The following is a 57,671-nucleotide window of genomic DNA, read 5'->3' as shown; positions in this document are numbered from 1 at the left end:
TTTGCTTTCACCGCGTTTGCCCGCGCGATTAAAGCATGTTTGCGGTCCTTTACATCGCGGAGCTTGACCTCAAGCGTCTGCAGCTGTTCTTTCAATTCAGCGAGCTGCTTGTGCGCATGCTCGTATGCTTCTTTGTATTCCTTCGCTTTTTGTTCGAAATACTTCATTTCTGAAAGAGCTTTTTTGCTAAGTTCTTCTTCCCCTGCATCAAATGCAAGCTGCGCCTGATTTTTCCGCTTGGCTGCCAGTTTGTCGGCTTCTTCATATTTTCCTTTAAAGCTTTGTGCGATCGTTTGCTGTTTGACAATCGTATGTTTTGCCTTTGAAATGTCGTTTTCCATGTCGCGAACGTATTGATTGAGCATCACCCGCGGGTTTTCGATTTTATCCAATCCTTCATTGATCGATGCGACAAACATGTCTCTGATTCTTTTAAATGCCATTACATGATTCCTCCTTATCGTTATTGTTTCTTTTTTAAAAAGTCTTCCCATTCCGCATCAAAGCCGGTGTCGTATGAAGCTGCGGAAGGCTTGCTGTTTTCTGAATAAAATCCGCTCTCTTCTTTTTTGCCTCCCTGCTTCATCATGCTCCAGCCAAAATAAATCAGCGCAGCAGAGACTGCGACGCCTATCAAAAACGGCAGCGCCCCTCCTAGAAACATGAAGCCGATGATAAGCAAAATGATGCTGGCAAACCGGCTGTCGTCATTCCATTTTTTGATTCCGTAGAATAAAAGCACAGCTCCGATTGCCCCTGCAATTAATCCTCCGATTTGGCCGCCTCCGAAAAACAGCGAGATGCCAAACAGGATCAATAAAAAGCCGATGACTGATTTCCCTGTTACATTCATGTCTGCTCCTCCTTTCCGAGATCATATATTCACTATAGTCAAATTCCGGCTTCGACAAAACGAGTCACAGATTGATTTTATCGTCAGACCAGAGTCGTATTTCCTGTAAGACCGAACAAAGAGGAGCGAAAACTCCGCTCCTCTTTGGCAGGCTATGATTCTATTTTCGGATTCCAGCCATCTAATACGTTTTCAATCGTCCAGCTTTCCGCCTCCTCATCGGACAGCTGCTTCTCTCCTGATGAGGCACGGCTCCGGGACCTGTGTTCCGATATTCATAAAGCCTTGCATCAGCAGCCGAAAATCCGGACATATCTGTCCAGCCCTCCGGCTTAATATGAGCACCTAAAGAGCAGTTTTGATATAAAACGCTCGCAATGGCGTCAGGGTCTCCTCCGGGGTGCCACGGGCGGCCGAGATAAACCGTTCCGTCCGCCGCATCGCTTGTGAGCGTGCAGCCAGCGAACAAAAAGCCGAACGGTTTTGTGATGTGTGTGCTTGCAGCGGTGATATAGCCGTTATTGGAGGAAGATCCGCGGTCGGCGCTATGAATATGACAATGCTCGAAGACCGCTCTTGCTCCGCCGAAAATAAAATCGACATCGCCTTCAATATAGCATCGGTCAAAATACTGTGTCCCGTCATTTGCGAATAACGTATCCTGCCTCCCTAAAAATCTCGCATCCTTGAAAACGATTCGGTTGCCTTTGGCATAAACGGCCACCGCCTGCGTACCGTCCGTGTCGACTTTCGTTCGATCGAACGAGTTTTCAAATGTGATATTTTCGGCTTGGACGCAATCAGCATAGATAAAGACTGTGGCGCTTCCGCTCGTTCCGTACCTTCCGCCTCCCTCCTTCTCCTTTCCGGCGTAATTGTCATATGTGATTACGGTTTCGGTTTTGCTTTCGCCTATCAGAGTGACAAACGCTTGTCGCCGGAATGTGGACCACCTCTTTATAAATGCCTTTTTTAATAAAGATTTCTTTTCGGTCACGGCTGTACTCCGGTAAAGCATCAACCGCTTCCTGCACGGTTTTGAACGCCCCGTCGCCATCTTTGGAAACCGTCAGACGGACGGCGGCTGTTTCCCCGTTGTCCATTTTTTGCATTCCCCCTTTAATGTAAACGCTTACTTAAAGGTTTACGACAAAAAGCCGTTTTCCCCTGCCGAAAACGGCTGATCATCCTTGTTTCATACCATTCAGCAGTATTTTCCCAATCTATCTTCTGACGAAGAAATGGGCAGATTCCAATGCCGAATCAATTGAGGCGGGTCATTGAAGGTGATACACCGATTTCAATCAGCTGATTTTTCAGCCATTGACATGGAAAATTATGAGGAGCCCGTCATTTTAAAGGGTTCCCTGTATCACTTTCATTAGTTGAACTTTACAATTTAATACCTTGTTCTTTTGACTGGATAAAATAGACTTCTTCATACTTTGACTTATAATAAGCAACATCAAATTGATCAAGGTCAATTAAATCCTTAAAAGCATTTGGCAGTTTACAATTCCACTCTAATTCTTCAATCTGATGAGGAAAGTAGTCATCGTTTGGATTTGGTGTGTGGACATATACGGCGTCTGAAAAAGAGTCTTTTTCGTGAATACAAATCCATGTTTGATAAGGCATATCAAATGCTTCAAGTTGCTGTAGTAACCTATTGTATAAAGCTACATGAGCTTTAATATGCTCTCTTCTTATTTTCTTACTATTATTTCCAAATCCGAAAAAATCAAGGTGGATATGCCAAAAATCGAACCACGATTCATGATCGAGTTTTAAGTCATAACTATTAACTTCTTCCCACAGATTGCGGAAGTATCTTTTCTTTCCACGAAGTTTTTTCAATATATACCTCCTGACAAAGCTACCTAAAGAACCATTAAATACTGAATCTTGATAAAACGCAAACTATTAAAACTCTCAAATACATATAGTGACATGCTGAATGTTTACTCCCACCCTATTATAAATATTAACATTTACCTTTGGCAGAGCCATGAAAAAAAGAGAAAGCCGGTGATTCCGCTAAAAAGCTGGAACACCGGCTCTTTATTGCTTTCGTTTCCCGGACCCTTTGAAAACGGTCGCGCTTCTTTCATATTCGACATCTTTGATGTCCAGCCTGAAATTGACGACTCTTGCTGCGGCAAACAAATAATCCGATAATCTGTTTAAATAGCGGAGCGGCGTTTCGCGCATGTCAGCCGTTTTCATCAGCGTGACAGCCAGCCGCTCGGCCCGTCGTGCAACGGTTCTCGCGACATGCAAATATGCCGCCGCTTTTGAGCCGCCGGGAAGGATGAACTTTTCCAGCTCAGGCGCTTCATCGCAGTAGGCATCAATCCGTTCCTCTAAAAACGCAATCGCTTCTTCCTTTAGCTTCTTTTCCCCATTCGGCGAAACGTAAGCCAAATCGCCGCCGCAGTCAAACAGTTCATGCTGAATCTTTAAAAGCTCGCTTTTGATATCGCTGAAGCGTTCATCGCCTAGCTCAGCAAGCGCGAGGCCGATAAAGCTGTTCAGTTCATCAACAGTCCCGTAGCATTGCACACGGACATCGTCTTTATCAACGCGCCCGCCGATCACATGTGTTTTCCCTTTATCGCCCGTTTTCGTGTACAGCTTCATCGTTCATTCCCCTTTCTGATCGCTTCCCCCGTGCACTCATAGACGCTCCGGCTGATCAAAGCGCCGAGCGGAGACGCTTTTAATGCGCTGTCAAACTCAAGCCCGCTCCCGTCTGCCGCAATCAGGACAGCCTCTTCCTGCAAATCGTTTCCGAATGTTTCAGCGCCGTCTGCCCGTTCAGCCGAACACGCCTCAGCCTTTGCTTCAGACGCTGTCAACAAGGCCTGGATGAAGGCTTTCTCCGTCAGCCTGCCATTGACCATCACCCATACGCTGACGTCTTCCGGCCGGTTCGAAGACGCTTGAACAATCGCAAAAAGAGAGACGCCTCCTTCCGAAAACGTCCGGAATACCGTGTTTTCGGGCTTTGCCGAAGTCACTGCGGCACAGCAGGCATGAAGGCTGATCCCTTTTCCCGCGAGAAGCCGCTCCAATTCAGCATGCGATTGATCATGCTGCTCCTCTTTCGGCACATGGCGGCTGATAAACGTCCGTTTCCAGCCGATGCCGGCTCCGACAAGCGATGATGACACGGTGCGAAGCGGCTGATCCGTCTCCATAAAAAAGCCGTCAGAACTTAGTTCAAAAAGCTCGGCAAACGGAACCGCCCGCTTCGTTTTTCCGGCTCGCTCCGGCTCAATTGTAATTTGCGGATTCGGCCTGTGCGGGTGAACCAAATGGCTGACGGCTGTTTCATATACATCATTGACCGTTTGTTCCCGAATCACCCGTCCCGGAACATCCAACGCTTTTATTTCACCGTTTTTCATCATCAGCAGCCGATCACAGTAAAGGCCGGCCAAATTCAAATCGTGAAATATGCCGATGACTGTAAGCCCCTTCTCAACAGTCAGGGACTTGATCAGATCGAGAAGCTGTTTTTGATAGGAAAGATCAAGAAAATTAGTCGGTTCATCAAGCAGAAGAAGATCAGGCTCCTGGGCTAAAGCCTGGGCCAGGTAGACGCGCTGCTGCTCCCCCCCGCTCAGTTCATGAATCGATTGGCCGGCAAAGCGAAGCACGCCGGTCTCCTTCATCATTTGGTCCGCGATCTGTTCATCGCGTTCGTCAGATTGCCTGAATAAGCCTTTTTGATAAGGATATCGTCCGAATAAAACGGTTTCTTTGACTGTGAAAGAAAAAGCCTGATCCGTTTTTTGAGGGAGCGAAGCCATCATCCTTGCCAGCGCCTTCGGCGGGTAAGACTCGACCGGTTTCCCAGCCAAATGGACAGAACCCGCCGACGGCTTCAGCGTTCCGTTGATCAAATGCAAAAGCGTCGTTTTTCCGCTGCCATTCGGGCCGAGTATCCCGAAAAATTCTCCTTTCGCTACCGAGAAATCGACACGTTTTACGACGGCTTTGCGGCCATATCCTCCTGAAAGATTACGAACATCCAGCATGTTACATACCTCCGCGCTGCCGGCGAATCAAAATGACTCCGAACACCGGCGCTCCTATTAAGGCTGTGATAATTCCGATCGGCAGTTCAGACGGCTCGATAATCGTGCGCGCGGTCAAATCGGCAAGCACCAGAAAGCCGGCGCCGTTTAAAATGGAGAGCGGCAGCAAATGCCTGTGATCAGTTCCCCACAGCTGCCGGATCATGTGCGGGACAACGAGTCCGACAAAACCGATCGTGCCTGAGACGGCAACAGCCGCTCCCGTCAAAATTGAACCTGACACGAGGACCGCGATTTTTCGTTTCTCAACATTGACGCCGAGCAGCCTTGCTTTTTCCTCCCCGTATGTCATCACGTTTAATTCCCTTGCATTCAGCAACAGCCCTGCTGTTCCGCATATCATAAAGGGAAGAAACAGCCCAATATAGCTCCAGCCCCTCATCGACACGCTCCCGAGCAGCCACCCAACAATCGGCTTTAGATCATCCCCCGTCAGCGCGATCATTAAAGAAATAAGCGCACCCAAAAACGAGCTGAAAATAACCCCCGTCAAAATGAGCGCAGACAGCGGCAGTGAGGGATGGACAAGCCTGGCAAAAAACAGGACCATAAACATCACGGCGACGGCTGCCGCTATGCTGAGGAGCGGCAGCGTAAAGCCGCCGATTGCGGGGAGCTGGATGCCGAAAAACAGGGTGACAACGGCTCCGACCGCCGCTCCTGAAGAGACGCCGAGCGTGTAAGGATCGGCAAGCGGATTTTTCAACAGCCCCTGAAACGCCGCTCCAGCCGCAGCCAGCGCCGCGCCGACGAGCGCGGCCAAAATCACTCTCGGCAGCCTGATATTCATGATAATGTTCGCCTGCATCGGGTCGGTCTTGATTCCGGGAAAGCCGAATTGCAAAAAAACCTTGATAATAGAAGGAATGGGAATCTCCAAAGATCCGACAGAGATTCCCATAAGAATAGAGACCGTTAAAAATGCCAGGCTTATGATATATGCAGCCGGACGGCTATTTCTTAAATACGTCAGGGTAAATCTTTTCCGCAAGCTCCTCGACCCCTTTGATCAACCGAGGCCCCGGACGGGTCACAAGATCGGGGTCCACGTCGTATACTTTATGATTTTTGACGGCTTTTATGCCGCTCCAGCCGCTCCGTTTTTTGATATCTTTGACAGACGATGCGCCGTTTGTCGTCACGATCGCATCGGGATTCAGCTTGATGACCGACTCCTCTGTCATCTTGATCCATCCTTCCTGCGCGGAAGCAGCGTTTTTCGCACGGATGGCTTCAAGCATTTCATTCATGAAGGTGCCCTTTCCGGCCGTATAGAGGTCGGGAGCGGGAGACACCTCAACAAACACCGTTTTCTCTTCTTTTTCAGGTATGCTTTCAGCTTTTTCTTTTATTGCCGCAAGATCAGATTTCATGCTCTTCACAAGCTCTTCAGCCTTCCGGTTCGCACCCGTTGCCTTTCCGATCATTTCGATCGATTGATAAGTTTCTTTAAAAGATGCCGCATCATTGACCGTAACGACCGTAATCCCGGCATCCCGCAGCTGCTTTAATCCTTCCTCAGCGCTCTGCATGGCTGAAGCGTGGGCCAGCACCAAATCAGGTTTTAAAGCGATGACTTTTTCAACACTAAAATTCATATCTCCGACTTGCTTAACCTTTTTTACTTCTTCCGGATATGTATCATTTTTCGTCACGCCGACCACTTTTTTGCCCTGGCCGAGAGCGTATGTAATTTCAGTATTGCTCGGCATCAGGGAGACGATCCTCTTCGGCTCCTTTTCGATTTTGATTTCCTGTCCTGAAGCATCCTTCATTGTGACCGGAAATGCTTCAGCCGTTTTTTCCTGTTTATTCTGCGATTCTTCCGGGGCTTTCGCTGATCCGCAGCCGGCGAGGACGCCGACGGCCAAAAGCAGCGAAAGCAGCAAACCCGCTAGTTTCTTCATGCTGTTTCCTCCTCGGGATAAAATAAAAATACCTCTGCTCGTATAAAGTGTGCCCCACAAAATACGCGTGTCGTCGTCAGGGCCGGCGCCCCCGCAATTCCCGCAAATTCAGCGGCTGAGCCTGGGCCGTCACCTTTCTGACTCATTCGTATCCTATTTTCGGAATTATTATACTATAGTCGGTTCAGGCTTGTATATGAGATTCTCAGAAACGGGATTTTCAAGGGAAAAACGCTGTTTTCATCAAAGCATTAAAAACAATATTGCAGGCGCAGCCTGGACCGTCGCCGGGACGCTTGGGCATGACGGACCCCGACCCGGCCTAAGCGTTAAGGGTTGCTCCGCCCCTGTCAGTGAGCTTCTCCATCTTCCGCAGGTCCGGGGCTTTGTGGAAATGAAGCCGGGAACCTGATGATGCTCTGCCGTTTATCCCCCGCTCGTCCACCCCCAGGCCTGAAATGTCCGCTCCGCTTTTGATCGCTGATATGGAAAATTATAGACTTATTTATGCAGGCAAACATGGGAAAAATCATGAAACAGCTGAGCTTGACGACCATTTCACAGCCTGATTGCAGACGCGTTACAGCAGCAAGAAATACGTGTTTCTCAACCGACATTCATAAATGGCTGAAAGAAAGAGAAAAATAGGCATGTCAAGCAGGGTTTTCGACCGATCACGCATGACTGCGCTATACTTGAACATGGATGTTTTTTCATCTTAGATTTTTAAAACAAGGATTGATTTTATATGGATTTAAAGCTGCAAAACAAACTCGTTCTCGTAACAGGATCCACTGCAGGCATCGGAAAAGCTGCAGCTGAAGCCTTTTTGGCGGAGGGCGCCCGGGTGATCGTAAACGGACGCACGGAGGAAAAGGTTCAGGCAGTCGCTGACGAGCTGTCCAAACGAGGAACGGTCTACGGAATCGCCGCGGATTTGTCAAATCCTGAACAAAGCAGGGCACTGATTGAAAAAACAGAGCAGATCGGTGAGCTTGATATCCTCGTCAACAATATGGGATTCTTTGAAGTGAAAGATTTTGCGGACGTCACGGATGAGGAATGGCTCGAGTACTTTGAGGTGAACGTGTTAAGCGCCATCCGCCTCTGCCGCGCCTTCCTGCCGAAAATGCTGAAGAAAAACGCCGGAAGGATTTTGAATCTGGCGAGCGAAGCCGGCATCAAACCTCTTCCGCAAATGATTCCTTATTCCATGACAAAAACGTCGTTGATCAGTTTATCAAGAGGACTGGCGGAAATGACGAAAGGAACGAATGTAACCGTAAATTCGGTTCTTCCGGGACCAACATGGACCGAAGGCGTCGCCAATTATATGAAGGGGGCTGCCGCAGCGGAAAATACCGATTTAGACACATTTGTCAAAGACTACTTTAAAGTGAATGAGCCGACTTCTTTAATTCAGCGTTACGCAAAGCCGGAGGAAGTCGCCAGCACGATCGTTTATCTCGCTTCAGAAAAAGCGGCGGCGATCAACGGCTCGGCACAACGGGTGGAAGGCGGCATTATCCGCTCCATTTAACAGAAATCCTCTGCCGATAAGCAGAGGATTTTTTGCTGAATTGCCAACGCCGGAGCGGTTTGCTCACAGGTTGCCTGTCAGCCTTTCCTGATGATCCGGCTCAATGCCGTCAAGGCGTTTCAGAAATGATGCGCGCCAATTTTCCGACAGCTCTTCGACCTCAAGAAGCTTTTTGATGCCGTCGATATTATCCTTCTCATGATGCTTCATGCGATTTGCGTAAGAAATCGTCACGGCTTTCGGGTGGCGCGATATTCGTTTCAAACCGTCCGTCTTGCATACATGCCCTTCTTTCAGTACGCGAAAATAAAAGCCCGTAAAGCCTGTATCTTGAACCTTCAGCAACATGTCGGGCACGCCGTACCTTACGGTTAATTTATAGCAGGGCTGCCGCGGCTGGCTGACCTGGACGATCGCTTCGCCGAGCTGAAAAACATCGCCGATATGAACATCGGTCTCCACCAGCCCCCTGATTGTTATATTTTCTCCAAGCGCACCAAATTCCAATTTTCTTTGCAGTTCGTTTTCCCAAAACGGATAATGTTCATACGGATAGACGCATACCGCTTTTTCCCTGCCTCCATGATGAACAAGGTCGGCCTGCCCGTCTCCGTCGAAATTCGTCCATGACAGAAAGACAGATTCTTCTACAGGGGTCTTAAATATTCCGGTAGATACCTCCCTGTGTTTAAACCGAACCTGCTTTGGCTTCCCAACATTGATCGAAAGGATGTCGGCACGTTCCATTAGAAATCACCTCTTGTATTCAACGTTTTCCTCTTGATATGTAAGTATAATCGCAGCCTTCTCATTAAACAATTCAATCATTATTATAAAAATGATAGGATTATCCTATGATCAATACCGAAAAGACGATTTTTTTAGGGAGGAAAGATGATTGGAGCTAAAACAACTGGAATATTTCATGACCTTATGTCAGGAGCTTCATTTTACCCGCGCGGCCGAAAAGCTGGGCATCGCCCAGCCCTCGCTGAGCCAGCAAATCCGTTTGCTTGAGCACGAAATCGGAACGCCTTTGTTTGACCGCGTCGGCAAACGGACCGCCATGACAGAAGCGGGAAACATACTGCTGGAGCATTGCTATCATATCTTTCATGAGCTGTCACAGGCGCGCGCAGCTATCAGCGAGCTGCAAGGTTTAAAAAGGGGGTCGTTAAAGATCGGTGCGCTTTTGACAGTTGTAAATTACTTGCTTCCTGACACTGTCATCGAATTTCACCGCAGCTATCCCAATATCGAACTATCGGTATTGGGCCTCAGAACCGGAGACATTTACGACCGGCTGCTGGAAAATAAGCTCGATTTGGGCATTGTCGCCCAGCCGCTGGAACACGATGATCTGGAAACGGTTCCTTTCTTAACGCAGCATCTCGCCCTCGCAGCGCCGATTGATCATCCCATTGCAGAACAGCCATTTGTGACACTTGACGTTTTAAAAGAAGTCCCGTCCATTTTATTGCCTGACACGTATGTTTTGCGGCAGCTGATCAACGACAAGTGCCGCACTCTGGGATTTGAGCCGCGGCCGGTCATGGAAATGACGACGATGGAATCGATCACAAACATGGTCGCTAAAGGGATCGGCGCCACCATTCTGCCAAAGGGCTACCTTGATTGCATCGGCGATCAGTCCATTCAGACGATCCCGATTCAAAGGCCTGATCTGACGACAGAGATTGCCGTCGTTTACCGTAAAAACAAGCATTTGTGCGCCGCAAGCCGGGTGTTTATGAAACGGTTAATCTCCTCGGTAAAAAGCGAAAACTAAAATCCTCTGCCGGCGGCAGAGGATTTAGTTTATTTTTCAGGTGAATCATAGCGCTTGCCGTTAATATACAGATTAGAAAAAACAGGATCCTTCACATTTTTGAGCTCCATCGGCACGGAAACGCCATTAATCTCCGAATCGGTTACCTTCAGTCCCGTTACAGGCGAGTGATCATATGCCAACACCCTGATCCCGTATTGCCCGCCCGTGCTTTTCAGACGATCGACTTCAATGTTGCGGACGACGGGTTTGAATTCTCCCGCACCCCCTTCTTCGTATTCCATATCAATGGCGATGACTTCCCGTTTCAGGCTTTTTACGACATTGTCGTAAAAATAAATATTCTCCAGCACACCGCCCCGGACGGAATTGGTTTTAATGCGGAGGGCTCTATCGAGGTTCGGGCTGTCCATCCGGTTGCCTTCTGCAAATACGTTGTTTACGCCTCCGGAAATTTCGCTGCCGATCGTGACGCCGCCGTGCCCGTCTTTCATGTCATTGTTTTCGATGACGATGTTTTCTGAAGGTACGTTGATCCTCCGTCCGTCGGCGTTTCTTCCCGATTTGACGGCAATGCAGTCATCGCCATTGTCAAACTGACAATTTTTAATGATCACGTTTTTGCACGATTCGGGATCGACTCCGTCCGTATTCGGGCCGTGTCCGATCACCTTGACTCCGTCTATCGTCACGGATTCGCACAGCACGGGATGAATTTGCCACATCGGCGAATTGAGCACGGTTACGCCTTGAATCAGGACGTTTTTGCAGCGGTACGGCTGGATGAAATTCGGGCGCAAATAATGGCCTTTTCCGAAGCGTCGCTCTTCAACCGGGACATTTCGCTCCGCCATCTCAAAGAGCGCGTCACGGTCGTTTTCCTGTGACGGCTGGCCGTTTGTCCCCCGCTTCCACGGCCACCAGTGCGCATCATCAGCCCGGCCGTCCAGCGTCCCGTCTCCGGTGATCGCAATATTCTCGGCTTCGTAAGCATAGATCAGCGGTGAATAATTGTAGAGCTCAACACCTTCAAATCTCGTCAAGACAGCCGGCAGATAATCGTCGGGATTCCTGCTGAATGCGATGACCGCACCCTTTTTTAGATGCAATTCCACATTGCTTTTGAGCTTAAGAGCTCCGGTCAGAAAGACGCCTTTCGGAACCGTCACCCTTCCGCCTCCGCTTCGGTGCGCTTCATCAATCGCCCGCTGAAAAGCGGACGTTGAATCCGCCTCTCCGTTTCCGTCGGCCCCGAATGCTGTGACGTCAAACGAGCGTTCCGGGAAAACGGGAAGTGTAATACGATTTACAATGTCCTTTTTCTTTTCCTTCAGAGTCAACATGAATATCCCCCTTACAGCGTGACGCCTGTTTTAAAGATCGCAAGTTCTCTGAAACCGTTCTTTTCATTGTTGAGCTGTTTTCCGCTTGCCGCTTCGAGCAAATAAGCGATCAGCTCCCTCAGCATCTCTTCTTCAGAAAGGTCTTCGAGCACCCGGCCCGCATTAAAATCGATCCAGTGAGGCTTTGTTTCATATATATTCGTGTTCGTCGAGATTTTCATCGTCGGTACGAAGGTGCCAAAAGGCGTGCCCCGGCCTGTCGTAAACAGGACGATTTGGCATCCTGAAGCGGCAAGCGCCGATGAAGCGACAAGGTCGTTGCCTGGCGCGCTCAGCAAATTCAGCCCTTTTTTCCTCAAGATTTCCCCATATTCAAGCACATCTGTTACCTTTGATGTTCCGGCTTTTTGCGTACAGCCGAGCGATTTATCCTCCAATGTGGTAATGCCGCCCGCTTTATTTCCGGGAGACGGGTTTTCATACACCGGCTGCCGGTGATCAATGAAATATTGCTTGAAGTCGTTGATCAAGCGGACGATCTTATGAAAGACCTCTTCGTTTTCGGCCCGTTCCATCAAAAGCGTTTCCGCCCCGAACATTTCCGGAACCTCGGTCAAGACCGCCGTCCCGCCTTGGGCGATCAGAAAATCGGACAGACGCCCGAGCAGCGGATTCGCGGTAATGCCCGAAAAACCATCAGAACCGCCGCATTTCAGCCCGATTTTTAGTTCTGAAAGCGGAACATCCTCGCGGCGGTCGGATTTAGCATGTTCATATATGTCTTTCAAAAGCTTCACACCTTCAGCGACTTCGTCTGCAACCTCCTGGGAAAGAAGAAATTTTACGCGGCCTTCATCATAGTCCCCGAGCGCTTCGCGAAATTCGTGAATGCCGTTGTTTTCACAGCCGAGGCCGAGCACAAGCACACCGCCCGCATTCGGATGCTTCACGGCATTGGAGAGGATCGTCCTCGTATTGATATGGTCATCGCCGAGCTGTGAACAGCCGTATTGATGCTTCAGCACGTGCACGCTTTCAAATGGCGCCATATCCCCGATATCAGCCGTAAACTCTTTGATGATCAGCTCAGCGACTCCGTTTACGCAGCCGACCGTCGGCACGATCCAAAGCTCGTTTCTGATGCCCGTGCTGCCGTCTTTTCGTTTAAAGCCTTTAAAGGTGAGCGGCTCTTTTCTGTACGGATTTTCCGTAAACCTCGGCTGATAGCTGTACTCTTCGACACCGCCCAGATTTGTTTTCGTATTGTTTGTATGCACCCATTCGCCTTTTTCGATCGGTTCTGCGGCGTGTCCGATCGGAAAACCGTATTTGATGACGTTTTCATTTTCGGCAATGTCTGTCAAAGCAAATTTGTGCCCTTTCATAATCGGGCTTTTAATTTGGATCGTCTGATCGCCCGCAGTGATCGTTTCACCTGCCTGTAAATCCCTTAATGCGATTCCGACGTTATCTGACGGATTGATGATCAGGAAGTCTTTCATGATAGATCCCCCAGTTTCAGCCTTTGGCTGTTCATCAGTTTTTTGAGCGATTCGGTCATGCCGGTCTGCTCGATGTCTTCTATATGCTGCGCCACCATTGCAGCTAAGTCCGGCCATTCGTTCAAGTTTTGCCCCCACAGCTTTTCAGATCCAAGGACGCGGCGCGCGATTTCTGCGGCGTCTGTTTCATCCGTCCAGATCATCTTCAGAAAAGACAGCGTCTCCGGATCATCTGCCAATGGGATATCCGAATGACCTCGTTTGCCTTTGTAAAAGCAAATCAGCGCGCCTAAAGCAAAGACGGTTCTTTGGGGAAGCTTGCCGTTTTTATTGAGATGTTCCATGATGACCGGCAAGTTTCTGACTTTGAATTTGGCGAACGAATTCAAGGAAATATCGAGCAATTGATGGCGGATAAACGGATTTCTGAACCTGTCAAGAATCTCATCCGCATAGGCCGTTAATTGCTGCTCCGGCAGATCAATCGTCGGGATAACCTCATATGTGAGCAGATCTTTGACAAATGAACCGACAAGATCATCCTCGGCCGCTTCGCGAACCGTATCAAGCCCGGCCAAATAAGCGACCGGCGTCATCGCGGTATGTGCGCCGTTTAAAATTCTCACTTTTCTCACCCTGTAAGGCGCCACATCATCGACAAACACCGCGTTCAGCCCGGCCTCATGGAGCGGAAGCTCTTTTTTTAGCCAATCGGGGCCGTCGATGACAAACAAGTGATACGGCTCTGCGGTGACAATCAGGGAATCGCGGTAGCCGGCGGCTTCCTCAAGCTCAGCGACTTTGTCTTTCGGAAAACCCGGAACAATCCTGTCTACAAGCGTATTGCAAAATGCATTCGCGCGTTCAATCCACTCGCTGAATCCTTTTTCAAGCCCCCACAAATCAGCATACCGCAGCACGATCTCCTTCAGCTTGTCGCCGTTGTCGTCAAGAAGTTCACACGGAATCATCACAAGGCCCTTCTGTTCGCTTCCGTTGAAGGTGAGATATCGTCTGTATAAAAAGGCAGTCAGCTTTCCGGGGAAACTTTTCTGCGGACGGTCTGACAGCCGGTCTTCCTCCATAAATGAGATGCCTGCTTCGGTCGTATTGGAAAAGACGAACCGCAAATCCGGCTGATCGGCGACCGCCATAAATTCATCGTAATGCTCATAGCTGCTGATGCCCCTGCTGAGCGCAGTAATGACAGTCGATTCACGGATTTCCCGCCCCTCTTGGAAGCCTTCAAGATAAAGCGTATAAAGCCCATCCTGTTCATTCAGGGTCTCAATCGAGCCTCGCCGCGGAGGAACGACGACAGCACTGCCTTTAAAATCAGTCTCTTCATTTAATTTATGAATCTGCCAGTCGATGAACCCTCTCATAAAATTTCCTTCCCCGATCTGTAAAATCCGTTCGGGGTATGCCGGCTTTGACCTTATGTATTTGGACAGCCGCTCCACTTTCATCCCCTCCTCTTCTATTTGCACACGTTCACATTTTGTCCGTGCATCAGGAATGATGCTACAATCTCCTGACGGAATTCCGGATGACCAGTTCGGTGCTGATCAGCGTCTGGCCGCCTTTTGTCTCCGGATTTTCGATGACGGACAGCAAACTTTCCGCCCCAAGCACACTGATTTTTTCAGTCGGTTTTTTAACAGTTGTTAAAGACGGCGTCGTATATGCGGAAAAGCCGATATCATCAAATCCGATGATCGATATGTCGTCAGGACAGCGTTTTCCGTTTGCATAAAGCGCATTCATCGCTCCGATCGCCATATCGTCATTCGCACAAAACAGGGCAGTCGGCGGATTCTTCAATTTCAGCAGCTTTTCCACCGCACTGTAGCCGCTTTTCATCGTATAATCTCCGCTTGCAAGGTATTCGCTTTGAACCGGGACGCCGTGCGCACGAAGCGCGTCCAGGAAGCCGTCAAGCCTTTCCTGGGACGATTTGAACCCCTGTTTTCCCTGCACCATCGCGATCCGCTTATGGCCGTTTTCGATAAAATGAGAAGCCGCCAAATATGCCCCCTCTTTCTCATTGGCCAAAATATTGATGACAGACGGCCTTTCAATCTTTCTGTTCAACACGACAATCGGGATATTCTGCCCTGTCACATGATCGATAAACGCCTGGTCGCGCTCGCTTTGGCTGATCAGGATGATGCCGTCATAGCGGTTGCGGTGGACGAATGACAAGTCATGGTAATCGTCGATCCCCCTGACGAACATGTTATAGCTTTCGTCAATCACATTGTTGACGCCGCGCAAAACGTCGGCAAAAAAGCTCGACGATGTACCGTCCGTCAGGCTTGTCAAAAACAGGCCGACCGTAAACGATTTTTGCGTCACAAGGCTTTTCGCGTTGAAATTCGGTTTATAATTCATTTCGGCTGCGATATCGAGTATTTTCTTTTTCGTTTTTTCTTTGATCAGCGGACTGCCGTTCAGCGCTCTGGATACTGTGGTGTGCGATACATTCGCCAGCCTGGCAATATCTTTAATCGTTACTGACATTCATTTTAACCTGCCTTTTACGTGCTGTTTCATACCATCAGTTTATCATAAGATGAGCGCTTGTCAGAGGATTTCCGCTATGTTCTCGATTTCAGGCCGGCAACCATTTCGGCATGCTTTTCATCCGTCAGCCGGTATAAATAGCCGATCACAAGCATCGCAATCGACAGGGCTACTGCCGGATATAAAAGCAGAATCGCTTTGATGCCGAGAAGGGTCCCCGCTTTTTGTGCAACGTTCGGAACGTAGCCGACGATGCTGAGCCCGATTCCTGATAAGAAGCCTGAAAGCGACTGGGCCAGCTTTCTTGAGAAATTGAATAACGAGTAGACGGTCCCTTCCTTACGCTCCCCTGTTCTCCATTCGCCGTAATCGATCGCATCTGATACAAAAGCCCAAGTGATCCCGTTCGGAATGCTGATGCCGATAAATGCGATGCTTGCGAGAATCGTAAATAAAAAGACGTTGCTCGGCATGGCGAAGTTGATGACGTCGGCTACGACGGAAAGCGCAAGGCCGAGAATCGCGGTTTTCTTTTTGCCGAACATTTTGACAAGCTTCGGCAGCATGATGACGCCGATAAAGGATGAACCGATGATGATGAAGTTCATCGATGCCATCAGCTCGGCATTTCCGAGATTGTATTCGGCGAAATAGACGAGCATCGCCGATTTGAGATTGTACGCGGAAATCGTGAAAACCGTCATAAGAATCAGCGTCAGCAGCGGTTTGTTTGTAAAAAACGTTTTTGAAATGGCCTTGAGCGTCACTTTCTCCTCTTTATACTTTTGGTCCTTGACGATGATCCGTTCCTGGCAGTTCCGGTAGCAGATGTAGAAAAACAGCACGCCGAGCATTGACATCAGCCCCATGACGACCGGGTACGCGACCACCGGATTGTCAAATCTGACGATCATCGGAATGACGACAATGCTTGTTACGAATAGCGCGCCGAGCGAACCGGCCTGCCGGAAGGATGCAAGCGATGTCCGGTCAACCGCATTTTGCGTCATGGCAGCGCCGAGCGAGCCGTACGGAATGTTGACGAATGAATAGCCGATTCCCCAGATCATATATGAGGCATACGCATAGATTAATTTGCCCGTCGGCGAAAGGTTCGGAGAGATGAACGTCAGGACGGTCAAAATCGCGAGCACGATGCTTCCGTATAATAAATAAGGCCTGAATTTGCCTTTCGGCCCGATGCGCTTCCGGTAATCGATGGATGTCCCCACGATCGGATCGACAACGGCGGCAAAAAGCTTGCTCACAAGAAAGATTCCTCCGGCCGCGGCCGCCGGAATCCCGGCAACATCGGTAAAAAATTTCAATAGATAAAGCTGTCCGAGGTCAAACATGAACCCATTCCCAAAATCTCCAAAACCATAAGAAATCTTTTCTTTTAAACTCAATTTCTCGTCAGTTGCGACGACCGTTTCAGTCTGTCTGTCCGTCGATATTTCCAAGGGAAAGCAGCTCCTCTGCAATCATTTTTTAAGCTTTCAAGCGGTCTTTCACCTCAAACTGAAAATATTGCTTTGCATTTTCATAGCTGATTCCTTTCACGATTCGCCCGAGCAGTTCGATGTCATCCGGCGCTTCGCCGTTTTCCGCCCATCCGCCGATCACATCGCAGACTAGACGCCTGAAATATTCGTGCCTCGTGTAAGAGAGAAAACTTCGCGAATCCGTCAGCATGCCGATAAAACGGCTTAACAGCCCTATATTTGCGAGCGATTTCATTTGTTCATGCATGCCGTCTTTCGTATCGTTGAACCACCATGCCGTCCCATGCTGGATTTTCCCCGGTACCCTTCCGTCCTGAAAGCTTCCTGCAAGGCTTGAAATCACGACATTGTCGCGCGGATTTAACGAATAAAGAATCGTTTTCGGGAGCGCGTCTATTCTGTCGAGAGAATCGAGAAACCGGCACAAAGGCTTTGCGATATCCTGATCGTTGATGGCGTCATACCCCGTATCAGGCCCAAGCCGCGCGTACATTTTGCTGCTGTTGTTTCGCAAAGCGTTAATATGCAGCTGCATCGCCCAGCCTTTTTCCGCGTAACAAGCCCCGAGTACATGGAGGGTGAACGACTTGAATGCCGTTTCCTCTTCAGGCGTGACCTTTTCGCCGTTCATCGCTTTAGCAAAAATCGGCCGCACTTCTTTTTCGTCTGTATCCGTATATGTCATTTGGTTGATGGCATGGTCTGAGATACGGCCCCCTGCTTCATGGAAAAACTCGATCCGTTTTTTAAGCGCTTCCAAAAAATCGGCGTATCCGCTGATTGCAATGCCGCTTGCTTCTTCGAGCTTTTTCACCCAGCCTGTAAAGCCTTCCTGATTGATTTCCAGCGCTTTATCAGGCCTGAATCCAGGTAAAACGCTTACACGATAGTCGTCGTTTTTCAGCTTCAAATGGTATTCCAGGCTGTCGGTCGGATCATCTGTCGTCACGACTGTTTCAACGTTGGATTTTTCGATCAGGTCTCTTGCACCAAAGCCTTCTCCGTTTAGCTGCTCGTTCACATTGTTCCAAACCGCGGGCGCGCTCTTTTCGTCAAGCAGCTCATAAACGCCGAAAAACCTCCGCAGCTCTAAATGAGTCCAATGATAAAGCGGATTGCCGATCGTCATCGGCACGGTCTTGGCCCAGGCAGTGAATTTTTCTTCATCAGACGCGGTCCCTGTAATGTACTCCTCCGCTATGCCGTTCGCCCGCATCGCCCTCCATTTGTAATGGTCGCCGTACAGCCACGCCTCGGTGATATTTTTGAAGGTTTTGTTTTCATAGATCTCCTTCGGACTTAAGTGACAGTGGTAATCGATGATCGGCATTCCTTTGGCATACTCGTGATACAGCTTTGCCGCCGTATCGGTTGTTAAAAGAAAATCGTCGGCCAGAAACGCTTTCACTGTTCTTCACCTTCCTTTGATCGTTTTTTGTTAACGTTAACAAAATGATGCATCAGAAAAATGTGAACGTTAACATTCAATCTTATTTTATACCAGCCGCTTCTATTTTTCCATAATTTTCTCAGTGCATAAGAAAGAAGCTGCACGGTTAAAGCCGGCAGCCCCTTTCTTTTATTGCTTTTTCTTAAATTCCATCGTAATCTCGGTCCCGTATCCCGTCCGGCTGTCGACTTCGATGCATCCGTCATGAAGATGGACGAGCTCGAGCGAAATCGCGAGGCCGAGTCCGCTTCCTTCTGTCGAATCTTTCGTATGCGTCCCCCTGTAATAGCGGTTGAATAATTTAGAGACGGTTTCAGAGTCCATGCCCCTGCCGTTGTCGGCAATTTTAAGAACGATGTGCTGTTTTGTTTCTTCAAGAATGACTTTGATCTCGGTGCCTTTTTCATTGTGTTTGACCGCATTGGCCAGCAGGTTTTCCAAAATCCTTCTGAACCAGCCTTTATCAATCGAAAACTCGGTATCTTCTAATTGAGATTCAAAGGACACCTGATACCCCTCTGAAAACGGGTAGCGCTTAAATTCTTCGACAACCTTTCTTAAAAACGGCACAAGCCTGACCGTTTCCCGTTTGATCGGGAGCGCGCCGTTTTTGAGCCTGTATGTTAAATTCAAATCTTCAATGAGCTGTGACATGTAATCCGACTTTTCTTTCATGACCTGGCCGATTTCGGAAATTTCTTCTTTTGACCATTCATAATTTGGGGATTCGAGCATCATGCTGTACCCATAGATCGTGCTGAGCGGCGTTTTTAAATCATGGGAAAGCCCGGCAATCCATTCCTCTCTTGTTGCCTGGATTTTTTTCCGGTCCTGCTCATCTTTCTTCAACGTTTCCGTCAGCTGCTCCATCGATTCGAATACTTCGTTAAACAAGCGGTACGGTTGCTTTCTTTTCCCTTTTTTATTGCGGCTTCTCGGCAGGCCTTTGCGGTTTTTCGGCTCTTCAAACCGCCCTTTTGAGAGGTTGACGACCCATTTAATTGAATGGATGATCGGCATGCCGAACCGGAAAGAGTACCACAGGGTCATGATCGTAATTGAAAAGAGCAGGATGCCGATCATCAGGACGATGATTTTTAAGGCAAGGCCGATTATCGACCGGTTAAACTCATGGTCCGGATTATAAATCGGATTCGGCGTGGCCGCGATCAGCCACTCCGTAGCGCTCAGACGCCTGTATGAAAATTCATGCTCGTAGTTCCACGGCTTTGATTGATACTTCAAAAGCTCTAATTCTGTAATGCCTTTGCTGTAGTCGATATCCGAGAAAATCGATTGTAAAAGTTTCCCTTTTTCATTAAACAAATAAACGGATCCTTTGTTTTTCTTAATGAAATCGAGTGTGCTTTTTTTATAGGAGGAAAGGGTTGACGGATTTTTTTCCTCCTTCTCCAAATAGCTCAGAATCGTTTCGCTTTTCGACTCCCAGCCGAAGAGAATGACATAATCCTTCTCATTTAAATTTGCAGACCAAAAATTGACTTGATACTTGCCGATCTTTTTTCGTGAAAAAGCCGTTACGAGGTCTTCTTTGTGGTACTCCCTTTGGATCTCCCGGGGAAGATGGTAGGAATACACCGTCTTTTCTTTCTCGTTTAGTATTTGCAGCCAGCCCCGCTGCTTATCGACAGCCGCTTTTAATGTGTCATCAATGTGCCAATTGTTATCGTAATCAATGGTGACCCAGGTTTCAAACGTGTCTGAAGTGGCTTTCGCCAAACCTGCATCAGCTTCGCTTTCGCTCAGGCGCAGCGCGAAAAAAATAAAGGACAGGGACAGGACGGCGATGACAAGCATTAAAATCAGAAAAATCTGGCTTGTAAAATGCAGAACTAATTTTCCCCTGAGCCTCATCCTTCACTCTCTTTTCTTGCCTGGTTCGGAATGAACTTATACCCCAAACCGCGAATCGTTACGATGTACTCGGGATTGCTCGGGTCTCTTTCGATTTTTTCCCTCAGCTTTCGGATATGAACCATGACGGTGTTGCTGTCTCCGTAAGAAGGGACCCCCCATACTTTTTCGTAGATCTGATCCTTTGAAAGCACCCTGTTCGGATGGTCGCAAAAGTATTGGAGGAGCTGAAGCAGCTGCGCCGAACAGCTGACAGCCTCGCCGTCGACAATCAGCTCCGCGAAATCCGGATGGAACGTGAAGCGTTCATATTCGTATGAAGACGTTGCCGCAGCGGCCGCGACTTCCTTCTGTATGTATGTCCGCTTTAAATGAGCTTTGATTCTCGCGATTAATTCGAGCGGATTAAACGGTTTCGTTATGTAGTCATCCGCCCCGTACGCAAAGCCCGACAGCTTATCAAGGTCCGACGTTTTCGCCGTCAGAAAAAAGATCGGGGCGTTTGTATGCCGCCGGAGCTCAGGCGATACTTCAAATCCGGTCTGCCCCGGCATCATGACATCGAGAAGAATCATATGTACGGTCTCTTTTTTGACGAGATCAAGGGCCTCTTCAGCGCTGTTTGCAGTCAGGACTTCTGTAAAGCCTTCTTTTGTAAGGACGCGCTTTACCATTTGGACAATAGCGTCCTCATCATCCACAATCAAAATCGTTGCATTCTCCACTTTCTTCTTTCCTTTCTGTCAGCATCGTGTTTTATATCCTCATCTTAACATCTATCTTAGGTGTATCGGCTGCCGTTTTCGGATTTTAAAGTAAAATTTAGAAATTTTCTTTTTGAAAAAGAAAAAACAGACACCAGTTTGCGTGTCTGTTCATCCGGTTGCCAGCCTTTTGGCCTCTTCATTCTCAAGAAGGTCATAGGTCAGGCATATCGGTTTTCCGGTGCGCGGGTCTACAGCGATCTCCGCATCGATTTGAAACACCTTCCGCAGGACTTCCGGCGTCATGACATCTTCTGGCGCCCCCTCTTTTACGATCTTCCCGCTGTTTAATGCAACCATGTGATGGGCGAAGCGGACTGCATGATTCAGATCGTGGATGACCATCAGGATCGTCCGTCCCTCATCTTTATTGAGCTTTTCCAACAGCTTCAGGATTTCGAGCTGGTGGGCCAAATCCAAGTAGGTCGTCGGCTCGTCAAGCAGAAGCAGCTCCGTCTCCTGGGCAAGGGCCATCGCGATCCAGACGCGCTGGCGCTGACCGCCGGAAAGGGCTTCGATCGGCCGGTCATGAAACGCCAGCATCCCCGTGACATCAAGCGACCATTCGATGATGCGGCGGTCGTCTTTCGTCAGTCTGCCCATTCCTTTTTGATGTGGGAAGCGGCCGTATGCGACAAGCTCATATACGGTCAGTCCGCCCGGGGCTTCAGGCGTTTGCGGAAGGATCGCCATTTGCTTGGCGATCTCCTTCGTCGGCAATTGATGGATCGCTTTTCCGTTCAAATGGACGGCACCGGTTTTCGAACGGTGGATTCGGGCCATCGTTTTTAAAATCGTTGATTTCCCGCATCCGTTCGGCCCGATCATGGTCGTGATTTTCCCCTTTGGTATCGTAAGGTTCAGGTTTTCGACGATCATCTGCTCGCCGTAGCCAATCCCCAGATCGTTTGTAGAAAGAGACACCTTGCAATCTTCCCTTCTTTAGTTTGTTTTCATCAGCAAATAGATAAAATACGGCGCGCCCAAAACGGAAATGACGAGCCCTACCGGAATCTCCGAAGGCGCAAGGAGCGTCCTTCCGATCAAGTCGGCCAGCAACAAGAGCAACGCCCCGGTCAGTGCAGATGCCGGAATCAACAGCTGATGCTTCGGCCCGACGAGCCTTCTTGCGATATGAGGCGCAACAAGACCGAGAAACGTGATGTTGCCCCCCGCCGCCACGCAGGCGCCGCTGAGGGCGGATGCGGCCAGCAGGAGCACGAGCCGTTCTTTTTCAACGGCCGTTCCAAGCCCGGCTGCGATCTGATCGCCGAGATTAAGTACATTTAAATAGCGCGCCTTATAAAAGATAAAAGGAATCAGCAGGACAATCCACGGAAGGATTGCCGAAACAAAGCTCCAGTTTGCGCTCCAAATGTTTCCCGACAGCCATACGGTCGCCTGCATGAAATCGTTCGGATTCATTTTCAGCTGCAGCATCAAAATTGCCGCCCCGAACGCCGTATTGATTCCGATTCCGACCAAGACGAGGCGAACCGGGTTCAGCCCCTTTTTCCAGGCGAACAAATAAATGAGGACGACCGCGATGCAGGCTCCTGCAAATGCAAAAATCGGCAAGGAAAACGCGGCATTTGCATCAAAGCCGCCTCCGGCCCCCTGAAAGAAGAAAATAAATATGACAACGGCAAAGCCCGCTCCGGCATTGATTCCCAAAATCCCCGGATCAGCGAGGTCGTTTTTGGATACGCCCTGCCAGACGGCCCCTGCTGCTGCAATCCCGGCACCGATAAGCGCGGCCAGAATCATCCGCGGCAGGCGGAATTCAAATAAGACAAGCTCATCCTGCGGCGTTCCTCCTCCAAATAACGTTTTCAGCGCGTCAAACGGAGCAATCCGGATCTCACCCATGTTCAGGCTTAATAAAAATACACCGAGGATCAGCGCAGCCATGAAAAGCATGATCATAACGGCACGGCCGTTTTTGTTCTTCAGCGTCTCCATTTACAGTCCCCTCCCTTCGCGCCGGGCCAAATAGAGAAAGAACGGTACGCCGACAAGCGCAGTCACCGCTCCAACCGGCGTTTCAAAAGGAGGATTGATCATCCTTGCGCAGATGTCGGCACACAGAAGAAGCACGGCCCCAAGCACAGCCGAGCACGGGATGATCCAGCGGTAATCCACGCCTGCCAAAAAGCGGGCAATATGCGGGATGATCAAGCCGATGAAGCCGATCGTCCCAGCTACTGATACAGCGGCGCCCGTCAGCAAAACGACGGAGGCGACCCCGATCACTTTGACCGTTTTTGTCGATTGGCCGAGCCCTTTTGCCACTTCTTCTCCAAGGCTTAAGATGGTAACCGAACGGGCGATGAAAAAGACAAGCACGAGCCCCAGGGCGGCCGCGGGAGCCAGCAGCTCAACGCTCGACCATTTCATGCCGGCGATTCCGCCCGCATACCAAAAGCTCACATCGCGGGCCACATCGAAATGAATCGCAATAGCCGACGACAGCGCTCTAAGCAGCGTGCCGACTGCAGTTCCCGCCAAAGCGAGCTTTACAGGAGTAAGTCCGCCCTTTGAGAGCATTCCGACCGCAAAAACGATCGCAGCTCCCAAACCCGCTCCGGCAAATGACCAACCCAAAAGCCCGAGCGAAGAAATTCCGGGAAAAAAGGCAAAAGCGACTGCGACCGCAAAAGCAGAGCCATCCGTTACGCTCATAATTTCGGGCGATGCGAGCGGATTTCTCGTCATGCCCTGCATGATCGCACCGGAAACGGCCAGGCAAGCGCCGACAAGTATGGCGCTGACCGTCCTCGGAAGCCTGAGTTCCCAAATAATCTGATGTGCCGTATTTTTTGAATCGAAGTGAAAAAGCGCGTTCCACACCGTGCTGAGCTTGATATCAGCCGCACCGAGCACAATCGACAAAGCCGCGCCGAACAGCAAAATCAACGTTCCACCTAGAAGAATAAAAACGGCGCCAAGAGGACGGCTAACCGGAAGCTGTTCGTTTTCCGGCTCGTCCCTGTCATTGGTCTGATGAATATTCCTGTATGCCCCCAATCGATGCCATTCCTTTCTATTTATACAATCGATAACGATTATCATTTTCATCTTATAGTATATCAGGCTCAGACTAAATGTTTAATAATAAATTTTTTCAGATTGAAAAAAAGCCCGCATATCTTCAGATGAAGACCGCGGGCCTCAGGCTTTAAGATTGTTGATTCCGGCTGAACTTTTTGGCCGCAAACGGGTAGATGATGAGGCCGACAAAGAACAAGCCGATTCCCAATATAAAGGTCAGCCAATCTGCAGTTCCCGAAATGATGACCCACAAAGAATATCCGAGAGCGCACAGGGCAATGATGCCGTCGCCTGTTCTTGATCCTTTCAGTTCATCATACGTATCTCCTTTAAAGATAAGCTTCAGGCTGAACAAAGCCGCAATGAGATACGGTACGAGATAAGCGAGCGTCGCAGATGTCGTCAAAAACGTAAAGGCCTGACTGATCGTCCCCGAAATCGTGGAGAAAATAAAGATTTGCGACATTAAGTTCGTAATGATCAGCGAATTGACGGGACTTCCTTTTTTGTTCGTCTTTGCAAAGAAAGCGGGAAAATCGCCTGCTTTTGCCGCTTGATACGGAACCTCAGATCCGATCAAAATCCAGCCAAGCATTGATCCGAACAATGAAATGATCGCCAAAATGGCCATGACCACGCTGCCGAAGCCGCCGATAATTGCATGCAGCACATCAACAAACGGTTTATTCGATGCCTGGAGCTGATCGTGCGGAATAATGCCCATTGTAATTAACGTAATGATCATATAAATGCTGAGTGCGATCAACAGCCCGGTGATCGTGGCACGTTTCACATCGCGCTGTGATGATGCGCGCCCCGACAAAATAACGGCTGACTCGATGCCGACAAACGCCCACAGCGTAGAAATCGCCGCATTATGGACCTGGCCGCCGAGCACGATGCTTTTTCCGTCCGCCTCAACAGGAAAATAAAATGAATGAAATAAAGACACTTGAAATACGAATAATCCAGCTACAATAAACAGGACAAACCCGAGCACTTTGGAAAACGTCGTCAAAAAGTTGAGCTTTCCTGCTCCGTTTATACTGGAGAAGAGAATGAAATGAGTGCCCCACAATAGAATCGTGCATGCGATGAATGTGAGCAGCTGCCCGAGTGTTACGGGATGTCCGCCAAGTTCAAACATCTCGCGCTTATCAGTCAAAATCGGCAGGAATGTCGTCAAATAACCGGCAAGGCTCGTGATGATGGCCACGTTGCTGATCCAGCTGGCAACCCAGTAACCCCACACCATCGTAAAGCCCGCTGCGTTTCCCTTTTTCGGGTCTGAAAACAGCGCCCTTGCATAGCTTTGCGGCCCCGCTTTGAGATCAGGACGGCGAATCGATAAATGGCCGAATACGAGCGCGATCATCAATACGCCCGCACCCGTCACCAGCCATGCCGCCGTTACGCCGAGCGGGCTGGCCGTCTGCGCGAGCGTGCTTGGGAGCATGAAGATCCCGGAGCCGACCATATTTCCAACGACAAAAGCCGTTAAAAGCCAGAAACCCCATTTTTTTGTCTGTTCCATACAACTAATACCTCCGAGCATTTTATCAAAATATGCCGGACCAGACCGTGAGATCATAAAAATAAAAAAAGCATGAACAAAAGTCCATGCCAAAATAACATACACTCTTGATCCCCGGATAGCCCTCCGCGGGAAGTCCCGCGGCAGTCCTGCACTTATTCAATGCAGACCCAGCATAAAGAATGGTCGGCTTCTTTATGCTTCGGCGCTGATGCCTTTTACGCATGATCACGGGCCCCCGCCGGCCTCACATGCGCTACTCATCATCCGCGCAACCTCTACCTCACTAAGAGTTAAGAGTGAGGATTTATCACATATTCTCAACCGAAGGTTACCAGAGAAATGTTATTCTGTCAAAGGGAACTGATGGAAAAAACGGCAGGAAGACCGCCCATTTTTCGGCGGCCTTCATTGTGAACGGGGATGATCCCCATCATCTATAGAGGTTATCGATTGTTTTTCTTTTTTCTGACCGCTTCTTGCAGAGGGTCTCCTTTTAATGCTTGGCCTGCATCTTCAAGCGCCCCCTGAACGGCGTTATGGTCTTTGGCTTTATTTTTTCCCTGATCTTTATTAAAGAAAAAGCCCACATGAATCACCTCTTTAAAATTTGGTACAATACTAATTTGGCTTTTCATTAAAAAAATATGCAGGAAGCTTGGCTGTCCGGCCTGCATGAATTTCCCGTTTTGGCCTCTTTCTTCCCGCAAAAATGAAAAAATCGCGGCCAAAACCTTCCAGAATCAGTCTTGATGGTCTTCAGATCTCCTGATATAGTTTTCATTAGGAATCAGGTCTTAAGGAGAAGCGAATATGACAGGAAAAACACACATCATGGGGGGAGTCGCTTCTTGTACGGCTGTCGCTTATTTTTATGGGTATGATCCCGTATTGATAACCGCTTCAGGCATTTTTGGAGCATTGATACCCGATATTTGCCACACAAAAAGCAAAATAGGGCGGAAGCTTCCAATTTTATCAACGCTGATCAGCTCTGTATTCGGCCACAGAACGTTCACGCACAGCCTGCTCTTTCTGTTCGTGACGGGATTTTTGGCACATTTATATGTTACAAACCAGAGCATTTTTGCCGGACTGATGGCGGGAATGGCCAGCCACCTGCTGCTTGACGCGGGGACGACAAACGGCATCAAGCTTTTCTTTCCTTCATCAATTAGAATCCGCCTGCCGCTTTACATCAAAACGGGCGGCAAAGCCGAACAGGGCGTGATGGCCGCCCTCACCGTTCTTTCATGCTATTTTATCGCCGTCTTGACGGCTTGACATGTGGCGCAAATTGGTTTATTTGCCACCGAAAGTTTTTTTAGTAATTTAAATATATGCGGGGCTAAGAACTTGTGAGGAGCTATTGATAAATGAAAGAACATTTTTTCAAAAAGCAATGGTTTTTATGCTTATCGATTTTTTTCATGTGGATGAAGACGTATTTCATCTATAAACTGGGGTTTCACTTGCGGATTGATAATCCGTTTCAGGAGCTGATCCTGTTAATAAACCCGCTTAGCTTTCTCATCCCCGTATTCGGCATCAGCCTTTTTTGCCGCGAAAAGACAAAGCGGCTGTTTTTACTCTCAGCAAATGTCATCCTTACGGGCATTCTGATCGCAAACTGCATTTTTTACGGTTTCTATATCGATTTCATTACAATCCCCGTTTTGTTTCAGGCCAAAAACCTCGGAGGGCTCGGCAGCAGTTTTCAAGAGCTGTTCAATCCCCTTTTCATCGTTCTTTTCCTTGATCTGGCACTGCTCGCATGGCTTTCGAAAACCCGCCGGAAAACGGAAGCAAAAGCATCGCGAAAAGCGATCAAAATTTACTACGGCGCGGCCTCGGGGATCGTGCTGCTGAATCTCACCTTATCAGAGGTCGAGCAGCCGAAGTTTTTGTCCCATTCGTTTGACAGGGAAGTGCTCGTCAAAAACATCGGGCTGTTTCAATTTCATCTGTTCGACGGAATTACGCAGACGTTTAATTTGACGCAAAAAGCGGTAGCCGACGAAAACAGCCTGGCAACGATCGAAAACTATACAAAAGCCGACTACAGCAAACCGAACAAAGACATGTTCGGCATCGCAAAAGGACGAAACGTCATCTTCGTGACGCTCGAATCTACTCAAAGCTTCGTCATCAATGAAAAAGTAAACGGAAAAGAGATCACCCCGTTTTTGAATCAGTTCATCCATAAAAGCTATTATTTCGACCATTTTTATCAGCAGACCGAACAGGGGAAAACATCGGATTCCGAGTTCCTCGTCGCCAATTCGCTGTATCCGTCGCTGAGCGGATCTGTCTTCTTTACGAAAAGCGAAAATCAATACAATTCAATGTATAAAACGCTGGCGCAGCACGGTTACATATCATCCGTCTTTCACGCCAATAACAAAAGGTTCTGGAACAGGGACGTCATGTACGAAGCGCTCGGTATTGACCGCTTTTATGATGTGGACCACTTCAGCGTAACCGCTGATAATTCAACAGGCTGGGGGCTGAAGGACAAAGAGTTCTTAGCACAGTCCGCCGACATGATGAAAGAGTTGCCGGAGCCGTTTTACAGCAGCCTGCTGACCTTGACCAATCACTTTCCGTTTCAGATTGATGACAAGGATAAGCTGATTGATGAATATGATTCTAACAGTGAGATTTTGAACCGCTATGTGACGACGGTGCGCTATCAGGACGAGGCGCTGAAAGCTTTTATCGCGAAGCTGAAAAAAAACGGCCTGTATGAACATTCAGTGATCGTCTTGATGGGGGATCATTACGGTATTTCGGAAGCACACAATGAAGCGCTCGCTCAATTTTTAGGGAAAAAGGAGATCACGCCGTACGATACCGTTCAGCTTCAGCGGGTTCCGCTGATCATCCACATCCCCGGAATTACGGACAAAAATCCGCGAACCGTGTCAGAAACGGGGGGACAGATCGATGTCAAACCGACATTGCTTCATTTATTGGGAATTGACACAAAAGGCATGATTCAGTTCGGAAACGACCTTTTTTCTAAGGAAAGAATGCCTTTTGCCGTGCTGCGAAACGGAAGCTTCATCACGGATGATTATCTCTATACGAAAAATGCATGCTACGATCAAAAAACCGGAGAGCTTTTAGAGGATCCAGAGGACAAATGCGCTCCCCTAATTGAGAAAGCGGCTGAAGAGCTTTCCCTTTCCGACAAAATTATCAACGGAGACTTGCTGAGGTTTTATAAACAATAACGCCTCCCCTTCCACAAGCATTCAGAGCTGGCTGGGAGGGGCTGTTTACATTGGGGCTCGGGCTGGGTATTATATACCGAATGTTTAAAATGCCCTTGCAGATTTGCACATCCTTCGTTACCCTAATGAATAGACAGTTTTGTTTCGGGTGCCGATTATTTCATGAAGTGTTATAAAATCTCAAAATAAGAAGGTTTTCAAATGAGTGAAACTAAACAAACCATAAATAAACTGCCGATTGTTGCCGTACTGATTACCGGGACCTTTATCGCCATTTTAAACCAGACGCTGCTGACGACGGCCCTTCCCCCGATCATGAGGGATTTGAACATTACCCCGGGGCTTGCCCAGTGGCTGACGACCGTTTTTATGCTTGTAAACGGAATTATGATTCCGTTTACGGCATTTTTAATCGAAAAATTCACGACGAGAAAGCTGTTTATGGCCGCGATGTCTTTATTCACCGCCGGAACGCTGATCTGTGCTTTATCGTTCAGCTTTCCCGTTTTAATTGCCGGACGAATCGTGCAGGCGGCCGGTGCAGGGATCATGATGCCTTTAATGCAGACCGTGCTTCTTTTGATTTTCCCGAAGGAAAAACGCGGCTCAGCGATGGGGATGGTCGGACTTGTCATCGCCTTCGCCCCGGCTCTTGGACCGACTTTGTCGGGATGGATTGTCGACCGTTATCCGTGGGAAATCTTGTTTTATCTTCTGCTGCCGTTCGCGGTCATTGACATGGTTGTCGCTTTCTTTATTTTAAAAAATGTAACAGAACAAACATCGCCTAAGATGGATGCCGCCTCCATCATTTTGTCTTCTTTAGGATTCGGCGGTATCCTTTACGGCTTCAGCAGCGCGGGCGTCGACGGCTGGACCAGTCCGGACGTGCTGACAGGCTTCGCAGTCGGGGCCGTCACACTGTTTTGGTTCATTTGGAGACAGCTCCATCTGAAGGAACCGATTTTGGAATTCAGGGTATTTAAATATCCGATGTTTACGCTCGCTACAGTCATCGGCATGGTTGTGTTTATGGCGATGATCGGAGCGGCGACGATCGTTCCGATCTACATGCAGGATATGCGCCATTTCACCGCGATGGAGTCAGGAATGATGCTCTTTCCGGGAGCGGTTGTCATGGGCTTGATGTCCCCGATTACGGGAAGGATTTTCGATAAAATCGGAGCGCGGATTTTAAGCATTACCGGGTTGACGGCCATTTTTATCACGACGCTGCTGCTATCGCATCTGTCCGAAAAAACGCCTTTCGCCTACCTGTCCATCGTCTATGCGTTTCGGATGGTCGGGATGGGGATGGTGCTAATGCCCGTGACGACTGCAGGGCTGAATCAGCTGCCGCGCCATTTGATTCCGCACGGCACGGCCATGAACAACACGTTGAGGCAAATGTCAGGCTCAATCGGAACGGCGATTTTGATTACGATCATGACGCAGCGGGCGCTGTCTGATCCGGCGGGCCCCGGCACGGAAACGGCGATGATTCACGGCGTAAACCTGGCCTTTATGACGGCTGCCGGTTTGTCGGGAATCGGGCTGATCCTTGCCTTTTTCATTAAACACAATCACCGCGGCAGGCTGAACCACCATAAAAGAAAGGCTGCGAAAAGCGGCTTTGCGCTTCACGAAAAATAAACAAATCCCGGGTTCGCTGAGAACCCGGGATTTATTTTATTCGAAACCGTTTGTCATCGTTTCAGGATCCGGACCTACACGCTCATCTTTGTTGAGGGCGTTGATTTTTTCCATATCTTCTTTTGAAAGTTCGAAGTCGAAAATATCGGCGTTTTCAATGATTCGGTGTTCTTTAATCGATTTCGGGATGGTTACGACTTCGCTTTGCAGATCCCAGCGCAAAATGATTTGCGCGACCGATTTGTTGTATTTGCCGGCAATTTCGGCAAGCACTTCATTGTCAAGCAGCTTCCCTTGCATCAGCGGAGACCATGCTTCAAGCTGAATGCCTTGTTTTTTGCAGTAATCTCTTAATTCGAGCTGCGTCAAACGCGGGTGGAATTCAACCTGATTGACCATCGGTTTGATTTCCGCATCCTCCAGCAGGCTTTCCAAATGATGCACGTTGAAGTTGCTGACGCCGATCGCTCTGATTTTGCCGTCTTTGTACAGCTTCTCCAAGGCGCGCCATGTCTCTTTATATTTGCTTTTATCTTTTCCGGGCCAATGAATTAAATATAAATCAAGGTAGTCAAGGCCAAGTTTTCTCAGGCTTTCATCAAAAGCCGCCAGCGTTTTTTCGTAGCCCTGGTCACTGTTCCACACCTTAGATGTGATGAAAAGCTCCTCACGGGGAACGCCTGATTCTTTAATTCCTTTGCCGACGCCTTCTTCATTTTGATAGATCGCAGCCGTATCAATGCTCCGGTATCCGTTTTTAATCGCTGCTTTCACAGATTCGACGACTTGGCTGCCCTCTTCCACTTTAAAGACTCCCAGGCCAAACCACGGCATTTTAACTCCGTTATGTAACGTCACAGTGTCCTTTAAACTGCTTACCATTTAAACGACCGCCTTTCTTTTTTATTCAGATACTATTTCAAGCATCACGTCTATTATCTCATATTGGAGAGATTTGACATAATAAATTGCTCACTTTTCTTCTTTAACCAGCCCGCGTGCAGCCAATGCGAGCGCTCCTGTAATCCCGGCATCGTCGCCGAGCCCCGGCGGCACGACATAACCGTCAAGGTCTGGAAGTTCGATGTATCCGTTTACATATTCACGCAGTTTTCTGCGGATGAGCGGAAACAGCTGCCGCTGCTTCATGACCCCGCCGCCCATTACGATTTTTTCCGGGCATAAGATCAGAATATATTGCATGAGCGCCTGCGCCAAATAATCGGCTTCAAGCTCCCAAACCTCTTCGCGCGCAGAAAGGTCTTTTCCTTGTTTTCCCCAGCGCTTTTCGAGCGCAGGCCCTGATGCCATTCCCTCAAGGCAGTCTTTGTGGTACGGACAGCTTCCTTCAAATGCATCCTTTTCATGGCGTCTGATCAGGATATGCCCCATTTCAGGATGGCAGAAGCTTTGTACGACCTTGCCGCCGATGACAGCCCCGGCGCCGATTCCCGTGCCGACCGTGATGTATAAACAGCTGTTCAGCCCTTGTGCGGCTCCTTCCGTTATTTCCCCGAGCGCAGCCGCATTGACGTCCGTGGTAAACGAAACCGGGATCCGGAGCCTTTTTTCCAGTTCGGGAATGAACGGATAGTTCTGCCACGCGAGTTTCGGCGTATTCGTAATAAAGCCGAAATCGGGTCTCTCCTTTGCCAGCGAAATCGGGCCGAACGATCCGACTCCCAGTGCTTCAGGCTGATATGCATCAAAGAAAGCGGTTACTTTTTCGATCGTCTCTTCGGGCGTTTCCGTCGGAATCGTCAGCCTGCCTGCGATTTCCCCTGTCTCCGTTCCGACAGCGCATACAAATTTTGTTCCTCCTGCTTCAATTGCACCGTAATGTGTCATCTCTTTTCCCCTTTTTTCTGTTTTTAATTGAATCATAAAGCAGAAAAGTGAGGAAAGCAATTGAATAAAATGTTACTCATCAAGGAGCGACGCTTCCAAATGATTGATGTACTGGCGCAGCTGATGGGCCGTTTCCCTCGTAATTTCCCGGTTTTCAAACAGCTCCTGAATTTCATTGCGGATGATTTGCACCGATTTTAAGCGAATCTCTTTCTTTTGCCTTTCATAGCGGTTATTTTCCCGGAGTCCTCCGGCGCCGTGCTGAAGCCTGAGGATCAAGCGCTGATAAAAAGAAATGACCGACCGGGACGCCTCTTTATTTTCGTCGCTCATATGCTGTTTTACCGCTTCGATAGCCGCTTTTGCCGTTTGAATCCGGGCCTTTTTCAGCATGTCGCCGCTTTGGTCATGCGGTTTGTGTGTTCCTTCTTTTTGTCGCCTGTTGATCAGGCGCTTCCATTTCATAAGTGAAACGCCTGCTTTAAAGGGATTGGAAAAAAGCATTTCTTTCTCCCGCAGCCTTTCTTTCAGCCGATTCGCGATATCTTCTGTGATTTGTCCGTTTTCTTGCATGTTTTCCAATTCCGCCTGTTCCGCTTTCAAGGCATGGACCCGGATTTTGTTTTCGAGTTTTTTATGGCGCAGATGCTCTTTCAAAGAATATTGCTCAAACTTGAGCTGCTTCATTTTTTCGTTGTACTCCGATATGACGGCGAGAGCCGCGGCTCTGTTTTTGTCGTTCATTTCCTCTTTTAAAGCTTTGACCGTTGTCTTCATCACTTTTCTTCTGACGCTTTGAAACTGGCTTCCGCCTGCCGGGAGCTCCTTCCTTTCTGACAGGAGCGGCAAAAAGGCGCTCGCCATCAGCAGGGTGCACAGAATTACACCGGCTGCCAAAAAGACGATCAAATCCCGCTCCGGAAACGGGCGGCCGTTCTCCAGCACAAAAGGGGATCGAAAATGCTCCGGCAAGGGTCACGGCTCCGCGGACGCCCGATATCGATATCTGGAGCAGGGAGCGCAGTTTTTCTCCGCCTGAAACTTGTTTCATTTGAAGCCCCCAATTGCCCTGCCAAAACAAAAATACCCATATGAAGCGGAGCAGCATGAGCATCAGCGTAATCAGAATGATGTAGCTGATGACTCTCACATTGTTGAATGCCGCATTCCCAAATATGACAGACAGCGCACCCGGCATTTGCAAGCCTAGCAAAACGAACACGAGACCGTTTAAAATAAAAAGGATGATGCCCCATGTGCTGGCCGAAACGATCTTCAGCTTGACCATTGCCGATTCGGCTCTGTCCTGCTCCGCCGCATGCGTGATACCTCCGGCGACGACGGCAAGGATTCCCGATACGCCGATCTCCTCTGCGGCCAAATAAATCACAAAAGGGGTCAAGATTTGGATCAGCATGTGCATTGTGACGTCCTGCATTCCTAAGCGGCGGAGCAAATAGCGAAACCGGAGGATCAAAAAAGAAAGAACCGTTCCGGTAACGAGGCCTCCAATTGCGATCAGCAAAAAACTGACCGCGGCCTCAGACCACGAAAAAGTGCCCGTTATCGCCGCAGCAAGTGCGAATTTAAAAGCGACGAGGCCTGAGGCATCGTTCATTAAGCCTTCTCCTTCAAGAAGGCGCAGCATATCCTTCGGCATATCGATTCTTTTCGAGAGCGCGCCGACAGCAACGACATCTGTAGGCGATAAAATGGCGGCAAGGGCAAAAGCGGCCGGCAGCGGAATCTGCGGAATCATCCAATGGATGGCATAGCCGCCAAACAGCACGGTCACAAAGACGAGACCGAGCGCCAAAAGCAGAATCGGGGTCCGCAGTTTCCACAGCTCATCCCTCGGGATCCGTCTTCCGTCATTAAATACCAGGGGAGCGATAAATAAAACAAAAAAAAGCTCCGGATTGAACGTGATATGAAGCCCGCCCGGAAAAACCGCCGCGATGATGCCCAATCCGACCTGAATCAACGGAACCGGAACAAATGGAATAAACCGGTGAACGATATTTGAGATCGCGATAATTGTTAAAAAAACCAAAACGGCCAGGAAAACGGCCACTAAGAATACTCCTTACCGCCGTAAAAGCAGGCCTTCAAACGACTCTGCCGGCTGTTTAGCTTATGCCTTCTTTGTTCAGTATTCTTTGACAGCCGGGAACCTATACATGTCAGGCTGAGATACATTGAGAAAGGGAGATCGATCATGAACCATCCATTTCATTCATTCCGTTCTTTATTCCCAGTCTTATCAAACCGCGTTTATCTGGCTGCCTGTTCTGCAGGCGCTTTGGCGCTGCCTGTCTCAGATGCGGTTGACGAATACCGCAGACAGCTCCTTGAATCAGGTGCCGATTGGCAGGCAGCGATGGAAAAGATGGCATCGGCAAAGGAAAAATTCGCACGGCTGATCGGCGCCGAGACAGATGAAATCGCCGTCATGGCCTCGGTTTCAGACGCCGTTTCGGCCATTGCGCTTTCACTGCCACATCATCGGCAAAAAAATAAAGTTGCCTTTACAGATATCGATTTTCCCGCAATCGGACAGATTTGGCTTTCTCAACAGGCATTCAAAAACAAGATCACAATCATTCAAAGCCATAACGGAATGATCGACCTGGAGCAGATACAAAAAGACATATGTGAGCGCACGCTTCTGACATGCGTGCCGCACGTCAGCTATTACAACGGATATAAACAAAATTTGAAGCAGATCGCAGACATCGTCCATCAAAAAGGCTCGCTTCTCTTCGTTGACGCTTACCAATCCGCCGGACACGTTCCGATCAGCGTGAAAGATATGGATGTCGATATTCTTGCGGCAGGAACAAGGAAATACATGCTCGGCATTCCGGGTACGGCGTTTCTTTATGTTAGACGCGGACTCGCCGGACAATTCAAGCCGCAGGTGACCGGGTGGTTCGGAAGAGACGGAAAATCCGCCTTTGATTTATTCAATTCCCGATTTGCAGAAGGAGCAAAACGTTTTGAAACGGGGACCCCGTCATTTGCCGGGCTTTATGCAGCGGACGCCGCCCTAAAGATATTGCTTGAAGCCGGGACTGACCGAATCGACGCGTATTTGCGGAAGCTTGCCGGCTTCGCTCTTGAATACGGGGCGGAAAAAGGCTTGCGGATCGCCGGGCCGCAAACCGTCCGCAATAGATCAAGCCTGATTTCGATTTATGCCGGGGACGCAGCAGGCATCGGGGCTGTATTGCGGGAAAGAAACGTCATTACAGCAGCGAGAAAAGACGTGATCAGGATCGCTCCGCATTTTTACAATACAGAGGAAGATATTAAACAGGCGATCGACGAAATCTCGGTGCTGCTCCATTAGGCTTTTCAATAGACAGATCAGCGTTTTTTCATTACACTATATAAAAACATTTCGATCAGGGGATGATGATACATTTGCAGCGTTTTGTCAATGAAGCATCTGAAGAGTTGAAGAAAAAGCCCCTCCGAAACATGCTGTTTACGCTTATTACATTTATCCTCGCCCTCGGCATACCAACCGCTTATGTTGTATATACGCAGTTTTACTCCATGAAACACTTGCCTGAGGGTGTACAGATTACATCGCTGGCTTCGCCGAACAAAAAATACTCGATCAGCATCTATAGAGTCGAGAAAAACGGGGCGGTACCCGATGTTTCCATCAGAGGGGAATTGACAAAGGTCTCAACCGGCGACCGAAAAAATATTTATTGGGGTTCCAGGGAAGTTAACGCTGACGTCGAATGGAAAGACAGCAATCACGTATCCATCAATGACAAGGTGCTCGACATCCGCAGCGATACATATGATTGGAGAAGGGAGTGAATTCACTCCCTTTTCTTTATGTACAGCGCGTTTGGAACGCCGTCTAAAAACGGGCTTTCCTCTCCGAGCGAAAACAGATGAAGTTCGTGCATCGCCCGCGTACAGGCCGTATAAAAAAGCGTCCGCTCGCGTTCGCGCGCATACCGATTTTTTGATCCGTCATAGACGATGACCGCGTCAAATTCGATGCCTTTTGCCAAATATACGGGTATGATGACGACTTCTTTTTGAAAGACGCGGGTTTCTTTGTCAATCAGCTTGAGCGCCGTATGTTTTTCCAGTTGCATGAAGGCTTCTTTGCACTCCTGGACCGTTTTGCAGATGACTGCAATCGTCTTATGCCCCTCACCTTGTAAAGCAGTTATGCAGGACGCTATCTTTTTATGATGCAGAGCGGGATCGTCCGAAATCGTCAGCGTCGGTTTCACCCCTCTCCGGTTAAAGGGCTCGATATCTTCGCCTCCTTTGATCAAGGGTTTTGTAAACTCGACGATGTCCCTTGTGGATCTGTAGCTTCGGACAAGCCTGATCGTCTCCGTTTTTTCCCCTTCAAACGCGTTTTCGCTAAGAAGCTCCTGCCCCTGAACGCTGTGGGCGAGTATCGCCTGGTTCAAATCCCCTAAAATCGTCATTCTGCTTGAAGGAAAAAGGCCTTTGAGAAAAGCAAGCTGAAAAGGCGAGTAATCTTGCGCTTCATCAATAAATACGTGGCGAATCGCCGTGTTTTTCGCTCCGCCTTTGATTTGATTTTTCAAATAAAGATAAGGTGCGGCATCCTCATACGGAATCTGCTCAAGGCGAAAGCTTTTTCTCGTATGGGCGCAAATGCGTTCCCAATGGTCTGGAAGCGCAGCAGCACCCCAATCCGAAAACAGCTGTAAATACGTCCCTTTAAAATCGATAAAACCCAATGCTTTCACCGCCTGTCTCAGCGGCTTGAATTCCCTTTCGACAATGATGTTGATGAGAAGCCTTTGCTCCCTTTCATAATCGTCGAACGTGTTCTCGGAAAATTGCCGTTCTTCCTGCAGTTGTTTGTAGGCATTCGCGTATTCCTCCTGATCGAGAAGCTCGCTTTTTTCGAGGGCCCACTCTTTTTTCCTTTCACTTTTTTCTTGTTTGTTCAATATGCCGAGCAGCCATTTTGCCGTCGTTTCAATCCGGTGCAACAGCGATCCGGAAGCGCCGAGCGAGCAAAAATAATCGTGGATTTGGGCGCTTGTTACAATCTTCTTTCCGCGGAACGACACGTTTTTGAACAGCAAACCGCCTTTCGAAAGAAACCCTACATACTCGTCAATCAAGCTTTTGAACGCCAGTCCGGCCTTATATTCAATGGCCTGCATCCGGTTTTTGTCATCTTCGCTTTCCGATGCCGTCAAACAATATTCCAGTTGATCAAACGGGGTTTCACACTCCGCCTCTTTGAGATTGCTCTCCAAATATTCCTGAAACGTCGTCTGCTGAATGTTTTCTTCGCCGAGCTCAGGGAGAACATCGGCGACATAGCTGTTAAAAAGAAGGTTGGGAGAAAAAAGCAGCATTTGATTGGATTCGATCCGCCCGCGCCCGCGATAAAGCAAATAAGCGGCCCGCTGGAGCGCAGCCGACGTTTTTCCGCTTCCCGCCGACCCCTGGACGATTAAAATGCGGCTCGTTTCATTGCGGATGATCCGGTTTTGCTCCTTCTGTATCGTTGCAACGATGCTTTTCATCCGGACATTCGCCTGCTGTCCGAGCACTTCCTGCAGCAGCTCGTCCCCGATCGTCATATCGGTATTAAACATCGCCTTCAGCCTGCCGTTTCTGATGAGAAACTGCCGCTTCAGCTCAATCGTGCCGCTGATCGTTTCACCGGGAACTTCATACCGCGCCGGCCCCGGCCCATAGTTGTAAAACAAACTGGATATCGGCGCCCTCCAATCGTAAATCAAAAAGCGCTCTTCCTTTTCGTCCATCAATGAACTGAGGCCGATGTAAATGGCTTCGGCTTCTTGATCGCCGTCCTCCAAAAAATCGACGCGTCCAAAGTAAGGAGACTCCTTCACTTTTAACAGCTTTTTCACCTGGCTGTAAAACTGCTTGTGGCTTCTTTCCCGCTCTGCCAACATCTCCGCCTGCTGTTTAATGCTCGCAAACGTCTCGATCGCTTCTTTGTCATCGGCCAAGTTCACGGTGACATCATCCCAAAAATGCTTTCTCAAATCGACGATATCCTCTTTCAGTCCGCCTGTCTTACTCTTTAGAGAATGAAGCTTTTGATCCAATTCGTTTAATACGCGTTCGATCCGCTTCTCTTCTTCAAGCCATTCTTTGTTGATATCTGTCATGCAGATCACTCCCTAAAAAGATTTGACACAAAAAAAAAATCGTGATAAAATAAATATGGATATAATTATAAAAAATGAAATTTTATGTTAAATTACACTTCATCTTATCATATACGGCCCGTCTATATCAACATGCCCAAAATAAAAAAGCCGATTTTTCGATTATGAAAAATCGGCTTTTCTCTATTCAGCCACATTTGAACGGAGCGAGCGGTTCGGCAATTTCCAATTGAACATATACGAGCAGACCCTGCATGCGACAAGAATGGCAAAAAGCAGATACAGAGCGATAGAATTTTCCGCCCAGCCGAGCCCGATGATCAAGCCGCCCAAAGCAGCCCAAACAGCGTAAATCTCGGTTTTCAGGACGAGCGGCTTGCGCCCTGCCAACAAATCCCTGATGATCCCCCCGCCGCTTCCGGTTAATACCGCCGCTACGATGACCGCACTGAGCGGATGGTTCATGTGCACGGCGTACAGGGCTCCCTGGATTGCGAATGCGGCCAAGCCGATCGCATCCGAAAAGTTCCCCCACACCTTCCAATGCTTCAGAAGCAGACCCGGAAACAAAAAGACGATCGTGATCGACACTAACGCGATTTGAAACAGCGCCCCCTGCTCCCACAAAGCAGATACCGGAACGCCGATCAACAGATTTCTGACCGCCCCTCCGCCAAAAGCTGTGACGATTCCCAATATATAAACTCCTAAAATATCATACTCTTCTTCCATTGCGACAATCGCCCCGCTGATCGCAAATGCAATGGTTCCGATGATGCTCAACGCTTCCCAAGCCATCTAAGGTGCCCTCCATACGAATCTTCAATCTTTTTGATTTTATAACTTCCCCATCGTTTAAATCAACCCTGCAGAATAAAATGTCTTATAATAATAAGAGGACGGCGAAAAAGGAGGGGGAACGATGGATGCGACCATCATTATAGAAGATGCCAAACCAGAATGGCCGGAGCGATATGAAACTGAAAAAAAGCGCCTGCAGCTGGTTTTCGGAAAAACCGCGCTTGGAATCGAACACATTGGCAGCACCGCGGTTCCCGGTCTTGCCGCAAAACCTGTGCTTGATCTGATGGTTGGCGTCAAACATCTTAGTGAAGCAGAACGCTTGATTGAACCGCTCAGTGATCTGGGCTATGAGTATGTATTCCACGAAGCGTTTCCTCTGCGGCGTTTTTTTAGAAAAGGCAAATGGCGGGCCGGCACTCATCATCTGCATATCTATGTTTATAAAAGCGAGGAGTGGAAAAACCAGCTGAGATTCCGTGACTATTTAAGAGCACATCCAAAGGTTCTGGAAGATTATGAAACACTGAAAAGGGATTTGGCTCAGCATTTTCCGCACGACCGCAACTCCTATACAAAAGGGAAAGCACCGTTTATTACACATATTGTTGAGAAAGCGAAACGAAAGGAGCAGGCGCATGTTCAAAAACACGAAGAATAAATTGATGACAATCGCGATCGCATTCATTCTCGCTGTTTTATTGTATTATTACGTTCAATCCTTGAAGTAACGTCTGGAAAGACCGATTTATACGTGCAAAACCATTCTCACGTTCCTGAGAATGTGCCCTTCAAAATCTTCATCATACTCAGAGACATCCTCAAACCCTTTTGCTTTGTAAAAGGCTATTCTGATTTGATTGTCCTTTTCGACATCGACGAAAATCTTTCCGGCGTCTTTCAGCCGCTTGATCCCTTCATGAAGCAATGCGGTTCCGATCCCTTTTCCCTGGTATTCCGGGTATAAATAAATGGCGGCAAGATAGGCCTCCCCCTTCTCATTAACCCCGGAAAAGTTAGCAAAACCGACAATGTTTCCTTCTGCTTCAGAAACGTATAGGAACGAACGCTCCAGGCGTTCTTCCATCCTGTGATCATTGTAGGCGGAAGCGAGAAACTTTTCCTGAATCTCGCCGGGGGTGATGCCTTCATATGTGTGATGCCAGCTCGTTTTGGCAACGTGCTGCACTTGCGGGATGTCCTTCTTTTCCATCGGGCGGATTTGAAATTCCATATTCCCCCTCCTTCTTAAATATTTCAAATATTATAACATTTTACCAGCCGAATAGGGATAAAAAAGAGCATCGCCTGAGGCAAATGCTCTACTCTTTTTCACCTTTTATCATGCACATGCAAATGATAATCAAAATAAACGCGATAAGGGCAAGGAACGGAATCGTGATAAAGCCGAGCCAATTGATGTACTGCCCTGAGCATGGCACCCCCGTAACACATGGCTTAATGCCGTTGAAACCGGGAACTTTCTGCTCCAAATAGTGCATCAGGGAAATAAATCCCCCGATGACCGCCATCGGCAGCACGTATTTTTTCACCCGGAAATCTCCCTGAAATGTTGCAATTCCGAGAATGAGCACGAGCGGATACATCATGATCCGCTGGTACCAGCAAAGCTCACAAGGAATGAATTTACGAATCTCGCTGAAGTACAGGCTGCCGAGCGTCGCCGTCAAAGAAACGATCCAGGCCCCGTACAGAAAGAACGGCTTATTTTTCATCGGACTTGCCTTTTAGCTCTTTTTCGATCGCTTCTTTGATTTGGTCATAATCGAAAGGCTTGGCAATTTTTTCGCCATTGACGAAAATCGTCGGCGTGGAATCCACTTTGTATTCGTCTATCAGCGATTCGTCCGTTTGCAGTTCTTTTGAGAAGGTTTTGTCATCCAGGCTTTTGATAAGCTTGTCACGTTTGACTTTTGTGTGTGATTCGGCAATATCAGCAAGCTTCGCGGGAGTCGCCCACTCCGTTTCCATCGTGTCGTTGTCAGGCTGTACTTTAAATAACGCTTCATGGAACGCCCAGAAGGAATCGGGATCTTCTTTCCAAACCTGTTCAGAGGCCAGGGCGCTCAGCTCCGAACCTCTGCCGTGCTGTTCATTGACGAAATTTATATATGAAAAATTAACTTTTCCTTTATCGATAAAATCTTTTTTCAAATCCGGAAATACGGTTTCGGTCCATTGTTTGCAGCTCGGACACTTGTAATCTCCGAATTCTGTGATGGTAACCGCCGCTTTTTTATTTCCGAGGATCGGCTGCCCTTCGGTCGAAGGCTTGTCATCAAACGTTTGCGAAGCGTTTTCGGTTTGATTGTTGAGAACAACCAATACACCGATCAGAAAAACGACGACGACTGTCATGATGACGGCAAATTTCATCGGTGACTGCTGATTCTTTTTCACTTAGACACCTCATTTTCATCAGTTTCATAATCTCTTTCATTTTAACAAGTCAAGCCGTGTTCGTGAAGACGCGAAAAAACGTTTTTCCAGTTCTTTAGGCGGTGAAAATGTTACATTTTTTCGACACTTAATACCCGCATTGCGTTTAACACGGCGAGAAGCGTCACACCGACATCCGAAAACACTGCTTCCCACATCGTGGCTATGCCGAAAGCGCCAAGGATGAGGAAAACGCCTTTTACGCCCAGTGCAAATATAATATTTTGCCAGACGATCGTTCTCGTCCGCTTGGCGATTTGAATCGCTTCTGCGATTTTTGACGGCTGATCGGTCATGATGACGATATCAGCGGCTTCCACCGCTGCATCCGAGCCGAGTCCGCCCATTGCGATTCCGATGTCCGCTCTCGCCAATACGGGTGTATCGTTGATCCCGTCCCCGGCGAAAAGCAGTTTTTCTTTTGGAAGCTTCACTTTGTCAAGCTCTTCGATCAGGTCAACCTTGTGCTGCGGAAGAAGCTCTGCATGCACTTCATCGATGGCAAGCGCCTTTCCGACGGCTTCGCCGACCTCTTTTGCGTCTCCCGTAAGCATCACCGTTTTTTTAATGCCGGCTTTTTTCAAGGAAGAAATCGCCTGTTCGGCATCTTCCTTCAGATCATCCGCAATCAGGATCGAACCGATAAACGCGCCGTCTGCCGCTACATAAATCACGGTTCCGACTCCATCATCTTCCTGATAGCGGATGTTTTCCTTCTTCATGAGCTTGGCGTTTCCAGCCAAAATGCTTTTTCCGTTTACCACCGCCATGACGCCGTAGCCCGGCATCTCACTGTAGCCTTTGATGTCTTCCGGAGAAACCGGCTTTCCGTATGCTTCGCGGATCGATTCTGCAATCGGATGCCCAGAGTGGTATTCAACAGCCGCCGCATATCCGAGCAGCTCTTCTTCCGTCCCGTTTCCGGCCGGAGACAATTTGACGACGGCAAATTCCCCTTTTGTCAGTGTGCCTGTTTTGTCAAACACCGCATATTTCGCATCGTTCAATGCTTCTAAATAATTGCTGCCCTTCACAAGAATGCCGGCTTTTGACGCAGCGCCGATGCCGCCGAAAAAGCCGAGCGGGATTGAAACGACGAGCGCGCACGGACACGAAATGACGAGAAAGACAAGCGCCCGGTACACCCAGTCCGACAGCGAAGCGCCGGGGACGATAAGCGGCGGAACAAACGCCAAAAGAATAGCAACGATGACGACGAACGGCGTATAGTACTTCGCAAATTTCGTGATGAAGTTTTCGGTTTTCGCCTTTCTGCTGCCGGCGTTTTGAACCAGATCGAGAATTTTCGAAACGGTCGATTCGTGATATTCTTTTTCGACTTCCACTTCTAACACGCCGTTTTTATTGACGAATCCGCTCAGTACTTCCTTGCCGGGCGCGATATCCCTCGGCACGGATTCTCCCGTTAAGGCCGATGTGTCAACCATCGATCTTCCCTCTACAACCTTGCCGTCAAGGGGAATTTTTTCCCCCGGCCTGATGATAATGACATCGCCGCAAGCGACCGTTTCGGGAGATACTTTGGCCGTTCCGTCTGCCGTTTTCAAATTGGCGTAATCCGGGCGGATATCCATCAGCTCGCTGATCGATTTGCGCGAACGGTTGACAGCGGCTCCCTGAAACAGCTCCCCGATTTGATAAAACAGCATGACCGCCACGCCTTCAGGATACTGCCCGATAATAAACGCCCCGACAGTGGCAATGGTCATCAAAAAGTGCTCATCGAAGACCCGGCCTTGAAGGATGTTTTTGAGTGCTCTGTAAACAACATCACCGCCAATGATCAGATAAGCAAGGAAAAAGAGAAGCCATTCCGCGATCCCGCCTGAGGAAACAAGAAACCCGGCCGCACCGAGGGCCGTCCCAAAGGCAAGCCTTGCAATCGTTTTTTGCATGCTGTTATCGCCTTCCGCCTCTTTCCCCTGCGCCCCTTCTTTCGGCACAACTTTGATGTGCGGCTCTATGGCATTCACTTTTTTTGTGATTTCAGAGGATATATTGCGTCCGTTGTTCCCTTCGACCGTTACGGTAAGGGTGCTTGTTGCAAAGTTGACCGAACATGTCTCGATTCCTTTCATGCCGGCGACTCCATCTTCAATTTTCCGGGCGCAGTTTCCGCAGTCGAGACCGTTTAACATATATTCCTGCTTCACTTTTTCCATCTATCTCACCTTTCTTTTTCAAAAGCCGGGATGATTTATTTTATATATGAACATATACGCATATATTATATATCTCCTATTATATGCTTCTGTTCGAAATTGTGTCAATCGGCTAAAGCGCTGATATTTGCCGTTTCATCGTTTACCCCGATTTCGTGCTGCCGAAACTCGGGTAGCATATTGGAAGCATCCCCCAAATATACTTAGTTTAGCTATTAAACTAACAAGCTTTTTCTTCACGATCAGTCCAGTTAAGGGAGTGGATCTTCTTGAGAAAAAAATGCTTTTTGACGCTCTGCCTCGTTTGTCTGCCTTTTCTCTCCGCAGGCTGCAAGAGCAACGGCGAAGATTCAAAGGCGGCTAAAGAGGTGAAGGTATGGGATTATTTTACAGGAAAACAACAGGAGCTGTATCATAAGCTTGTCGACCAGTACAACCGATCACAAGACCGCTATAAAGTAGTGACAGAGTATATTCCGTTCAATGAAGTGAAAAAGCAGCTGTCCGTCGGCGCGGCGGGAAATGCGCTGCCTGACGCCGTTTTTCTCGACAATGTCGACAATGCTTCATTCGCCGCCATGGGGGTTCTGGAAGACTTGACGGACAGAATTGAAAAATGGGGACAGACCGGGCAGTTTTATGACGGGCCGCTGTCATCCGCCCGTTATGAAGACAAATATTACGGAATTCCTTTTGCAAGCAATGCGCTCGCCTTGTTCTACAACAAAAATCTCTTTCGCGATGCCGGAGTGGCGGAGCCTCCGAAAACGTGGGCCGAGCTGAGAAAGGCGGCTCAAAAGTTGAGCAAGGGGCATACGAAAGGCTTCGCGATGTCCGCCGTCAAATCGGAGGAAGGCGCTTTTCAATTTTATCCGTTCCTCCTGTCTTCGGGCGCTGACATCGATGGGCTGCAATCAGGGCGAGCGGTTTCTTCCCTTCGTTTTTTAACCGATTTAGTAAAGGACGGATTGATGGACAAAGACGTCTTAAATGCCACGCAGGATGACCTGGCCAGACAGTTTGCGGCGGGACAGCTGGCAATGATGATCAACGGCTCCTGGAACATTGAACGGTTAACAGAAGCGGAACAATTAGACTACGGCATCACCTTTATCCCAAAAGATAAGGAATACGCTTCGGCGCTCGGCGGGGAGAACATTGCCGCCGTCAAAGGGAAAAACACCGACGGCGCCTGGGATTTCATCACCTGGCTTCTCGATCCGAAGCGGCTTGAGGCGTTGACTGCAGAAACCGGCGTTTTCCCGCCGCGGAAGAATATTATTGAACAATCCGATCATTGGAAAACGGATCAGAATCTAAAGGCCTTCATCCCGATTATGGATATCGCTTCAGCGCGGGGCCCTTCGAAAGACTGGCCGAAGATTTCCGAAGCGCTGCAAACGGCTCTTCAGGAAGCATTAAGCGAAAGCAAAACGCCGGAAGATGCGCTGGGCGATGCCGCAAAAAAAATCAGCGCATTACGTTAAGGTAAGGAGTTTTGACCATGATCAAAGCGTACGCCCGAAAATGGGAAGGGTATTTCTTTTTGTTTCCGGCGGTTCTTTTTATGCTCGCTCTTATCGGCTATCCGCTAATCTACAATCTGCTGCTCAGCTTTCAAAACCTGTCCCTTTCAAATATGGCCTCTCATGATGCGAGCTTCATCGGATTTGAGAATTATAAACGGCTTGCCCAAGAAAACGTATTTTGGGTTTCCTTGAAAAATACGCTTATATACACGGCGGGAAGCGTCATATTTCAATTTGCGGTCGGCTTTTTGCTGGCGCTCTTTTTCAGCATGAAATTTCGCCTCGCCCCGTTTCTGAGGGGCCTGATGATGGTGAGCTGGCTGATACCGCTGACGGTTACGGCTCTTTTGTTTAAATTCATGATGGCTTCAAGCGAAGGAATCTTCAATCAGCTTCTCTTATCATGGGGGATCATCGACAGCCCGGTACCGTGGCTGTCAAACCCCGATATCGCGATTTGGTCTGTCATCATCGCCAATATATGGGTCGGGATTCCTTTCAATATGCTGCTCATTTCCGCGGGGCTCAGCTCCCTGCCGGAGGACATATACGAAAGCGCCAGCCTTGACGGGGCGGGCGGCTTTCAGAAATTGATGTACATTACTATACCGTTATTGCGCCCGGTGATCACCGTCGTCATGATGCTCGGCTTTATTTACACGTTCAAAGTATTCGACCTTGTCTTCGTCATGACGGGAGGCGGCCCCGTTCATTCGACAGAAGTGCTTTCAACCGTCAGCTACCGCTATTCCTTTGACAAATTCCAGTTCAGCATGGGAGCGGCCAGCGCCAATGTCCTGTTTGTCATTCTCCTTTTGGTCAGCCTCGTATATGTAAGACTGATCAAAAAAGATGAGGTGATGTGAACATGCCGAAACGGAAGGAATGGTTCCTTAATTGTGCCGGGATCTTGATTGCGGCGGTTTTCCTGTTTCCCGTGTACTGGATGATCGCCACCGCTTTTAAATCAGGGGCCGAATTGTTTGAAACACCCCCTTCTCTGTGGCCGAAGACATTTCAGACCGCCGGTTTTCAAGCGGTGTTCGCAGAAGGTGCAGTCAGACATTTCATGAACAGCCTGCTCATTTCCGGTGCTGCGGCTGCGATCGTCCTGCTTCTTTCAGTCCCTGCCGCCTACGGCTTGGCCCGCTTTCAAATCCGCGGCAGTAAGCTTTTGATTCTGCTGTTTCTCATCACGCAAATGCTGCCGGCCACCGTCATTTTGACGCCTCTGTTTATCGTGTTCAGCAAGCTGAACCTCTTGAATACGTACATCGGTCCGATCTTGTCGGCGGCAACCCTCGGCATTCCGTTTTCAGTTTTGATGCTCAGAACCTTTTTCCTCGGAATTCCGAAGGATCTTGAAGATGCCGCCAAAATTGACGGATGCAGCCGTTTGACGGCTTTTATCCGCATCATTCAGCCTGTTGCGATGCCGGGAGTTGCCGTGAGCGGCGCGATTTCTTTCTTTTTCGCGTGGGGGGATTTGATTTTCAGCCTGACGTTTAACAGAAACCAGGAGCTGTGGCCATTAACGGCCGGCGTCTACAATGTGATCAGCCAATACGGAATCGAGTGGAACGATCTGATGGCGTTCGCCGTCATCTCCGTTCTGCCTGTCATCTTGATCTTTGTCATGCTGCAAAAACAGCTTGTCAAAGGGCTTGTCAGCGGTTCGATTAAGTAAAAGAAAGGGTTGTTGCGATATGAAGTTTTCCGACGGCTACTGGCTCACCCGGGACGGCTTTATGATCAATGCGCCAAAGGAAGCCTATGACCACCGGATTGACGGACAGTCACTGACAGTGTACGGACCTGTCAAAAACATCCGGAAAAGGGGGGACACGCTCGATACCGGGATGCTGACCGTCAAGTTTTCAAGCCCTCTTGAAGACGTGATCCGGGTCCAGGTTTTCCACTATAAAGGGAGAGCCCGGAAAAAGCCGGATTTTGAACTTTGCACGACAGACATGAAGCCGCTCATTACGGAAGATGCCGACACATTAACGCTCCAAAGCGGCAGCCTGTCCGTAAAAGTCGACAAAAGCAGCTGGGGATATCGATTTTCACGCGAGGCGGAAAAGCTGACGGGCAGCGCCCCGAACAGCCTCGCCTATATTTCGGCGGATGACGGCCGGACTTATATGAGGGAGCAGCTTGATATCGCAGTCGGTGAAACGATTTACGGCCTCGGGGAGCGCTTTACGGCCTTTGTGAAAAACGGCCAATCCGTTGACATCTGGAACAGAGACGGCGGAACGAGCACCGAACAGGCGTATAAAAATGTCCCATTTTATTTGTCGAACAAAGGGTATGGAGTGTTTGTCAACCACCCTGAACTCGTCTCCTACGAAATCGGTTCAGAAATCGTCTCAAAAGCGCAATTTTCCGTCGAAGGCGAGGAACTTGATTATTTTATCATCGGCGGCAATGATCCCAAGGATGTGCTAAAGAGGTACGCGATGTTGACGGGCAAGCCGGCTCTTCCGCCCGCCTGGTCCTTCGGGCTGTGGCTGTCGACATCTTTTACAACCGATTATTCGGAAAAGACGGTCACCGGTTTTATCGACGGAATGAAAGAGCGTGATATCCCGCTCAGCGTCTTCCATTTTGACTGCTTTTGGATGAAGGAATTCGAATGGTGCAATTTTGAATGGGATGAGCGGTTTTTTCCAGATCCGAAAGCGATGCTCAGCCGCCTGAAGGAAAGGGGCCTCAAAATCTGTGTATGGATCAACCCTTATATCGCGCAAAAGTCAAAGCTTTTTGACGAAGGCAAAGAAAACGGCTATTTCCTAAAAAACGGCCGGGGCGATGTGTGGCAGTGGGACCGCTGGCAGTCCGGAATGGCGATTGTTGACTTTACAAACCCGGAAGCGCGCGATTGGTACTGCTCAAAACTTGAGGATCTGCTGGAGATGGGCGTCGACTGCTTCAAGACCGACTTCGGCGAAAGAATTCCCGCGGACGCCGTCTATTTCGACGGGTCAGATCCCGAAAAAATGCACAACTATTACTCATTTTTGTACAACAAAACCGTGTTCGGCCTTCTGAAAGAAAAACGCGGCGAACAGAAAGCCGTCGTGTTTGCCAGATCCGCAACAGCCGGCTCCCAGCAATTCCCCGTTCACTGGGGCGGAGACTGTTTTGCCAGCTATGATTCAATGGCTGAAAGCCTTCGCGGCGGCCTGTCCCTCTCCCTTTCCGGCTTCGGATTTTGGAGCCATGATATCGGCGGATTTGAAAGCACGGCTTCTGCCGATTTGTATAAACGCTGGACGGCATTCGGACTGCTGTCGACGCACAGCCGCCTCCACGGCAGCGAATCGTACAGGGTGCCGTGGCTGTTTGACGAAGAAGCGTCAGACGTGATGAGGTATTTTGTCAAATTAAAGCACAGGCTGATGCCGTATTTGTATGCCGCCGCTTATGAAGCTCACCTTGAAGGCGTTCCGGTCATGCGGGCGATGCTCCTCGAATTTCCTGAAGACCGGACGTGCGACTGGCTCGACAGGCAATACATGCTCGGCAGAAGCCTGCTCGTCTCCCCGGTTTTTCAAGAAAACGGCGCTGTCTCCTATTACCTCCCGAAAGGAACGTGGACACACTTGTTAACAGGGAAAGAGGCGGAAGGCGGAGAGTGGAAACAAGAGCAGTACGGCTATATGGGGCTGCCTCTGTTCGTCCGGGAAAACACCCTGCTCCCGCTCGGAGATGTATCTGACCGGCCGGACTACGATTATCTCGACGGTGTCGAATTCTGCCTCTACCATTTAAAAGACGGCTGTTCGGCAGAACAGACGATCTACAATGAAAAACAAGAAACGATGACGATCAAGGCTGTCAGAAAGCAAAACACGATAACCGTCAAAACGACAGGCGTGCAAAAGAAATGGCGCTTGATCCTCCGCAATCATCCGGCCGTCAGCACCGTCATCAACGGAGCTTCGGAAGCCCTTCAAGAAGGAACGGCGATTCAGCCGAAGGAAGAGCATCGCGATGTCGTCATTTTTTTCTAGCAAAGGAGTGAAACCATGCTGAAAAAAGTCCGCATAACAGCGGTATGCATCATCGTTTCCGCCCTCGGTTTCAGCCTGCCGCACCCCGCGGCGGCTAAACCGGAGCCGGCGTACGACTACCCGTTTCAAAACCCCGGCCTTTCCGTGGAAAAAAGGGTTGCAGACCTCGTATCGCGGCTTACGCCTGATGAAAAAGTATCGCTCATGCACCAGTATCAGCCTGCGATTCCCCGCCTCGGAATCCCCGCTTTCAAAACGGGTACAGAAGCGCTGCACGGCGTCGCCTGGCTCGGAGAAGCGACCGTTTTTCCCCAGGCTGTCGGCCTTGCGCACACCTGGGACCCGGCTTTGATCAAGCAGGCCGGCTCTGCGGTCGGAGATGAAGTCCGCGGGTTTCACCATCTTCATCCTGCAGCGAACGGGGTCAATGTATGGGCCCCTGTCGTCGATTTGCTGCGGGATCCGAGATGGGGAAGAAATGAAGAAGGCTATTCAGAGGACCCTTTTTTAACCGGAAAAATAGCATCCGCCTATGCGTCAGGCTTAAAGGGCGACCACCCCTTTTATTTGAAAACGGTTCCAACATTGAAGCATTTTCTCGGCTACAACAATGAAACAGACCGGGGTTTCAGCTCTTCCAGCATCGATCCTCGGAATTTGCACGAATATTACATCAAGCCGTTTCAAACGGTGATTTCTGAAAAAGCTGCATACGGCTTGATGCCCGCTTACAATTCGGTCAATGATAAGCCCGCCATTTTAAGTCCGCTTCTAAAAAACACCGTCAAAAATAAATGGGCGGGAAAGCACTTCTTTATCGTCAGCGACGCGTTTGACCCGTCCGGGATCGTCAATGATCACCGCTATTACGACAATCACGAAGAAGCACACGCACATGCTCTGAAAGCGGGGATCGACAACTTCACAGACCAGGGAGAAAATCCCGCGCTGACAAAGGGCGCGTTCACGGGTGCCATACAAAAAGGGCTGATTTCTGAAAAAGATTTGGATCATGCCTTGAAAAACACGTTCAGCATCCGCTTCCGCACGGGCGAATTCGATCCCGATGAGCTGAGTCCGTACAGCCGCCTGACAGATGACGTCATCAACAGCCCGGCGCACCAAAAGCTTGCGAAAAAAACCGCGGAAAAATCGATCGTGCTGCTCAAAAACAGCAAACAACTGCTCCCTTTCAACCCTCGTGCAGATGAAAACATCGCGGTGATCGGCCCGTTCGGGAATGTGCTCTATGAGGATTGGTACAGCGGGACGATGCCTTATCAAGTAACCCCGCTTGACGGCATAACAGACAAAATCGGCGAAAAACGCGTCTCCTTCGCGGAAGGAATCGAACAGAGCGGATTCAAATCGGTGCTGACGGGAAAATTCGTAACAGCGGATCAAAACGGAAAAAAGCCGCTCACAGCAGATGCGTCTGAATTGAAAAAACACGAAACATTCGATTTGGCCGACTGGGGAGACGGCGTACACACGTTTCGCGCCCAAGCGAACGGCCGCTACGTATCGCTTCAGGATGACGGCCGCTTAATACCCGACCAAAAGCAACCAAACGGCTGGACGGTCAAAGAAACCTTTCAGCTTGAAAAACAGCCTGACGGGACGTACGCCATGAAAAACACCGCGAACGGCAAATACATCAAAGCCGAGACAGACGGAACACTAACGGCCTCCGCCGATGCACCTCTGACAGCGGCGGAAAAATTCGAAAAAACCGTCGTCAAAACCGCAGTCCAGGAAGCCGCGGAATTGGCAAAAGCAGCCGACAAGACCGTCGTGTTTGCCGGAAACAATCCTTATATCAACGGCAGGGAAACCCAGGACCGCAATGACATCGCACTCCCTCCCGCCCAGGAAGAGCTCATAAAAGCCGTCGCAAAAGCGAATCCGAACACCGTGCTCGTCGTGACAAGCAGCTATCCGTTCGCGCTGAACTGGGCCGATAAACACGTCCCCGCAATTTTGTATACGGCACACGGCGGACAGGAAGCAGGCAGTGCGCTCGCAGGCATCCTCTTCGGCGATGAAGCCCCCGGAGGGCGATTAACGCAGACGTGGCATGCATCCGTCAAGGATCTGCCCGATATGATGGACTACGACATTATGAAAGGGAAGCGGACATATAAATATTTTGACGGACGGCCGCTGTATCCGTTCGGCCACGGATTGTCCTATACATCGTTTCGCTATCACGGCTTGACGGTTTCCCCGGAAAGCCTTAAAAAAAGCGGAACCGTCACGATTCGCTTCAAGGTCACAAACACGGGAAAGAGAACAGGCGATGAAGTCGTTCAGCTTTATACCGCGCCCGGTTTTAAAACAAGGGTCAAACAGCCGAGGAAGGACTTAAAAGGCTTCCAGCGCATCACCCTTTCGCCTGACGAAACGAAAACGGTCACATTTAAGCTAAAGCAAACGGATCTCGCTTTTTGGGACGTGACAAGAGAAAAATTTGCCGTCGTAAAAGGCCCATACAGCATCAATATCGGCAGCTCCTCAAAGGATATCCGCCTGACGAAACGAATTCCGGTTCACGGCGAAGACATTCCAAAGCGACATTTGCGCCAAAAGACGAAAGCCGAAAATTACGATGACTATGAAGGCGTTCGGATCACGGAAGAAACGAAACAGAAAATTCCTGGATCGCCTTCCGCCATGTACGCTTGAAAGGAGAAAAGCGCTTTGAAGCTGCTGTGTCAAGCAAAGGCGGCGGAAACATCGATATTTATCTGGATCGCCCGGTGAAAGGGAAAAAGATCGGTTCGCTGAACGTCCCCGACACCTCCGGCCTTGAAAACTGGAAAACCATCAAAGCCCAGCTCTCCAAAACGACAGGCACCCGCGACGTTTATTTCGTTTTTAAAGGAAAAACGGCGCTTGATACGTTTCAATTTCACCGGTGAAGAAAAAATTTACAAAGCCATGCAGCGCTTCCTGCATGGCTTTCGTCCTTTATTTAGAAATTTTTGAACTTTACAAGTCGAAGGATCTGTATTAAAATTCAAGCGAAAGTTGCATTAGGTAAAAAAAATGTCCTAAGGTAACAAAAGAGTTGCCAAGCTAAAATTATTGGATAAAGATAATTTCACACCGAAAGGAGTTCCTACAAAGCTATGAAACACGCTCTCACCGTTAGGGATTTATACGTGTCATACCACGGCACTGAGGCGCTTCAAAGTATCAATTTCTCGATCGAACAAGGGAAAATGGCCGGAATCATCGGGCCGAACGGCGCCGGCAAATCGACGCTTCTGAAAGCGATACTCGATTTGATTCCGAGAGATAAAGGCGAAGTGCGTCTCCTTGAAAGACCTTTGAAAAACGTTCGCAAGGGCGTCTCCTATGTTCCCCAGCGAAATGACATGGATTGGACATTTCCCATCAATGTCCTCGATACGGTCTTACTCGGCACATACCCTGAGCTGGGGCTTCTCCGCCGTCCGAAAAAACGCCACAAAGATTGGGCGCATCACTGCTTGGAAAAAGTCGGGATGGAGGCTTTCGCAAAGCGCCAGATCGGCGAGCTGTCGGGCGGACAGCAGCAGCGCGTGTTTCTCGCGCGGGTGCTCGCTCAAGAAGCCGAGCTGTTTTGCCTTGATGAACCGTTCGTCGGCATTGACGTGACAAGCGAAGAGACGATCGTCGCGATTTTAAAGGAGCTGCGCGACCAAGGAAAAACCGTCCTCGTCGTCCATCACGATCTGACGAAAGCGGACAGCTACTTCGATGAACTGATCTTGCTGAACAAAAAGCTGATTCAAAAAGGCCCTGTCTCAGACATTCTCGATCCTGAAGTCATGATGAAAGCCTATGAAGCCCAGCTTCCATTTCTCCAGACGAAACGGGGGGCGATCTGATGGAATTCATAAACGGTCTGATGGAATACTCTTTTTTGCAAAAATCGCTGTTCACGTCGATCATGGTCGGCGTCATATGCGGGGTGATCGGCTGTTTTATCATCCTGCGCGGAATGGCGCTTATGGGCGACGCCATTTCGCACGCGGTCCTGCCCGGTGTCGCGATCTCTTATATGCTCGATGTCAACTTTTTCTTCGGAGCCGTGTTTACCGGCATCCTGACCGCACTCGGGATCGGCTATGTCAGCCAAAACAGCCGGATCAAAAACGATTCGGCCATCGGCATCGTATTTACGGCCTTTTTCGCGGTCGGCATCATCTTGATCACCCTTGTAAAAAGCTCAAGCGACCTGTATCACATTTTATTCGGCAACGTTCTGGCCGTCCGTTCATCAGATATGTGGGTCACGCTTGCGATCGGGATCGTGATCCTTTCAGCCGTCTTTCTGTTCTACAAAGAGCTCTTGATCACCTCGTTTGATCCGACGATGGCCGCCGTCTACGGTTTGCCGAACCGTCTGATCCACTACTTTTTAATGGCGCTTTTGACGATGGTGACGGTCGCATCGCTCCAGACCGTCGGCATCATTCTCGTCGTGGCGATGCTGATCACTCCTGCCGCGACCGCCTATTTATTGACCGACCGGCTGTGGGTGATGATCTATTTGGCCGCTTTCTTCGGCGCTTTGTCAGCGGTCATCGGCCTTGGACTGAGCTACACATACAACCTTTCATCAGGAGCGGCGATCGTGCTGGTTGCTACGATCCTGTTCGGCCTCGCCTTTATGTTTTCGCCAACACAAGGCATCCTGTGGAGGTCGTTGAAAACAAGAAGAAAAAGAGCGGCGCTCCAAAATTAATCTAAAAACAAAGGGGGAAAATCCAAACATGAAGTTCAAGCGAAAATTAGCGATTCTGGCAGCCGTCATTCTGCTTCTCGCCGCCGGTTGCTCCTCAAAAAGCAGCAGTGGAGAAAACGGAAAACTGAAGGTCGTGACCACCTATTCGATCCTGTATGACATTGTCAAACACGTCGGAGGCGGTCACATCGATTTGCACAGCATCGTCCCTGTCGGCACCGATCCGCACGAATACGACCCGCTGCCAAAAGACGTCCAAAAGACGGCGGATGCCGATATTGTTTTTTACAACGGCCTTAATCTCGAAACAGGAAACGGCTGGTTTACGAAGCTCCTTGAAACGGCCGAAAAAGCGGGCGATGACGCCCCTGTCTACAAGCTGAGCGAAGGCGTTCAGGCAAAGCACCTCACATCTGAAGGGAAAGAAACGGAAGAAGATCCGCACGCCTGGCTCGACATTCAAAACGGGATTCAATATGCAAAAAACGCGCGTGATGCGCTGATGAAAAACGACCCCGCCCATAAAGAAGACTACGAAAAAAACGCTGTGGCATATATCGAAAAGCTCGAAAAGCTCCACGACGAAGCGGTAGACCGCTTTAAGGACCTACCGGAAGATCGCCGCATCCTCGTGACAAGCGAAGGCGCTTTTAAATATTTTGCTTCGGCATACGGTGTGGACGCCCGGTATATTTGGGAAATTAATACAGAAAACGAAGGCACTCCTGGGCAGATGAAAAAAATCGTCGACACGGTGAAGAAAAAGAAGGTTCCGGCTTTATTCGTAGAGACAAGCGTTGATCCGCGCAGCATGGAAAGCGTGTCAGCCGAAACCGGCGTGCCGATCAAAGGAAAAGTATTTACCGATTCCATCGGCAAACCGGGTGAGGCGGGAGATTCGTATTATAAAATGATGAAAGAAAACATTGATCGCATCCATAAAGGACTCGCCGGGTGACAACCTGCTTTAACAGCAGGTTTTTTCTTTTGCAGAAACGCTTTTGCAGGGTACCAGGCACAAGAAACGGAAAATGAATCCTATGCTGAATGCATCATAGCGTGCCTGGAGTGCCTTCAGCGCTGCAGCAAATCTTTGACAAATGTGTAATAGAAGGAGATGCAGGCATGATGGCCGAACGCACCGGCTAGGACAAGGAGTGCGCAAACCATGTGCAATCCGCCGTTCTGTCGGGGACGCGAAAGCGAAACAGCCCGTATGCCGAAGACATCCGCTAGCACCGGGTTTTTATTTTGTTTTTTTCGCCTTCTCCCCCTTTCAAACTGATACAATATGACTATAAAAGGGGGTTTTGAACATGAAAGACGGCTTGTTTCAAATGACTTCTGACACATATCATACGCTCAGCGATTCGGAACGGCACCTGCTTGAGTATATTTATCAGCACCTTGACCTGATCTCAACCCAGTCCATCGTCAAATTAAGCGAAAATGCCAATGTTTCAACAGCCACGATCGTCAGGTTAATGAAAAAGCTTGGCTATGACGGATACACTTCTTTTAAATATGCATTAAAGGAAAGTCATCAGCTCGGACATACTCCCCTCATGGATGACATCGACAGCCAAATCAAACAGGCTGTGCTCAAAAATGAACGGGAGGTTCTCGACACGATCAAAATGCTCGATATCGGTCTTATTGAGGATGCCATTCAAAAAATCAGCAATGCCGACAAAATATATATTTTTGCAAGAGGCTTGTCTGAAATGATCGGCACAGAGATGACCATCAAGCTTCAGCTGCTCGGAAAAAACGTCGAGATGCACAGCGATCCGAACATCATCAGGGGCAAATCGAAAACGCTCACCAAAAAGGATCTCGGCTTATTCGTCTCATTGAACGGCGAAACGGAAGAACTGGTCGAAGCTGCTACAAATTTCAAAGTGCAATCGATCTCTTCTATCACATTGACGACGAGAGTCGACTCGCGGCTCGCCAAACTGTCGGAGATCGTACTCATCGGTTTCAAAGGAGAACAATCGTTTTTTCCTGATTATGAAGTCCGCTCCCGCCTGCCCCTGCAAGTCCTCTCCCGCATTATGCTCGATTCATACGTGATTCGCACATCGCATGAAACGTCTTGATGAAAACCTTTACACAACCTGTAAACATTCCCCCTTTTATCTGTGACATAATGTCTGTGAAGTCATAGATAAAGGGGGGAACAACATGATCTATACATGCACGATGAATACCGCCGTTGATCTGTTTGTTGAAACAGACGATTTGCTTCCCGATATTGTCAACCGCACGAAAGATGAAGATTACCAGCCAAACGGAAAAGGCGTCAATATTTCTTTTATGCTCAAGCGCCTCGGCCTCGACAATACGGCGCTCGGCTTTACGGGCGGGTTCACGGGGCGATTTATCGAAGATGAGCTGAAGAGAGAAAACATCGCGACCGATTTTGTAAAGGTTGACGGCATTTCCCGGATTAATATTTTTATCAACTCAGACCGCGAATTCAAAATCGTCAACAAAGGCCCGTTCATATCAGAAACCAAGACGCAAGAATTGATTGATAAAATACGGAAGATTCCCTCAGGGCATTTTTTATTCATTTCCGGCAGCCTTCCAAAAGGCATCCGGGAAAGCATTTATCCTGTTCTTTCCGACATTGCCGCAACGCGGAGGATAAAGCTCGTGTTGGATATCAGCTCGCCGGCGCTTCTCGACTGCCTTCCGTACCGCCCTTACCTGATCAAGCCGAACGAACAGGAGCTGGCCGCTTTTTTCGGACAAAAGAAAGCGTTGTCAGAAGAAGAAGTGATCAGTTACGGAGGCAAGCTTCTCACCCGGGGAGCCGAGCGGGTCCTCGTCACCCGCGGAAAAGACGGCGCAATATATTTTGACCGAAGCAAGACATTAAAGGTGACATCCGCCGAAGGCAAAGTCGTCAATACCGCATGTGCGGGCGACGCGATGCTGGCAGTGTTCATCGGCAAACAGGAGCTCGGCATGCCTCTTGAAGACGCTTTAAAACAGGCGTCTGCCGCAGGAGCGCTGACGGCATTTTCAAAAGGGCTCGGCGATTTATCCAGGCTCGATGAGACGGTTTCACAAATCAGGATCACCCATTTATAAAGGAGGTTTTCAGCATGGCAAACATCAAAATCATCGCTGCGACAGGCTGTCCGACCGGTATCGCCCATACGTTTATGGCGGAAGAGGCTTTAAAACAGGCCGCCGCGAAGCTTTGCGTCGACATCAAAGTGGAAACCCACGGCCAGGTCGGCGTCCAAAATGAGCTGACGGCTGCCGACATCAAACAGGCCGACGG

General features: G+C 49.1%; 50 protein-coding genes, 2 pseudogenes and 1 riboswitch (1 of these 53 running past the window's edge). Of the genes and pseudogenes, 21 read left to right on the top strand and 31 right to left on the bottom strand.

Annotation, left to right across the window (positions count from 1 at the left end; translation table 11 throughout):
- From liaH to V7126_RS14675, 8 genes and pseudogenes are all read right to left on the bottom strand, one after another.
- On the bottom strand, window positions 1-443 hold the 5' portion of the coding sequence (liaH, locus tag V7126_RS14710; RefSeq protein ID WP_046129248.1) for a stress responsive protein LiaH. Its footprint begins 241 nt before the window's first position; the window shows 443 of its 684 coding nt (coding positions 1-443); it begins with the start codon at window positions 441-443; the stop codon falls past the left edge of the window.
- Window positions 444-463: 20 nt separating this feature from the next.
- Window positions 464-853: a protein liaI gene (locus V7126_RS14705; RefSeq protein WP_175075462.1), complete on the bottom strand. Its 390-nt coding sequence runs from the start codon at window positions 851-853 to the stop codon at window positions 464-466.
- A 181-nt stretch (window positions 854-1,034) separates the two neighbouring features.
- A pseudogene (locus V7126_RS14700) lies at window positions 1,035-1,956 on the bottom strand (pectinesterase family protein).
- Window positions 1,957-2,245: 289 nt separating this feature from the next.
- Window positions 2,246-2,710, bottom strand: coding sequence for a hypothetical protein (locus V7126_RS14695; protein WP_175075463.1), 465 nt, complete (start codon window positions 2,708-2,710; stop codon window positions 2,246-2,248).
- A gap of 204 nt (window positions 2,711-2,914) precedes the next feature.
- Window positions 2,915-3,493, bottom strand: a complete 579-nt coding sequence (locus V7126_RS14690; protein ID WP_046129246.1) for a cob(I)yrinic acid a,c-diamide adenosyltransferase — start codon at window positions 3,491-3,493, stop codon at window positions 2,915-2,917.
- Complete coding sequence (locus V7126_RS14685; protein WP_335497682.1) at window positions 3,490-4,896, bottom strand: ABC transporter ATP-binding protein; 1,407 nt, start codon at window positions 4,894-4,896, stop codon at window positions 3,490-3,492. The genes V7126_RS14690 and V7126_RS14685 overlap by 4 nt, the downstream gene beginning before the upstream one ends.
- 1 nt (window position 4,897) lies before the next feature.
- Window positions 4,898-5,947 (bottom strand): FecCD family ABC transporter permease, encoded by a 1,050-nt coding sequence (locus V7126_RS14680; protein WP_046129244.1) that lies wholly within the window; start codon window positions 5,945-5,947, stop codon window positions 4,898-4,900.
- The gene (locus V7126_RS14675; RefSeq protein ID WP_046129243.1) at window positions 5,910-6,863 is read right to left on the bottom strand and encodes an ABC transporter substrate-binding protein; all 954 of its coding nucleotides are present in this window, start codon (window positions 6,861-6,863) and stop codon (window positions 5,910-5,912) included. Before V7126_RS14675 ends, V7126_RS14680 begins: the two co-directional genes overlap by 38 nt.
- 519 nt (window positions 6,864-7,382) lie before the next feature.
- Here V7126_RS14675 and V7126_RS14670 point away from each other — a divergent pair.
- A complete protein-coding gene (locus tag V7126_RS14670; protein WP_269081995.1) occupies window positions 7,383-7,511 on the top strand; it encodes a hypothetical protein in 129 nt (42 codons plus the stop codon).
- A gap of 100 nt (window positions 7,512-7,611) precedes the next feature.
- Window positions 7,612-8,403, top strand: coding sequence for an SDR family NAD(P)-dependent oxidoreductase (locus tag V7126_RS14665; protein WP_046129241.1), 792 nt, complete (start codon window positions 7,612-7,614; stop codon window positions 8,401-8,403).
- 63 nt (window positions 8,404-8,466) lie between these two features.
- Here the strand turns inward: V7126_RS14665 and V7126_RS14660 are convergent, their stop codons facing one another.
- The gene (locus V7126_RS14660; protein ID WP_046129240.1) at window positions 8,467-9,150 is read right to left on the bottom strand and encodes an MOSC domain-containing protein; all 684 of its coding nucleotides are present in this window, start codon (window positions 9,148-9,150) and stop codon (window positions 8,467-8,469) included.
- Between the two features lie 151 nt (window positions 9,151-9,301).
- Between V7126_RS14660 and V7126_RS14655 the strand changes: the two genes are divergently transcribed.
- The gene (locus V7126_RS14655) at window positions 9,302-10,192 is read left to right on the top strand and encodes a LysR family transcriptional regulator (RefSeq protein ID WP_175075464.1); all 891 of its coding nucleotides are present in this window, start codon (window positions 9,302-9,304) and stop codon (window positions 10,190-10,192) included.
- Between the two features lie 29 nt (window positions 10,193-10,221).
- Here V7126_RS14655 and V7126_RS14650 read toward each other — a convergent pair whose 3' ends face one another.
- The 13 genes from V7126_RS14650 to sspJ form a co-directional block, all read right to left on the bottom strand.
- Window positions 10,222-11,535, bottom strand: coding sequence for a glycoside hydrolase family 28 protein (locus tag V7126_RS14650; protein WP_373687988.1), 1,314 nt, complete (start codon window positions 11,533-11,535; stop codon window positions 10,222-10,224).
- 11 nt (window positions 11,536-11,546) lie between these two features.
- Window positions 11,547-13,037 carry a UxaA family hydrolase gene (locus V7126_RS14645; RefSeq protein WP_046129238.1) on the bottom strand — a complete coding sequence of 497 codons (1,491 nt, stop codon included), beginning with the start codon at window positions 13,035-13,037 and terminating at the stop codon, window positions 11,547-11,549.
- Window positions 13,034-14,500, bottom strand: coding sequence for a tagaturonate reductase (locus tag V7126_RS14640; protein WP_046129237.1), 1,467 nt, complete (start codon window positions 14,498-14,500; stop codon window positions 13,034-13,036). Before V7126_RS14640 ends, V7126_RS14645 begins: the two co-directional genes overlap by 4 nt.
- Before the next feature lie 61 nt (window positions 14,501-14,561).
- A complete protein-coding gene (locus V7126_RS14635; RefSeq protein WP_046129236.1) occupies window positions 14,562-15,560 on the bottom strand; it encodes a LacI family DNA-binding transcriptional regulator in 999 nt (332 codons plus the stop codon).
- A 77-nt stretch (window positions 15,561-15,637) separates the two neighbouring features.
- Window positions 15,638-17,020: a glycoside-pentoside-hexuronide (GPH):cation symporter gene (locus V7126_RS14630; protein ID WP_175075597.1), complete on the bottom strand. Its 1,383-nt coding sequence runs from the start codon at window positions 17,018-17,020 to the stop codon at window positions 15,638-15,640.
- Between the two features lie 34 nt (window positions 17,021-17,054).
- Entirely contained in the window at window positions 17,055-18,476 is a 1,422-nt protein-coding gene (uxaC, locus tag V7126_RS14625) for a glucuronate isomerase (RefSeq protein WP_175075467.1), read from the bottom strand.
- A gap of 171 nt (window positions 18,477-18,647) precedes the next feature.
- The gene (locus V7126_RS14620) at window positions 18,648-20,393 is read right to left on the bottom strand and encodes a sensor histidine kinase (RefSeq protein ID WP_175075468.1); all 1,746 of its coding nucleotides are present in this window, start codon (window positions 20,391-20,393) and stop codon (window positions 18,648-18,650) included.
- Window positions 20,390-21,118, bottom strand: a complete 729-nt coding sequence (locus tag V7126_RS14615; protein ID WP_175075469.1) for a response regulator transcription factor — start codon at window positions 21,116-21,118, stop codon at window positions 20,390-20,392. The genes V7126_RS14620 and V7126_RS14615 overlap by 4 nt, the downstream gene beginning before the upstream one ends.
- 150 nt (window positions 21,119-21,268) lie before the next feature.
- Window positions 21,269-22,036 (bottom strand): ABC transporter ATP-binding protein, encoded by a 768-nt coding sequence (locus V7126_RS14610; RefSeq protein WP_175075598.1) that lies wholly within the window; start codon window positions 22,034-22,036, stop codon window positions 21,269-21,271.
- Window positions 22,037-22,099: 63 nt separating this feature from the next.
- Complete coding sequence (locus V7126_RS14605; protein ID WP_046129231.1) at window positions 22,100-23,119, bottom strand: FecCD family ABC transporter permease; 1,020 nt, start codon at window positions 23,117-23,119, stop codon at window positions 22,100-22,102.
- Window positions 23,120-24,184 (bottom strand): FecCD family ABC transporter permease, encoded by a 1,065-nt coding sequence (locus tag V7126_RS14600; protein WP_175075470.1) that lies wholly within the window; start codon window positions 24,182-24,184, stop codon window positions 23,120-23,122.
- A gap of 151 nt (window positions 24,185-24,335) precedes the next feature.
- Window positions 24,336-25,742, bottom strand: a complete 1,407-nt coding sequence (locus V7126_RS14595; RefSeq protein ID WP_175075471.1) for an amino acid permease — start codon at window positions 25,740-25,742, stop codon at window positions 24,336-24,338.
- 111 nt (window positions 25,743-25,853) lie between these two features.
- Window positions 25,854-26,031: riboswitch (Lysine riboswitch) on the bottom strand.
- Between the two features lie 157 nt (window positions 26,032-26,188).
- Complete coding sequence (gene sspJ, locus V7126_RS14590; RefSeq protein WP_046129267.1) at window positions 26,189-26,332, bottom strand: small acid-soluble spore protein SspJ; 144 nt, start codon at window positions 26,330-26,332, stop codon at window positions 26,189-26,191.
- A gap of 223 nt (window positions 26,333-26,555) precedes the next feature.
- Between sspJ and V7126_RS14585 the strand changes: the two genes are divergently transcribed.
- From V7126_RS14585 to V7126_RS14575, 3 genes are all read left to right on the top strand, one after another.
- Window positions 26,556-27,026 (top strand): metal-dependent hydrolase, encoded by a 471-nt coding sequence (locus V7126_RS14585; protein ID WP_175075472.1) that lies wholly within the window; start codon window positions 26,556-26,558, stop codon window positions 27,024-27,026.
- 92 nt (window positions 27,027-27,118) lie between these two features.
- Window positions 27,119-28,978 (top strand): LTA synthase family protein, encoded by a 1,860-nt coding sequence (locus tag V7126_RS14580; protein ID WP_335497681.1) that lies wholly within the window; start codon window positions 27,119-27,121, stop codon window positions 28,976-28,978.
- Between the two features lie 201 nt (window positions 28,979-29,179).
- Window positions 29,180-30,631, top strand: coding sequence for an MDR family MFS transporter (locus V7126_RS14575; protein WP_335497680.1), 1,452 nt, complete (start codon window positions 29,180-29,182; stop codon window positions 30,629-30,631).
- 36 nt (window positions 30,632-30,667) lie between these two features.
- On the opposite strand, the gene V7126_RS14570 is transcribed toward V7126_RS14575, so the two are convergent.
- The 3 genes and pseudogenes from V7126_RS14570 to V7126_RS14560 all read right to left on the bottom strand — a co-directional run bounded on the left by V7126_RS14570 (window position 30,668) and on the right by V7126_RS14560 (window position 34,553).
- Window positions 30,668-31,513, bottom strand: a complete 846-nt coding sequence (locus V7126_RS14570; protein WP_335497679.1) for an aldo/keto reductase — start codon at window positions 31,511-31,513, stop codon at window positions 30,668-30,670.
- Window positions 31,514-31,603: 90 nt separating this feature from the next.
- A complete protein-coding gene (locus V7126_RS14565; protein ID WP_335497678.1) occupies window positions 31,604-32,479 on the bottom strand; it encodes an ROK family protein in 876 nt (291 codons plus the stop codon).
- A gap of 72 nt (window positions 32,480-32,551) precedes the next feature.
- Window positions 32,552-34,553: pseudogene (locus V7126_RS14560) on the bottom strand (Na+/H+ antiporter).
- A 144-nt stretch (window positions 34,554-34,697) separates the two neighbouring features.
- Here V7126_RS14560 and V7126_RS14555 point away from each other — a divergent pair.
- Both V7126_RS14555 and V7126_RS14550 read left to right on the top strand, forming a co-directional pair.
- Complete coding sequence (locus tag V7126_RS14555; RefSeq protein ID WP_335497677.1) at window positions 34,698-35,831, top strand: aminotransferase class V-fold PLP-dependent enzyme; 1,134 nt, start codon at window positions 34,698-34,700, stop codon at window positions 35,829-35,831.
- A gap of 74 nt (window positions 35,832-35,905) precedes the next feature.
- The gene (locus V7126_RS14550; protein ID WP_335497676.1) at window positions 35,906-36,316 is read left to right on the top strand and encodes a DUF5412 family protein; all 411 of its coding nucleotides are present in this window, start codon (window positions 35,906-35,908) and stop codon (window positions 36,314-36,316) included.
- Between the two features lie 2 nt (window positions 36,317-36,318).
- Here the strand turns inward: V7126_RS14550 and helD are convergent, their stop codons facing one another.
- Together helD and V7126_RS14540 are read right to left on the bottom strand one after the other, a co-directional pair.
- Complete coding sequence (gene helD / locus V7126_RS14545; RefSeq protein ID WP_335497675.1) at window positions 36,319-38,646, bottom strand: RNA polymerase recycling motor HelD; 2,328 nt, start codon at window positions 38,644-38,646, stop codon at window positions 36,319-36,321.
- Between the two features lie 183 nt (window positions 38,647-38,829).
- Window positions 38,830-39,444 (bottom strand): trimeric intracellular cation channel family protein, encoded by a 615-nt coding sequence (locus V7126_RS14540; protein ID WP_046129220.1) that lies wholly within the window; start codon window positions 39,442-39,444, stop codon window positions 38,830-38,832.
- 124 nt (window positions 39,445-39,568) lie between these two features.
- On the opposite strand from V7126_RS14540, the gene V7126_RS14535 reads away from it, so the two are divergent.
- The gene (locus tag V7126_RS14535; protein WP_046129219.1) at window positions 39,569-40,108 is read left to right on the top strand and encodes a GrpB family protein; all 540 of its coding nucleotides are present in this window, start codon (window positions 39,569-39,571) and stop codon (window positions 40,106-40,108) included.
- 87 nt (window positions 40,109-40,195) lie between these two features.
- Here the strand turns inward: V7126_RS14535 and V7126_RS14530 are convergent, their stop codons facing one another.
- The 4 genes from V7126_RS14530 to V7126_RS14515 all read right to left on the bottom strand — a co-directional run bounded on the left by V7126_RS14530 (window position 40,196) and on the right by V7126_RS14515 (window position 44,090).
- A complete protein-coding gene (locus tag V7126_RS14530; protein WP_335497674.1) occupies window positions 40,196-40,681 on the bottom strand; it encodes a GNAT family N-acetyltransferase in 486 nt (161 codons plus the stop codon).
- A gap of 88 nt (window positions 40,682-40,769) precedes the next feature.
- Complete coding sequence (locus V7126_RS14525; protein WP_046129217.1) at window positions 40,770-41,183, bottom strand: disulfide oxidoreductase; 414 nt, start codon at window positions 41,181-41,183, stop codon at window positions 40,770-40,772.
- Window positions 41,173-41,868 carry a thioredoxin domain-containing protein gene (locus tag V7126_RS14520; protein WP_175075477.1) on the bottom strand — a complete coding sequence of 232 codons (696 nt, stop codon included), beginning with the start codon at window positions 41,866-41,868 and terminating at the stop codon, window positions 41,173-41,175. Before V7126_RS14520 ends, V7126_RS14525 begins: the two co-directional genes overlap by 11 nt.
- Before the next feature lie 110 nt (window positions 41,869-41,978).
- A complete protein-coding gene (locus tag V7126_RS14515) occupies window positions 41,979-44,090 on the bottom strand; it encodes a heavy metal translocating P-type ATPase (RefSeq protein WP_175075478.1) in 2,112 nt (703 codons plus the stop codon).
- A 269-nt stretch (window positions 44,091-44,359) separates the two neighbouring features.
- On the opposite strand from V7126_RS14515, the gene V7126_RS14510 reads away from it, so the two are divergent.
- From V7126_RS14510 to V7126_RS14455, 12 genes are all read left to right on the top strand, one after another.
- Window positions 44,360-45,577 carry an ABC transporter substrate-binding protein gene (locus V7126_RS14510; protein WP_335497673.1) on the top strand — a complete coding sequence of 406 codons (1,218 nt, stop codon included), beginning with the start codon at window positions 44,360-44,362 and terminating at the stop codon, window positions 45,575-45,577.
- A gap of 17 nt (window positions 45,578-45,594) precedes the next feature.
- On the top strand, window positions 45,595-46,485 hold the full coding sequence (locus V7126_RS14505) for a carbohydrate ABC transporter permease (RefSeq protein WP_175075480.1): 891 nt from the start codon (window positions 45,595-45,597) through the stop codon (window positions 46,483-46,485).
- Between the two features lie 2 nt (window positions 46,486-46,487).
- Window positions 46,488-47,306, top strand: coding sequence for a carbohydrate ABC transporter permease (locus tag V7126_RS14500; RefSeq protein WP_175075481.1), 819 nt, complete (start codon window positions 46,488-46,490; stop codon window positions 47,304-47,306).
- Between the two features lie 19 nt (window positions 47,307-47,325).
- Window positions 47,326-49,638, top strand: a complete 2,313-nt coding sequence (gene yicI / locus V7126_RS14495; RefSeq protein ID WP_335497672.1) for an alpha-xylosidase — start codon at window positions 47,326-47,328, stop codon at window positions 49,636-49,638.
- A 15-nt stretch (window positions 49,639-49,653) separates the two neighbouring features.
- Window positions 49,654-52,323, top strand: a complete 2,670-nt coding sequence (locus tag V7126_RS14490) for a glycoside hydrolase family 3 C-terminal domain-containing protein (RefSeq protein ID WP_335497671.1) — start codon at window positions 49,654-49,656, stop codon at window positions 52,321-52,323.
- Window positions 52,320-52,559: a carbohydrate-binding protein gene (locus V7126_RS14485; RefSeq protein WP_236809545.1), complete on the top strand. Its 240-nt coding sequence runs from the start codon at window positions 52,320-52,322 to the stop codon at window positions 52,557-52,559. The genes V7126_RS14490 and V7126_RS14485 overlap by 4 nt, the downstream gene beginning before the upstream one ends.
- Window positions 52,560-52,769: 210 nt before the next feature.
- On the top strand, window positions 52,770-53,513 hold the full coding sequence (locus V7126_RS14480) for a metal ABC transporter ATP-binding protein (protein WP_335497670.1): 744 nt from the start codon (window positions 52,770-52,772) through the stop codon (window positions 53,511-53,513).
- The gene (locus V7126_RS14475) at window positions 53,513-54,373 is read left to right on the top strand and encodes a metal ABC transporter permease (protein WP_335497669.1); all 861 of its coding nucleotides are present in this window, start codon (window positions 53,513-53,515) and stop codon (window positions 54,371-54,373) included. Before V7126_RS14480 ends, V7126_RS14475 begins: the two co-directional genes overlap by 1 nt.
- Window positions 54,374-54,401: 28 nt before the next feature.
- Window positions 54,402-55,331 (top strand): metal ABC transporter substrate-binding protein, encoded by a 930-nt coding sequence (locus tag V7126_RS14470; RefSeq protein ID WP_175075484.1) that lies wholly within the window; start codon window positions 54,402-54,404, stop codon window positions 55,329-55,331.
- 358 nt (window positions 55,332-55,689) lie between these two features.
- Window positions 55,690-56,475, top strand: a complete 786-nt coding sequence (locus V7126_RS14465; RefSeq protein ID WP_046129206.1) for a MurR/RpiR family transcriptional regulator — start codon at window positions 55,690-55,692, stop codon at window positions 56,473-56,475.
- Between the two features lie 85 nt (window positions 56,476-56,560).
- Window positions 56,561-57,475 carry a 1-phosphofructokinase gene (gene pfkB, locus V7126_RS14460; RefSeq protein ID WP_175075485.1) on the top strand — a complete coding sequence of 305 codons (915 nt, stop codon included), beginning with the start codon at window positions 56,561-56,563 and terminating at the stop codon, window positions 57,473-57,475.
- 14 nt (window positions 57,476-57,489) lie between these two features.
- A partial coding sequence (locus V7126_RS14455; protein WP_335497668.1) for a PTS fructose transporter subunit IIB occupies window positions 57,490-57,671 on the top strand: 182 nt, incomplete at its 3' end.

The sequence above is a fragment of the Bacillus sp. JJ675 genome, from assembly GCF_036963165.1.
GTDB classification, from domain to species: Bacteria; Bacillota; Bacilli; order Bacillales; family Bacillaceae; genus Bacillus; species Bacillus glycinifermentans.
Note: the sequence above shows the minus strand (reverse complement) of the source record. Positions and strands in the feature narration are given on the sequence as shown.

Bases quoted from the DNA above. Each gene is read 5' to 3' on its own strand.
- V7126_RS14705 (WP_175075462.1), bottom strand. From the start codon at position 853: ATGAATGTAACAGGGAAATCAGTCATCGGCTTTTTATTGATCCTGTTT.
- V7126_RS14690 (WP_046129246.1), bottom strand. From the start codon at position 3,493: ATGAAGCTGTACACGAAAACGGGCGATAAAGGGAAAACACATGTGATC.
- V7126_RS14685 (WP_335497682.1), bottom strand. From the start codon at position 4,896: ATGCTGGATGTTCGTAATCTTTCAGGAGGATATGGCCGCAAAGCCGTC.
- V7126_RS14675 (WP_046129243.1), bottom strand. From the start codon at position 6,863: ATGAAGAAACTAGCGGGTTTGCTGCTTTCGCTGCTTTTGGCCGTCGGC.
- V7126_RS14670 (WP_269081995.1), top strand. From the start codon at position 7,383: ATGGGAAAAATCATGAAACAGCTGAGCTTGACGACCATTTCACAGCCT.
- V7126_RS14665 (WP_046129241.1), top strand. From the start codon at position 7,612: ATGGATTTAAAGCTGCAAAACAAACTCGTTCTCGTAACAGGATCCACT.
- V7126_RS14660 (WP_046129240.1), bottom strand. From the start codon at position 9,150: ATGGAACGTGCCGACATCCTTTCGATCAATGTTGGGAAGCCAAAGCAG.
- V7126_RS14650 (WP_373687988.1), bottom strand. From the start codon at position 11,535: ATGTTGACTCTGAAGGAAAAGAAAAAGGACATTGTAAATCGTATTACA.
- V7126_RS14645 (WP_046129238.1), bottom strand. From the start codon at position 13,037: ATGAAAGACTTCCTGATCATCAATCCGTCAGATAACGTCGGAATCGCA.
- V7126_RS14635 (WP_046129236.1), bottom strand. From the start codon at position 15,560: ATGTCAGTAACGATTAAAGATATTGCCAGGCTGGCGAATGTATCGCAC.
- V7126_RS14620 (WP_175075468.1), bottom strand. From the start codon at position 20,393: ATGAGGCTCAGGGGAAAATTAGTTCTGCATTTTACAAGCCAGATTTTT.
- V7126_RS14610 (WP_175075598.1), bottom strand. From the start codon at position 22,036: ATGATCGTCGAAAACCTGAACCTTACGATACCAAAGGGGAAAATCACG.
- V7126_RS14605 (WP_046129231.1), bottom strand. From the start codon at position 23,119: ATGGAGACGCTGAAGAACAAAAACGGCCGTGCCGTTATGATCATGCTT.
- V7126_RS14595 (WP_175075471.1), bottom strand. From the start codon at position 25,742: ATGGAACAGACAAAAAAATGGGGTTTCTGGCTTTTAACGGCTTTTGTC.
- V7126_RS14585 (WP_175075472.1), top strand. From the start codon at position 26,556: ATGACAGGAAAAACACACATCATGGGGGGAGTCGCTTCTTGTACGGCT.
- V7126_RS14580 (WP_335497681.1), top strand. From the start codon at position 27,119: ATGAAAGAACATTTTTTCAAAAAGCAATGGTTTTTATGCTTATCGATT.
- V7126_RS14575 (WP_335497680.1), top strand. From the start codon at position 29,180: ATGAGTGAAACTAAACAAACCATAAATAAACTGCCGATTGTTGCCGTA.
- V7126_RS14570 (WP_335497679.1), bottom strand. From the start codon at position 31,513: ATGGTAAGCAGTTTAAAGGACACTGTGACGTTACATAACGGAGTTAAA.
- V7126_RS14565 (WP_335497678.1), bottom strand. From the start codon at position 32,479: ATGACACATTACGGTGCAATTGAAGCAGGAGGAACAAAATTTGTATGC.
- V7126_RS14555 (WP_335497677.1), top strand. From the start codon at position 34,698: ATGAACCATCCATTTCATTCATTCCGTTCTTTATTCCCAGTCTTATCA.
- helD (WP_335497675.1), bottom strand. From the start codon at position 38,646: ATGACAGATATCAACAAAGAATGGCTTGAAGAAGAGAAGCGGATCGAA.
- V7126_RS14540 (WP_046129220.1), bottom strand. From the start codon at position 39,444: ATGGCTTGGGAAGCGTTGAGCATCATCGGAACCATTGCATTTGCGATC.
- V7126_RS14535 (WP_046129219.1), top strand. From the start codon at position 39,569: ATGGATGCGACCATCATTATAGAAGATGCCAAACCAGAATGGCCGGAG.
- V7126_RS14530 (WP_335497674.1), bottom strand. From the start codon at position 40,681: ATGGAATTTCAAATCCGCCCGATGGAAAAGAAGGACATCCCGCAAGTG.
- V7126_RS14525 (WP_046129217.1), bottom strand. From the start codon at position 41,183: ATGAAAAATAAGCCGTTCTTTCTGTACGGGGCCTGGATCGTTTCTTTG.
- V7126_RS14515 (WP_175075478.1), bottom strand. From the start codon at position 44,090: ATGGAAAAAGTGAAGCAGGAATATATGTTAAACGGTCTCGACTGCGGA.
- V7126_RS14505 (WP_175075480.1), top strand. From the start codon at position 45,595: ATGATCAAAGCGTACGCCCGAAAATGGGAAGGGTATTTCTTTTTGTTT.
- V7126_RS14500 (WP_175075481.1), top strand. From the start codon at position 46,488: ATGCCGAAACGGAAGGAATGGTTCCTTAATTGTGCCGGGATCTTGATT.
- yicI (WP_335497672.1), top strand. From the start codon at position 47,326: ATGAAGTTTTCCGACGGCTACTGGCTCACCCGGGACGGCTTTATGATC.
- V7126_RS14490 (WP_335497671.1), top strand. From the start codon at position 49,654: ATGCTGAAAAAAGTCCGCATAACAGCGGTATGCATCATCGTTTCCGCC.
- V7126_RS14480 (WP_335497670.1), top strand. From the start codon at position 52,770: ATGAAACACGCTCTCACCGTTAGGGATTTATACGTGTCATACCACGGC.
- V7126_RS14475 (WP_335497669.1), top strand. From the start codon at position 53,513: ATGGAATTCATAAACGGTCTGATGGAATACTCTTTTTTGCAAAAATCG.
- V7126_RS14470 (WP_175075484.1), top strand. From the start codon at position 54,402: ATGAAGTTCAAGCGAAAATTAGCGATTCTGGCAGCCGTCATTCTGCTT.
- V7126_RS14465 (WP_046129206.1), top strand. From the start codon at position 55,690: ATGAAAGACGGCTTGTTTCAAATGACTTCTGACACATATCATACGCTC.
- pfkB (WP_175075485.1), top strand. From the start codon at position 56,561: ATGATCTATACATGCACGATGAATACCGCCGTTGATCTGTTTGTTGAA.